The following is a 43857-nucleotide window of genomic DNA, read 5'->3' as shown; positions in this document are numbered from 1 at the left end:
CCCCGGACCCCCATCCCCCTTTCCTTCCTAAACTTTTTATAGCCGCTTCGCGGGCCGGAGCTCACAAAACGAACCCTCGCCGCCTCAACGAGCCAAGGCCCCGCCAACCTCCCTCCAAATGGAGCGATTCGGGTGCTTCAGCACCCGACAGCGGCTCTCTCCCCCGCGCTGGCACAAGGCTTTCGAGAGTGGTGTAGCTGTGCATTTTCTTCCGGCCGGGGCAACCGCAGCGTAGCCGTCTACGTGAGGATTGCCCCGGCCGGAAAAAATGTGCAGATGCGCCGCTATCGGAAGCCGCTTTTCGAGCCTAAACCTTATGGACTACGTGGAGGACGACTCCCCACACTTGAAAATCCGTCTCCTCCGAGAGCGGAATGACCCCATATTCCGGATTCTCGGGAGCGAGCTCCAGGCCCATGGGGGTCTTTCTCAGCCTCTTCACCGTGAACTCCCCATCCACCAACGCGATGATGACTTGGCCCGGCCTGGGGTCCAGGGAGCGATCCACCACCAGAAGATCGCCGTGGTGGATGCCCGCGCCGATCATGGAATCCCCGGACACGCGCACGAAATAGGTCGACTCCGGACGCGCCACCAAAAGCTCGTTCAGGTCCAGCCTTTTCTCCAGATACTCCTCGGCGGGCGACGGGAACCCGGCCGGGACCGACTCCCCGGCCAGGGGCACGGCCAGCCGCGACCGGGAACCCGGCCGGGCCACCGCCCGGACGCACCAGCCCGGCGGAAGCGCCGTATGCAGACAAGAATCCATATAGCATCCCTCATTGTCAATCTTGATAAAACATTTTCTGAAAAAATGGAAATAATGTCAATCTCAATAAAACATAGAATGATTCTGGAGAAGACGGAATGGGCGGGGAAACGGCGGTGGGCCGGGGCGGACGGCTTGCAATCGCAACCGAAATCATGCACGTTTTTTGCGCTATACCACGAGATGCGGCCCATGGACGGCCGATACAATGTTTCCATATCGGAGGAAAGATGAAGCGACGTGACTTTTTGAGCAAGGCGGCCATCGCCGGTCTGGCGGGGGGCACCGCCCTGCTGGCGGCCTGCAACGACGACACCAAGAAAGCCGAGGGCGGCAAGGGCGAGGCCAACCAGGCCGCGGCCCCGGCCCAGGTCGGCAAGACCGTGCACTGGAAGATGGTCACCACCTGGCCGCCCAAGTTCCCCATCCTGCAGACTGGGGCCGAGGACCTGGCCAAGCGGGTCGAGGTCATGAGCAACGGCCGCATGAAGATCGACGTCTACGCGGCCAACGAGCTGGTGCCCGGCCTGGGCGTGTTCGACGCCGTGTCCCAGGGCACCGCCGAGTGCGGTTCCGGCTCCCCCTATTACTGGGCGGGCAAGGACCCGGCGTGCCAGTGGTTTTCCGCCGTGCCTTTCGGCCTGAACGCCCAGGGTCTGAACGCCTGGTTCTACTCCGGCGGCGGGCTCGACCTGTGGGACGAGGTCTACGGCCAGTTCAACCTCATCGGCCGCCCCATGGGCAACACCGGCGTGCAGATGGCCGGTTGGTTCAACCGCGAGATCAACTCCATCGACGATTTCAAGGGCCTCAAGATGCGCATCCCCGGCCTGGGTGGCAAGGTCATCGCCCGCGCGGGCGGCACGGTCGTGCTCCTGCCCGGCGGTGAGATCTTCACCTCGCTCGAGCGCGGCGTGATCGACGCCACCGAGTGGGTCGGCCCCCTGCACGACCTGCGCATGGGCTTCTACCAGGCCGCCAAGTACTATTACACCCCGGGCTGGCACGAGGGCGGTAGCTGTCTCGACGTCATGTTCAACAAGGACAAGTTCAACGCCCTGCCCTCGGACCTCAAGGCCATCTGCGAGGCCGCCGCGGCCCAGACCAACATGCAGGCCCTGTGCGACTTCGAGGCCCAGAACGGCGCGGCCCTCAAGGAACTGGTCGAGAAACACCACGTCCAGGTCCGCAAGCTCACCCCCGAGACCCTGGCCGACCTCCGCGTCCTGGCCCGCGAAGTGGTCGCCGAAGAGGCCACCAAGTCGCCCATGGCCACCAAGGTCGCCAAGGGGTTCAACGAGTTCCAGAAACAATGGGGCTCCTGGGCCGACGTCTCGTCGCGCACCTACTTCGACACCATGTCCATCGGCGTTTAGTCCGGCGCATTGGCGCAAAAACAAGGCGCGGCTGCCCCTTCGGGTGGCCGCGTCTTTTTTTGCGCCTCGCGCCGGAGTGTCGGCTTCGGATAGCGGCGGATCTGCGCATTTTTCGAGAGGACGTCCGATCCTCACGTAGAGGGACTACGCTGCGGTCGGCCGTCCCCTCGAAAAATGCACATCTCCACCACTCTCCAAAGCCTTGGTGCGGGGATGGGGGCGTGCGGGCGCGGGGGATTGTGCGGGCGGCACGGCGCTACGCTGGTGCCGCTTGGGGGCGTGGTGGGCGGACGTTGCTGGCGCAACGTCGGGGTTTGGTCCGGCTTGTGCTTAGGCTCCCGGGGCTTTGGCGGGGGTTCGTTGGGGGAGGAGGGCGGCGGCGGAGAGGGCCAGGGAGATGCCTACCCCGGCGAAGCTGAAGAGCTTGAGGCCGGTCCAGGCGGCGGCGATGCCCAGGGTGCCTCCGGCGAGCATGGCCAGGAGCATGGTGCGCGGGTTGATGGGGCGCTTGCCCCAGGCCAGGATGGCCACGAACATGGGGGCGACCACGCCGCAGACATAGATGTCGTTGGCGGCCAGGAGCAGAGACAGGATGCCGCCGCCGGACTTGGCCACCACCAGCGCGCCCAGGCCGATGCCGAGCATGAGCAGGCGGCAGCGGGCCGTGCTTTTGCCGCCGATGAGGTCGTGCTCCAGGATGGTGGCCGCCGTGATCAGGCAGGAATCGGCCGAGGAGACGATGGCCGAGAGCAGAGCGAAGATGAGGGCGGTCCCGGCCCAGGCGGGCATGACCGAGGGCACGACCTGGGTCAGGATGGAGTCCACGTCCGTTCCGGCCGGGGCCAGGCCACGTGCGTACAGGCCGATGCAGACGATGAGCACGGCGGACAGGGCGATGCCGAGGCTGCCGAACAGCGCGCCCCGCTTAGCCTGCCCTTCGGTGCGGGCGGAGAAGAGCCGCCCGAAGAGCATGGGGCAGACCACGTAGCTGCCGCCCACGATGAGCATGAAATAGGTCCACTTGGACAGCGGGAACGCCTCGTTGGTCCATTGCAGGTCCACGTCGGTCAGGGAGATCGGGGAAGCGGTGGCCGTGTAGTACAGGGCCAGGCCCAGCCCGGCCGCGACCAGGCCGTACTGGACCACGTCGCTCTTCATGATCGAGTTCTGCCCGCCGAGCAGGGTGTAGGCGGTGATGGCCGCCGCGCAGCCCATCAGCGCCGTGGAATGGTCCATGCCGGACAGGGCGGTGGCCGCCTTGGCCGCGGCGATGTACTGGGCGGCCAGGATCGAAGCCCAGGCCGGGACGATGATCAGGGCGGTCAGCCTGCGCGTGGCGGGCGAGATGAACTTTTCGGCCATGTCGGGCAGGGTGCAGACCCCGCTCTTGCGCACCTTGGCCGCCAGCAGGGTGCCGAGCACGAGCAGACCGGCCGCGCCCGAGCCGAGCCACCAGAAGGCGGGCGTACCGGCGGAAAAGGCCAGCCCGGTCATGCCGATGGTCGCCGACGCGCCCACGCAGGAGGCCACGATGGACACCCCGACCACGCCCGCGCCGCGATGCCGTCCGGCCACGGCGAAGTCCTCGAAGTCCTTGCGCTTGGCGTATTCGTAGACGCCCATCCCGATGAACAGGGCGAAGTAGAGGGCGAGCAGGGTCATGGCGGTCTCCTTACAGGTGGGCGCGGGCCGTTATGGCGTCGCGCACGGCCGCGCCCAGGCGGGCCGTCTCAGGCCGGTTGATGATATACGGGGGCATGGCGTAGATCAGCCTGCCGAAGGGCCGCAGCCACACGCCGTGGTCCACGAAAAAGCGTTGCAGGCCCGGCACGTTGACCGGGTTCTCCATCTCGACCACGCCGATGGCCCCGAGGACCCGGACGTCGGCCACGCCCGGCAACTCGCGGCAGGGGCCGAAGCTCTCTTTGAGCCACCCTTCGACCGCATGGACCTGGGCCCGCCAGTCCGTGCTCCGGAGGATGCCCAGGCTGGCCCGGGCCACGGCGCAGGCAAGCGGGTTGCCCATGAAGGTCGGGCCGTGCATGAACACCCCGCCGTCGGCGGAAATGGTCCGGGCTACGTCGCCGGTGGCCAGGACCGCGGCCAGGGTCATGGTCCCGCCGGTCAGGGCCTTGCCCACGCACAGGATGTCCGGGGTCACGCCGCCCCATTCGCAGGCGAACAGCTTGCCGGTCCGGCCGAACCCGGTGGCGATCTCGTCCAGGATGAGCAGTACGTCGTGCTCGTCGGCCAGGCGGCGCAACCGGCGCAGGTACTCCGGGTGGTAGAAGCGCATGCCGCCCGCGCCCTGGACGATGGGCTCCACGATGATGGCCGCGATTTCGCCGCTCCGTTCCCGGAAGATGCGTTCCGTCTCCCGGAAGCATTCGGGATCGAACGGGGCGTGGAACGGGCAGTCCGGCACGGGCGCGAAGATCTGTTTGGGCAGCAGGCCGGAAAAGAGATGGTGCATGCCGTTGTCCGGGTCGCACACGGACATGGCCCCGCAGGTGTCGCCGTGGTAGCCGCCGCGCACGGTGAACAGCCGGGTGCGTTCGGTCTGTCCCCTGGCCTGCATGTATTGCAGCGCCATCTTTATGGCCGCCTCCACGCTGACCGAGCCGGAATCGGCCAGGAAGACGTGCTCCAGGCCGTCCGGGGCCATGTCCAGGAGGTCCCGGCACAGGCCGATGGCCGGGTCGTGGGTCAGGCCGCCGAACATGACGTGGGGCATGCGGCCCAGCTGGGCGCGGGCGGCCCGCGTCAGCTCCGGGTGGGCGTAGCCGTGGATGGCGCACCACCAGGAGGCCATGCCGTCGATCAGCTCGCGGCCGTCGTCCAGGACGATGCGCGTGCCCCGTGCCGAGCGGACCTTGTTTACGGGTAGCGGCTCGAGGGCCGAGGTGTAGGGATGCCAGATGTGGTCCCGGTCGAAATCGAGCCCGCCGTCCACGGGCCGGGGCTGCGGCAGCCTGTCCAGGGCTCGGGCCGCGTGGGCCGTGACCTCGGCCACGGGAGCGCCGGGGAGGTGCGGGATGTCCGCCAGGATAGGCGCGCCGCTCATCTCGGCGATGGTCTTCACGTTGTCGCGGCGCAGCCATGCGTCGCCCTCGGTCGGGGGCGTGGCGTTGGTCATGACCACCCCGGCCACGTCCAGGCCATGCCCGCGCAGGGTCTCCACGGTCATGAGCGCGTGGTTGACCACGCCCAGCCGGTTGTCCGCGACCACGATGACCGGCAGGTCGAGCCGTTGCATCAGGTCGAGCATGGTCCGCCCGTTGCCGAGCGGCACGGCGCAGCCGCCCGCGCCCTCTACGAGCACGGTGTCGTAGCCGTGGCCGAGCGCTTCGAGCCCGGCGGCGAGTTCGTCGGGGTCCAGCGTCTCCCCGGCCATCTCGGCGGCCAGGTGCGGGGAGCAGGCCGGGACGAACTTGCGGCAGCACGCCTCGGGGTAGCCGCCCGGGAAGTACTCCTCAGTGAACCGAGAGTAGACCGTCGGGTCTTCGGCCACGAGGCGTCCGTCGCGCTCCGGGCAGCCCGTCTGGACCGGTTTCAGGGCCACGGCCCGGCGTCCGGCGTCCAGAAGCGCCCGCAGCAGGGCGGCGGTGGCCAGTGTCTTGCCGACGTCGGTGTCGGTGCCGGTGATGAAGTATCCGTTCATGGGAACTGGTGGTTGTGTGCAGGGGAGGGGTTCCCGGTGCAGGGGCGCAACCCTACACCGCTCGGCGGATTAGGGCAAGTCGGCCCGGAGAGGGGCGATGTAAACAGCTGTTTATATTAACGTATGATGTGATAGTCATGGGTGGCCGCGAAAAAAAGCCCCTGTCCACGGATGGACAGGGGCTTTGGTTTCAGGCGGTTAGTCGCCGAAGACCACCGAGGGAAGCCAGGTGGCCAGCTCGGGGAAGATGACGACCAGGCCCAGGCCCAGGAGCTGGAGCAGGACAAAGGGGATGATGCCTTTGTATATCTGCCCGGTGCGCACGTACGGCGGGGCCACGCCCTTGAGGAAGAAGAGCGAGAAGCCGAACGGCGGGGTCATGAACGAGGTCTGCAGGTTGATGGCGAACAGGATGGCGAACCACAGGGGGTTGAAGCCGAAGTCGTGCATGATCGGGGCCAGCACCGGGATGTGGATGAAGGTGATCTCTATGAAGTCCAGGAAGAAGCCGATGACGAAGATGATCGTCATGACGATGAGCATCACGGTCCATTTCCCGAAGGCCAGGTGGGTGATGTAGTCGCGGATGACGTGGTCGCCGCCGAGCCCCCGGAAGACCAGGCCGAAGGCGCCCGCGCCCACCAGGATGATGAAGACCATGGAGGTCAGCACCGTGGTGGTCATCATGGTCTCGCGCAGCCGCTCGAAGGTGAACCGCCGGTTGACCATGGACAGGAGCACCGCGCCGGACGCGCCCACGGCCGCCGCCTCGGTGGGCGAGGCCACGCCCGCGAAGATGGAGCCGAGCACGCAGGTCATGAGCAGCAGCGGCGGCACCAGGGCCTTGGCCACCCGCTTCCACAGCCCGGCGGCCAGGATCTCCTGCCACTCCTCGTCCGGGATGGTCGGGGCGCAGGCCTTGTTGAAGTGCGAGTAGATCAGGATGTAGACGCAGTACAGGCCGACCAGGAGCATGCCGGGGATGACCGCGCCCATGAACAGGTCGCCCACGGACACGCCGATGATGTCGCCCAGCAGCACGAGCACGATGGACGGCGGGATGATCTGCCCCAGCGTGCCCGAGGCCGAGATCACGCCCGTGGCCAGCTCGGTCTGGTAGCCGCGCCGGAGCATGGTCGGCAGGGAGATGAGGCCCATGGTCACCACGGTGGCCCCGACGATGCCGGTGGACGCGCCGAGCAGCATGCCCACGATGACCACGGACACGGCCAGGCCGCCGCACATGCGCCCGAAGAGCAGGGCCATGGTCTCGAGCAGGTCTTCCGCCAGCCCGGAGCGTTCGAGCATGACGCCCATGAAGATGAACAGGGGCACGGCCAGCAGGGTCTGGTTGGTCATAGTGCCCCAGATGCGCATGGGCAGCAGGTTGAAGAAGTCCCAGCCGAAGCCGATGAGGCCGAAGACCAGGGAGGTGCCGAGCAGGGTGAAGGCCACGGGAAAGCCGATCATCAGGAGCAGGGTCAGGACCCCGAACATGATCAGGGGGAGCGCTTCCATCATCTAGGCACCCTTCCCTTTGGCCGGAACGGCCTTTTCCGTGGTGCCGGGAGCCGGTTCGTACGGCTTGCCGATGATTTCCAGGAAGGCCTTGACGCCCATGGACACGCCCTGCAGGGCGACCAGGACGAAGCCGATGAGGATGAAGGCCTTGAGCACATAGCGGGCCGGGAGCCCGCCGGGGTCGGGCGACCCCTCGTGAATGGCCAGGGACATGCTGAAGAACTTCCAGGAGGTGTCCAGCACCAGGAAGCAGCCGGGCAGCAGGAAGAAGAGCACGCCGAGAAAATTGATCCACGCCCGGGCCTTGCGGCTGAGGCGCTGGTAGATGACGTCCACGCGCACGTGTTCGTCCTTGAGCAGGGTGTAACCCGCGCCGAGCAGGAACATGGCCCCGAACAGGTGCCATTCCAGTTCCTGGACCGCCACGAAGGTGGTATCGAACGCGTATCGCATGATCACGTCCCCGGTCACCACCACGACCATGAGCAGGGAGATGTACCCCGCCAGTTTGCCGACCCATTCGTTGAGCCGGTCGATGTTTCGTACCAAGCCGAGCAGAAATGCCATCGAAATCCTTCCTTGCAAAGCGGCGACTGGTCGCCAATAACGAATTATATGAAAGCATTACCAGGCGGCGCGCACGCGGGGCCGGCCTCAATGCCCTGGTGGTTTGTGCAAAGAATGGTGCAACCTAGCAGAACTGCGATGGGTTGTAAAAAGATAGAAAGGTGGGGCGGCGGCGGAAAGTCAGGCACGGCGGGGGTTGCCGGGGGACGGCGCGGTCTGTTTCCGCACTCCGGCGCCCTGTTTTTCGTTCCGCGCCCCTCCACCGGGGCGTCGTGGAGGGGGAAACCGGCCAGGAAACGGTTTTTCCATGAAAAAACGCAAAAAAAGCCCGGTCCGGCGTGTTGCCGGACCGGGCGGTCTTTCGATTCGGGGAAGCCCCTCCCCTAGTACTGCAGGTCGTCCTCGCTCATGGCCGTGGCGAACCGCTTGTAGACCCATGACTGGTAGCCGATGACGATGGGCACGAAGACCAGGGCCACGCCGAGCATGATCTCCAGTGTCAGGGGGCTCGACGCCGAGTTCATGATGGTCAGGCTGTTGGCCGGGTTCGGGTTGGACGGGATGATCGCCGGGAAGATGCCGACCACGCCGAACAGGGCCGTGCCGCCGATGTACAGGCCGCTGGAGGCCCAGGCCATCCAGTACTTGCCCGCGCCGAGATAGGTGCGCATGAGCACCAGGCCGGCCACGGGCAGGAGCAGGATGACGAACAGCACCGGGTAGACCATGTAGTTGGCGAACAGCTGGGTGGACATGGCGGTGTAGGCCAGGAACAGCACGGTCAGGACGACCACGCCGGGCCACAGCTTGGTGGCCACGTTTTCCGCCCGCGCCTTGAGCTCGCCGGTGGTCCGGATGCACAGCCACAGGGCCCCGTGCATCATGAAGATGGTCACGAACAGGACGCCGCCCGCGATGCCGTACGGGTTGAGCAGACCGAACAGTCCGGCCTGGGAGAACCCGGTCTCATCCAGCGGAATGCCCTGGAAGATGTTGCCGAAGGCCACGCCCAGCAGCAGGGCGGGCAGGAAGGAACAGACCGCGTGGGCGGTATCCCATATCTTTTTCCAGGTTTCGCTTTCCACCTTGGAGCGGAATTCGAAGGATACGCCGCGCACGATCAGGGTGAACAGGAGCAGCATGAGCGCCAGGTACAGCCCGCTGAACATCTGCGCGTAGGCATAGGGGAAGGCGGCGAAGGTCACGCCGCCGGCCGAGATCAGCCAGACTTCGTTGCCGTCCCAGAAGGGGCCGGTGGCGTTGAGAACGGCGCGTTTGTCGGCCTCGGACCGGGCCAGGAAGGGCAGCAGGGTGCCCACGCCCAGGTCGAAACCGTCGAGGATGAAGTAGACGGCCCAGAGCACGCCCCAGAGGATGAACCAGATCATCGCCAGGTAGTAGTGCAGCGAACCGGTTTCCATCAAAGTAGTCATAGATTTTCTCCTTTATTCGCTGGGATTAGGCCTGGATGGGCGTGTTGTCCTCGGGACCCTTCTTGGCCAGCTTGACCATCAGCCAGATGCCGACGGCGCCGAGCAGGGCGTAGAGAACGGTCATCAGCACCAGGGTGAAGCCCACCTCTCCGGCTCCCACCGGGGAGACCGCGTCCGAGGTGCGCATGAGCCCGTAGACGATCCACGGCTGGCGACCCACCTCGGTCAGCGTCCAGCCAGCCCACAACGCGAAGTAGGGCAGCGGGATACAGAAGGGCAGCGCCTTGAGCAGACGAGGATAGTTGTCCAGCTTGTTGCGCACCAGGAATCCGAAGCCGGCCAGCAGGATGAACAGGGTGCCCAGGCCGACCATCAGCCGGAAGGAGAGGAAGGACAGGACCACGGGGGGCCGGTCTTCCTTGGGGAAGTCGCTCAGTCCCTTCACCTCGGCGTTGAAGTCGTTGTAGGCCAAAAAGCTCAGCACGCCGGGCAGGGGCAGGGCTTCGAGCACGTTGCCGTCCTCGCCCGGAATGAGCAGGAGATACATGGGAGCGTTTTTCTGGGTCACCCAGTGGGACTCCATGGCCGCCAGCTTGGCGGGCTGGGTGTCGGACAGGTTGTTGCCGTGGATGTGGCCTTCGGCCGCGGTGAAGAGGGCGAAGACCAGGGCCACGGAGATGCCCAGATTGAAGGATTTCTGGAAGAATTCGGTGTTGCTCTTGCGCAGCAGGTGCCACGCGGAAATGCCGACGATGAAGAACCCGGCCAGGAGCAGGGACGCCGGAACCACGTGGAAGAACTCCAGCCAGGCGTACTTGTTGGTGATGACCGCGAAGAAGTCGGTCAGCTCGGCCCGGCCGTTGCGCAGGACGTAGCCCACGGGGTTCTGCATGAAGCCGTTGGCGATGAGAATCCAGATGGCCGACAGGTTGGAGGCGCCGGCCACCAGCCATGCGGTGATGGCGTGGGCCTTGGGCGAGAGCTTGTCCCAGCCGAAGTGCCAGACGCCGATGAAGGTGGATTCAAGGAAGAAGGCCGCCGTGGCCTCGATGGCCAGCAGCGAACCGAAGATGTCGCCCACGTACATGGAGTACCGGGACCAGTTGGTGCCGAACTGGAACTCCAGGGTGATGCCGGTGACCACGCCGAGCGCGAAGTTCACCAGGAACAGTTTCCCCCAGAATTTGGCCATCTTCTTGTACACCTCGTTGCCGGTGCGTACGTAGGCCGTCTCCATGCACGCGATGAGGACGGACAGCCCCAGCGTCAGCGGCACGAAAATGAAGTGGAACATGGTGGCTGCGGCGAATTGCAGCCGGGAAAGCATCAGCACATCCATACAAACCCCCTTGTGGATATTGCTTTGACATACCTCTTACCGTTAACAAAATGCTTAACGTTCAAAGATGCATACATCCGGCCCGTGAACAAATCAAGAATAATTATTGTTCCTGTAAATCATTTTTCATGGACAGGGGCTGGCCTGTGGACTCGAGCACGGCCCGCCAGTAGTTGGAGCAGGTGTTGATGCGCTTCTTGCCCCGGGTGACCACGCCCATGGGGATGTGCACGTACCGTCCGTTCCAGCGGGAGATGACCAGGCCGGTGCGGCCGGACATGCCCGCGTGGACCGCGTGGATGCCCAAAAACGAGCAGTAGATGCGGTCGTTGGCGTTGGCCGGGACCGAGCGGATGATGTAGCTCGGGTCGATGTACTTGAGCGTGGCCTCGATGTTCTGTTTCTTGAAGTGGTCGAGGATCTCCCGCTTGAGCAGGGCGGCGATGTCGCTCAGCTTGACGTTGCCCGAGGCGTCCTGCTTGCCCGAGGCGTCCAGGAGGTCCTGGCCCGCGCCCTCGGCCACCACGATGACCGCGTTGCCGCGCCGTTTCATGCGCTCGTCCAGGGCGGCCAGGAACCCCTTGGGCCCATAGATGTCGAAGGGATCCTCCGGGATGAGGCAGAAGTTGACCTCCTGGCAGGACAGGGCGCTCTGGGCCGCGATGAAGCCCGCGTCCCGGCCCATGACCTTGACCATGCCGATGCCCCAGGGCGCGCCCGTGGCCTCCACGTGCGCTCCCTTGATGGCCATGGCCGCGGTTTCCACCGAGGTGTCGAAGCCGAACGAGGGCGAGACGTAGTTGATGTCGTTGTCGATGGTCTTGGGCAGGCCGACCACGGAGATGGACAGCCCGCGCTTCTCTATCTCGGCCACCACCGTGGAGGCGGCGCGCATGGTCCCGTCGCCGCCGACCATGAACAGGATGGAGACGTTCATGCGCTCCAGCGCGTCCACGATGGCCTCCGGGTCCTGGGGCCCGCGCGAGCTGCCCAGCACCGTGCCGCCGAACTCGTGTATGCGCGAGACGAAATCCGGGGTCAGCTCGATGACGTCGTACCCCTGCTCGGGAATGAACCCGGCCAGGCCGTACTGGATGCCGAGCACCGACGGGACCTTGTATTCATGGAAGGCGGCCATGACGATGGCCCGGATGACGTCGTTCAGGCCGGGGCACAGCCCGCCGCAGGTGACCACCGCGCACTTGGTCTTGCTCGGGTCGTAGTAGATCTTGTCGCGCGGACCGGCGGGCTCGAAATACGTGTGTTCGGGCTTCTTGCGGCTCCTGGGCGCGCCCTCCACGGTCCTGCGGGAGATGTTCACCAGCACGGCGTCGTCTTCCTCGACGAAACGGCCGAATTTGATGGGATTGGCGATCTTGGCCGGGCCCACAGTGGTGATCTGGGTTGATTTGGGCGTAGGGCTTTCGGAATTGCATGTTTTCATCGTCTTGACCTCCCGACTTCAGCAATGGTCCTTTGGCCTACCGTATTATAACGATTTCTCCTTGTGGGCAAACTGTATCTGTGTTTTTTCTCAATACTATAACAGTAACTCACAGGATCGGCACCCGGTTACGGGGCGGGACCGCATCGGGTCTTGACCTTTCCCGGCAAATCCCTATCTAGTGGTTCCGCAGTCATTCGTGATGACCGGAGGATATCAACCCCTATGACCAGTCAGATCAAAACCCTGCTGCTCCTGAGCCTGCTCACCGGCCTGCTGATGGCCCTGGGCGGGGCCATGGGCGGCCGCGCCGGACTGTTTCTGGCCTTCGGATTCGCCATGCTCATGAACGTGGGCAGCTACTGGTATTCGGACAAGATCGTCCTGCGCATGTACAAGGCGCGGCCCCTGTCCCCGGGCGACGCCCCGCACATCCACCGGGTGGTGGGCGAGATGGCCCAGGCCGCGGGCATTCCCAAGCCGCGCATCGTGCTCATCCCCCAGGACGCGCCCAACGCCTTCGCCACGGGCCGCAATCCGCAGAACGCCGTGGTCGCGGTCACGCGCGGCATCGTCAACATCCTGGACCCCGACGAACTCAAGGGCGTGCTCGCCCACGAGCTCGGCCACATCGTCAACCGCGACATCCTCATCCAGACCGTCGCGGCCGTGCTGGCCGGGGCCATCGTGTTCATCGCCAACATGCTCCAGTTCACCGCCATCTTCGGCGGCTTCTCCCGCGACGAGGAGGGCGGCAATCCCCTGGCCGCCCTGGCCATGGCCTTTCTCGCGCCCATCGCCGCCACCCTGATCCAGATGGCCATCTCCCGTTCGCGCGAGTACCTGGCCGACGCCACCGGCGCGCGCCTGTCCAACCCGAACGACCTCGCCGACGCCCTGTCCAAGCTCGACGCCGCGTCCCAGCGGGTGCCGCTTGAGGGCAACCCGGTCACGGAGAACCTGTTCATCGTCAACCCGTTCAGCGGGCGCCGGGCCGCGTCCCTGTTCGCCACCCATCCGCCCATTGAAGACCGCATCGCGCGCCTTCGGGCCATGGCTCAAGGCAGGTAACATGCACCGTTTCGCATCCCCGTTTTTCCTTCTCCTTTTCCTTGTCTGCTTCGCCTCCGTCCCGGCCCATGCCGCCGACCGCCGCACCCCGGTGGTCCTCGCCGTGGAGGCCGTCAGCCCCTCGGTGGTCAACATCACCGTGACCTCCACGGTCCGGGGCGGCGACGGCTCGCCTTTCGGCGATCCCTTTTTCGACCAGCTCTTCAAGGGCTACTACGGCCAGCGGCCCCGCAAGTCCCAGAGCCTCGGCTCGGGCGTGATCATCGACGGCAAAAAGGCGCTGGTCCTGACCAACGCCCACGTCATCGCCTCGGGCGGCGACATCTCGGTCCGCCTCAAGGACGGCCGCGAGTTCAAGGCCGACCTGGTGGGCTCGGACGCTGACTTCGACCTGGCCGTGCTCAAGCTCGAAAACGCCAGGGACCTGCCCCAGGTCGCCATGGGCGATTCGGACGGCATCTACATCGGCGAGACCGTCATCGCCATCGGCAATCCCTTCGGCTACTCCAACACCGTGACCACCGGCGTGGTCTCGGCCCTGAACCGGCCCATGAAGACCAACGGCGGGGCCTTCGGCAGCTTCATCCAGACCGACGCGGCCATCAACCCCGGCAATTCCGGCGGCCCGCTGCTGAACATCAACGGCGAGCTCATCGGCATCAACACCGCCATCCAGGCCCGGGCCGAGGGCATCGGCTTCGCCATCCCCATCAACAAGGCCAAGCACGTCATCGCCGAGCTCCTCGACTCCGGCCACGTCGCGCCCATCTGGCTCGGCCTGTTCGGCCAGGACGTGGACCAGGCGGCGGCCCGCTATTTCAATCTCAAGGACCTCAACGGCATGCTCGTCACCGAGGTCTATCCCGGCACCCCGGCCGCCGATGCGCTGGTCAAGCCCGGCGACGTGGTCCTGTCCTTCAACGACCGGACCGTCACCGACAAGAGCGATTACCTGACCCGGCTGTTCAGCGTGACCAAGTCCGAGTCCGTCAACCTCGTCACCCTGCGCGACGGTCACCAGATTCGTCTGCACCTCCAGCCCCAGGTTCTGGACAAGGCCAAGGCGCTGGACCTGGTGCGCACCCGCTGGGGCTTCGAGCTCGCCGACAGGCAGCAGGGGCCGGGCGCGGAAGTGACCACCGTCGTCCCCGGCTCGGCGGCGGCCAAGCTCGGGCTGCAACAGGGCGACATCATTCACCAGATAGGCAACCGCAGCCTGCGTTCGGGCATCGATCTGCTCAACGCCTTCCTGCGCAACCGCATGCAGAAGACGGTCATGATGCGCGTCCAGCGTGGGCGCAGCCTCTACACCGTCCGGCTGACCCTCTAGCAAGGAGCCTTCCCATTCCACCCGACCAACAACGTTACTGGGCCGACAAATGTGCGGCCAAGACCTTCACCACCCCGTTCCGGCTCGACGTGTTCAGCGAGCACGTCCCGGACGCGAAGGCCCGCATATTGGACTTCGGCTGCGGCTACGGCCGGATCATGGCCGAACTGGCCCAGGCCGGATACACCGACCTGACCGGCATCGACTTCTCCGAACCCCTGATCCGGCGCGGCCTCGAGGAACACCCCGAGCTCAACCTGGCCGCCTATCCCGGCGGCCCCCTGCCGTACGCGGACGACACCTTCGACGCCGCCATCATGCTCGCGGTCTTCACCTGCATGATCGAAACCCGCACTCAGGCCGAGGCCCTGCTCGAACTCAAGCGCGTGCTCAGGCCCGGCGGCGTGCTCTACGTCAACGACTTCCTGCTCAACCGCGACCGCCGCAACCTCGACCGCTACCAGCTCGGCCAGGAGAAATACGGCCTCTACGGGGTGTTCGACGTGGACGACGGCGGCACCCTGCGCCACCACGACCGCAACCACATGGAGGCCCTGTTCTCCGGCTTCGAGACCCTGGTCTTCGAAGAGGTGGGGTATGAAACCATGCACGGCCACCATTCCAACGGCTTCTATGCCGTCGTGAAAATGCCCGGTTAGCAACGAGGCGGGAGGGGAATGGCTCCGGCGGGCCCTCGCCGGGCGGGCGTCTCCGAGCCTCCAGCCGTTGGCGAGTCTGCGAGCCCTACGGATGAGGACAGCAGCGATCGGGCAGGGCGCTGCCCTATCGCTGCTGTCGACGGCTCTAAGACCGAGCAAGCTCGGCCTAAGACCCGACGCGCCCCCGCTTAAGGCCGAGGGCCTTAAGAATCCCGTGTTCGCTTCGCTCAGGGGCGTACGGCTGCGGAAGGCCGCGAAGGGGAACGCCTTGCGCCGTGCCGTATCAAAATACAGTCTCACCCATGGTAATAAAACGCCGCAAGATTGCTTGGGCGGCTTATGCCTACCCCTGCCGGCGACGTGGACAACCTTCTCGAAGGGTTTCGCCACACAAAAAAATTCATTGTCCTGTCCCCATGCGCTTCTGCCGAAGGCGCACAAAGCGTTTGGGAGATGCTTAAGAACCCTCTTCAAAGGGACAAGACCGCGCGAACAGGGGACTGAACCAATAGCCAACGAAGAAGAGGCGGCAGACAAACCGGCCGCTCACCGCGGCGAAAGTCTCCCCTGCGCTTCCGTCGATCGAAAGACAAAACACCAGGCTGCGATGCCCGGCGTTGTTCGTTCAATCTCAGGGGGTCAGCTCAGGCCGACTTCGGTGAACCGCTCGTCCTCCTGCAGCAGATCGAAGAACGGGACGCGGTGTTGCCTGTCCCGGATTCGCAGGCCCAACTTCACCCGGCATTGCTTTGTATTGGGCTGGCGGGAGACGTTGCGTTCGATGATCTCGATCTGTTCCTCATGAATCCGTTCTGTCACCTCGTCGAGCAGGTCAAGGCCGCCCGTCCATTCGAGACGCAGCGAATAGAACTGGTCGCCGCTGATGGGCAGACGATGGAGCGCGTAGAGAGCGATCAGGACCAGCAGGGTCAGCGGAACGGCGATGACGTACTCGCCCAGGCCGACCGTCACGCCGATGGCCGAGACCACCCAGATGGAGGCGGCCGTTGTCAGCCCGCGCACGAAATCCTGGCTCTTCACGATGGTTCCGGCCCCGAGAAAGCCGATGCCCGTTATCACGCCCGCGGCCGTGCGGGCGGGGTCCATGCGGATGGCGGAGTCCGCTCCCATGTTCATCTCGATGGAGAGTTTCTGGAACGTGACGATGATGGCCGCCGATCCCATGCACACCAGAATGTTCGTGCGCAACCCTGCGGCCCGGCCCCTGATCTGCCGCTCCACACCGACCAAGCCGCCCAGGAGCATGGCCATCAGGAGGCGGACGACGAAAATCCAATCGTTGCTGATGATATCCAGTATATGCGACATAGGACCTCTCTATTTTTTTGCCGAAGGGGAACCGGCACTTCAACCCATATGCCCCTGTATCCAGTCTGTCATCTTGAAATAAAGACGCTTGCCCGGCCATGGGCCAGGAAAAGGGGGGCCTTGCCGCTTCAAGTCAAGGCTCGCCATATTTTAGCCCGTATTTCGGTGAATTGCCGCTGAATGCATGCGCGGAAAAGACCGCTGTTCTACTTGCCCCCTTTCAAGAGGTTCTTAAGCGGGGTCCGGGGCGCAAAAAGAAGGGCTGCTCCATCAGGAGCAGCCCTTCTTGCTTATCGGTAATGCGGCCGTCTATTTCAATATATCCGGACGGGCGATCTCGACCTTGGCGTTCTTGCTCAGGTCGTCCATGAAGGCGGCCACGGCTTCGCGGCGGTAGTTCTGTCCTGCCTGATCCAGCCAGAACTGCTTCTGTTCCTTCCAGGAGGCGTCGGACGCCGGGATGCGCTCGTTGAGCCGGGCCACGACGGCCCCGCCGCCGGGCATGGTGTAGACGAGCTTGAACCAGTCCTTGTTCTTGGCGTTGAAGGCGGCCTTGGCCAGCGGCTGGCTCTCGCCCAGGGCGGGGATGTTGCCCTGGCGGTTGAACGCCCCGGTGGTCTTGATGCGCGAGGCGTACCGCTTGGCGGCGGCCTCGGCGTCGGGGCCGGTCAGGGCCGCGTGGATCTTGTCGGCCTCGTTCTGGGCCAGCTCCGCGCCCTTCTGGTTCTGGAGGGTGTTGACGATGGTCTGGCGGACCAGATTCAGCGCCATGACCGAGGGCGGAGTGTCCTCGACCTTTTCCACGAGCATGTAGCCGCCGTTGACGGCCACCGGGCTCTTGTAGGCCTCGCCGGGGGTCAGCGCGGACACGGCCTTGGCCGCGTCGGCGGACATGCCGAAGGTCTGGGCCAGGTACTGGGCGGGCATGGGGTCGGTGGTCTCGGTTTTGAGGCCGAGCTCGGAGGCGATGTTCTCCAGGGTCATGCCGGACACGAGGCGGTCGGTGGCCTGATCCAGGAGGTCGTTGGCCTTGTCGGACGCCTTTTCCTCGGCCAGGCGGGTCCTGATCTCGTCCTTGGCTTCCTCAAGGGTCTTGGTGGACCCTTCCTTCTTGTCCTCGACCTTGATGACGTGCCAGCCGAACCGGGTCTTGACCGGTTCGGACACCTCGCCCTTGTTCAGGGCGAAGGCGGCTTTTTCGAACGCGGGGACCATGGCCCCCTTGCCGAACCAGCCCAGGTCGCCGCCGTTGGGCGCGCTGGGGCCGTCGGAATTGTCCTTGGCGAGCTTGGCGAAGTCCGCGCCTGCCTTGGCTTCCTTGTAGATTTTCTCGATGCGCTCCTTGGCCTTCTTCTGGGCGGCCTCGGAGTCGGAGTCCTTGACCGCGACCAGGATGTGGCGGGCGTGGATCTGTTCGGGAACCTGCATGCCGTCCTTGTTGGCCGCGTAGTACTTCGCGATTTCGTCGTCGGTGACGGTCTGGTACTTGGCCAGGTTCGCCGGGGTGAAGGCGAGGGTCCGCAGGGTTACCTGGGCCGGAATCTTGAAGCGGTCCTGGTTGGCCTTGTAGTAGGCCTCGATCTCGGCCTCGCCGACCTTCACGTCCTTGCGGAAGTCCACGGGCAGGACCTCGATGTAGTCGATGCGGACCTGCTCGCCGAGCCAGTTGAAGATCTGGCGGGCCTGGGGCTCGGACACGTCGGCCGGGGCGCCCACGGCGTCCTTGACCCGCTGCATGGTCAGGTCGTTGCGGTAGCTTTCCTCGAACTCGGCCGGGGTCATGCGGATTTCATTCAGGGCGGCCAGATAGCGCTGCTTGTCGAAGTTGCCCTTGGCGTCCTTGAAGGCGGACACCGAGGCGATGCCCGCAGCCACTTCCTTGTCCGAGGCGCGGATGCCGAGCTTGTCGGCCTGGTCGAGGAGGAGCTTCTCGCTGATCAGCTGGCCCAGAACCAGTTGCTTGAACTGGGGGGACCTGAGCTGCGCGGGGGACACATCCGGGTTGGACCGGCGGAGGTTCTCCGACGCGCGTTCGTACATCCGCTCGTATTCGGCCCGGGTGATGGCCTGGCCGTTCACCGTGGCCACAGTCGGATCGCCGGAGCTGTCCAGCCCGGACATGCCGAAGGCGAAGACGAAGATGAAGATGATGACGGCAAAGAGTATCTTGACGATCCAGCCGGACGCGTTGTTACGCATTATTTCTAACATGTTTGCTCCGATATCTATGATGAACAGGCCGCCTCCCCCGAGGGGGAGGCAACGTCGTGCCGATCTTTAGGACTTGCCTTCCCGAACGGCGTTCAGGAGGCCACCTACCTGGATAATCTGTAGTTCCTTTTCGGTCAAATCATTTGTGACCGGAACGGTTGCCCCATTGCCTGCGGCCAGGTTCACGGTGCCGCCGGGGGTGATTTCCGAGGCCGGGATGGTCAGGTCCACGCCTTCCTCCAGCTTGTCGTAGTCCGAGGGCTCGACCAGCAGCAGGGGCAGGATGCCGAAGTTGATCAGGTTGGCCCGGTGGATGCGGGCCAGGGATTTGACCACCACGGCCTTGACGCCCAGGTGGCGCGGGCCCAGCGCCGCGTGCTCGCGGCTGGAGCCCTGGCCGTAGTTCTCGCCGCCCAGGATGACGCCCTTGCCGTGCTCCTTCATGCGGCCCACGAACCCTTCGTCCACGCGGGAGAAGATGTACTGGCTGATGGCCGGGATGTTCGAGCGCAGCGCGGTGATCTGCGCGCCAGCGGGCAGGATGTGGTCGGTGGTGATGTTGTCGCCGACCTTGAGCAGCACCTTGGCCTCCACGGTCCCGGGCAGCTTGTCGAAGTCCTCCAGGGCCACGATGTTGGGTCCGCGCAGGACCTCCACGGCGGAGCCGTCCTCGGGCGGGAAGACGAACAGGTCTCGGATGGACGGCACGTCGTCGGGCAGGGAGACGCGCTCGGGCGCCGGGCCCCAGCCGGCCGGGTCGGTGAACTCGCCGTCCAGGGCGAGCTTGGCGGCCGTCTGGGCGGAGACCAGGAATATCTGGCCGTCCTGGGTGCCGGAGCGGCCCTCGAAGTTGCGGTTGAAGGTGCGCACGGACACGCCCGCCGAGACGGGCGAGCCGCCCATGCCGATGCACGGGCCGCAGGAACATTCGAGCAGGCGCGCGCCCGCGTCCAGCAGGGGCTCGATGAGCCCTTCGCGGGCGAGCATCTTCATGACCTGCTTGGAGCCGGGGGAGATCATCAGGTCGGTCTCGGGCGGGGTCATGCGCCCGGCCAGGATCTGGGCGGTGTTCTTGAGGTCGGAGTAGGACGAGTTGGTGCAGGAGCCGATGGCCACCTGGTCGATCTTCTTCCCGGCCAGCTCCTTGACCTTGCAGACCTGGTCCGGCATGTGCGGCTGGGCCACCAGGGGCTCCAGCTCGGACAGGTTGATGGTCACGACCTCGTCGTACTCGGCGTCCGCGTCGGCGACCAGTTCCATCCAGTCGTCGGCCCGGCCCATCTTGGCCAGGAAGTCGCGGGTGGTCTCGTCGGACGGGAAGATGGAGGTGGTCGCGCCCAGCTCCGCGCCCATGTTGGTGATGGTCGCGCGGTCGGGCACGGACAGCGAGGCCACGCCGGGACCGGCGTATTCGAAGACCTTGCCCACGCCGCCCTTGACGGTCAGGCGGCGCAAAAGTTCGAGGATGACGTCCTTGCCCTGGGCCCAGCCGGTCAGCTCGCCGGTCAGCTCGACCTTGACGACCTTGGGCATGGGGATGAAGTAGGCCTCGCCCGCCATGGCCAGCGCCACGGACAGGCCGCCCGCGCCCATGGCCATGGAGCCGATGCCGCCCGCCGTGGGGGTGTGGGAGTCGGAGCCGATGAGCGTCGCGCCGGGCTTGGCGAAATTTTCCAGGTGGAGCTGGTGGCAGATGCCGGTGCCCGCGGGCGAGAAGACCGCGCCGGACTTGGCGGCCACGGTGCGCAGGAAGCGGTGGTCGTCCGGGTTGCGGAAGCCCATCTGCAGGGTGTTGTGGTCCACGTAGCTCACGGACAGGTCCGTGCGGACCTTGCCGATGCCGATGGCTTCATACTGGAGCCAGGCCATGGTGCCGGTGGCGTCCTGGGTCAGGGTCTGGTCGATGCGCAGGCCGACTTCCTCGCCGGGAACCATGTTCCCGGAGACGAGATGCTTCTCGATGATCTTGTGGGTGATGTTCTTGCCCATGGTCTCTCCTACAATGCGTTGGTCTCTCTCGAAACCGTCCGGGGGCGGCTCGTCCGGGTCTCTCACCTCCCGGCCGCGCCCCGCACGGGGTGGTCCATGTCCTATTAGGTGCGATCGGCGCGGGGGTCAGAACAGGAAGCCGCTCTTGACGCCTGCCGAAGGCTCCAGCTCCTCGATGCCGAGGTTGATCCGGTTGATCTTGTTGGTGCGGAACTGGATCTCCACGTCCAGGCGCAGCTTGTCCTGCTGGGCCTGGAAGATCTCCTTGTGGAGGTACACGCCGTTGGCCGGGTCCTCTTCGTCCCGCAGCCGACGGACGTCCTGCTTGGTCTTTTCGAGTTCCAGGTTCAGCTGCGCCACCTCCGCCTCAAGGACGCGGACGTCGTCGCTCAGCCGTTTGTCACCGGATTTTGATTCGTCTTCTCGTGTCATCCTTTATCTCGCGTTCCGGTTTGGGTTTCATCTTGCCGGTGGGCAGGGAGTTGTAGAAGTTCCAGAATTCGGGCCAGGTGGCGGTCACCTCGCCGTGGTTTTCGAGCACGATGCCGGGCACGGCGAAGGCGGCCAGGGCGCAGCCCATGGACCAGACCGGGTCCGGGCTGAACCAGGTGCCTTCCCACTGCGGGGTGCCGGGCTTGACATGGATGACGTCGCCGTCGATCTCGTAGCTCGCGCCCATGCGGTCCAGCAGCTCGATGGCCACGTCGTTGTCCGCGCCGGACAGTCTGGCGTCGCCCACCTTGAGCGCCAGGGCCAGGCCGAGCGGCATGAGGTCCGGGGACGCGCCGAGCGGGATGTCCGCCGTTTCGGGCAGGTCGCCCTCCATGGAGGCCACAATGTTCTCGGTGGCCACGTCGATGCGCAGGCCGAGCGCCCGGAGCTGTTCGAGCACGCGGTCGGCCTGCTCGTTCCTCGGCCAGGCGCCTTCCACGTTGATCCGGCCGCCGCTCAGGACGGGCAGGGCCAGGAGCATGGCGTTCAGGGGCACGGACAGGGGCAGCTGCGGCTGCGCCTCGATGGCCGGGACGCCGTCGGACACGCTGACCGAGTCCTTGTCGAGCTCGGCCTTGATGCCGCAGGCGTGCAGCACGGTCACGACTTCGGCCACCCGGCGCCGGGCCTCGGGGGTCAGTCCCTTGATGGTCAGCCCGCCGGGGAAGGACCAGGCGGCCAGGGCCAGGGCGGCCGCGAAGTCCGGGTCGATGCCGCCGGGCAGGGTCACGGCTTCGTCCATGGCCCCGCCGCACTCCAGGCGCACGGGCAGGCCGGGGTTGTTCGGGTTCATGGGCACGATCCGCGCGCCCAGCGAGGGCAGCACCTTGTTCAGGGAGGCCGCGTCGAGCAGCTGCAGGGAGGGCTTGCCCGTGAACTTGCACCGCCCGGCGTGGCCGAGAGCCAGGCAGAGCAGCATGTAGAAATTGAATTTGTCCTCGCCGACAAAGGCCATGTTGCCCTCGAACTCCAGGGTCCGGCCGCCGTCGTTGCGGATGAAGTCGTCGTCCCAGTGGATGGGCGCGCCGACCTGCTTCAGCGCCTTGGCCAGGTCCTTGTTCGGGGCGTTCATGGTCACCGGGGAGAGGGTCACCTGCGCGCCGGCGGACGCGGCCATGGCCAGCATCATCCGGGTGAAGCGGAAGGAGCGGGGACCGGCGATGCCCGCCGAGACCGGCTCCACGCGCGGGGCGAGCTTGTAGCCCTCGCCCTCGAACTTCTTGCGGGCGTCGGCCAGGGAGAACTGGTTGAGCAGGGTGAAGAGCTGCTTGGTCAGCTTGGCGTCCAACCCCAGGCGGCCCGCCGAGCGGTCGAAGGCGGCGCGCAGCAGCTTTTCCAGCTGGGGGTCCACCAGGGACTTCTGCCGGGACTTGCGCCAGGCCCCTTCCTTGCGGATGAGGAAGGCGCGCTTTTCGAGCAGGCCCAGGATCTGGTCGTCGATCTCGGCGATGTCGTTGTAGCGGTGGCCGGTGACCACCTCGGACGTGGACGGCGCGTCGTCGTCAATGGGCGGAGCCTCGGGCTTGCGGCCGAAGAAGTCGCGGCCGTCGCGCCTGGGGCCGCGTTTGTCGAACTTGCGCGGGCCGCGTTTCTCGTCGCGTTGCGGGCGGCCGCCGTCGCGCTGCGGGCGCTTGTCGTCACGCTGCGGGCGTTTCTCGTCGCGCTGCGGGCGGTTGTTGTCGTATCTCGGGGTGTTGTCGGGAGCACGCCGTTCGGCGTCCCCGCGGGGCTGGTCCTCGAAGGGACCGTCGTCTTTGCGGATCTTGATCATCGTCTTTCCGTCTTCCTTATGAATGATATGGTTCCCGTGCGAAACGGGAAAGGCTTCTCTAGCCCGAAAGCGCACGATATGCAAGACCCGGTCGGCGGACCCCGGCCCGGGCGGGCGCAAGGTTTCCACACTGGACAAGTCGGGCCGCAAGAGGCACATTGGAATGAGCCGGTCCCGGTTCCCCGGCCGGGCCCGGCGCATTTTCGCAATGCACTTTAATTCCATGGAGGTAATAGCCATGAGGAAAGTACTGATAGCCGCACTGCTGGCCTGTTTCGTGGCCGCGGGTTACGGCTGCGCCAGCAGGGCCCAGCAGGGCGCCACTGTCGGCGGCCTGGCGGGCGCGACCATCGGCGCCCTGACGTTCAAGAACAAGCTCCTCGGCGCGGCCGTGGGCGCGGGCGTGGGCACGCTGTTCGGCTACATCGTGGGCAACGAGTGGGACAAGCATGACGAGGCCCAGGTCCAGAGGACCCTGGAAACCGGCAAGTCCGACCAGCCCCAGTCCTGGACCAACCCCGACACCGGGGCCAGCTACACGGCCACCCCGAGCCCTCCCTACATGTCCGAGAACAAGGTCTACCGCGACGTCTACATCAAGGACCAGAAGGACGGCGACACCATCATGGCCAAGGCCTGGCGGGACGACAAGGGCGTCTGGCACCTCAAGCAGTAACCCTTCCCGTGCGGCCAGACGGCCCGTTGACCGACAACCGGGGAGCCTTGCCGAAAACGGCGGGGCTCCCTTCTTTCGTCCCTGCCGCAGGGCCGGGAAAGCCCGTGGACGGCGTCTTCAACGACCGGGGGATAAGGCGGCCTGCCGCCTGAGCGCGCCGAGCACCCCGCGCAGGGTGACGGCCCCGACGACGGTCACGCCCCCGGCCACGGCCCACGCGCCGGGCAGTTCGCCGTAGCCCACGGCCACGAGCACGGGGTTGAAGATCGGTTCGAGCATCATGATCAGGATCGCCTCGAGCGCGCCGAGCCGTTTGATGGCCCAGACGTAGAGGGCCAGGGACACGCCCTGTTGCAGGATGCCGAGGTAGAGCAGCCCGAGCCAGCCCTCGCCGGACGGCAGAGCCCCGAACACGAAGGGCAGCCCGGCCAGGGCGGTCAGCAGATGCCCGAGGACGACCGATTCCACGGGCGAGGCGTCCTTTTGTGAACGCATGCACAAGGTGAAGATTGCGTAGAAAATACCAGTGCCTACGGCAATGATATTGCCCCACAGGCCGGTGGCCGAGAGGCGGTCCAGGAAGAACAGGGCCATGCCGCCCACGGTCACGGCGATGAACACCCAGTCCGACCGGCGCGTGGGCTCCCCGAGCAGCCACGGCGCGAGCAGGGCCACGTACACCGGCGCGGTGTAGGCCAGCAGGATGGCGTTGGCCGAAGTGGTCAGCTTGGTGGCCGCCACGTTGGTCACCAGCAGCCCCGCGTAGCCCAGGGCCGCGCCCCACTGCACCCGGTTGAAGCGGAAGGTGAGCCGCCCCCGGAACAGCACGGCCAGGGTCGCGGCCGCCAGTGCGCTGCGCACCCCGGTGATGGCCATGGGATTCCACTGGACCAGCTTGATGGCCAGCCCCCCGGAGCTCCAGATGAGCGCCGTGGCCGCCATGAGCAGTATGGCCTTGGTCTTTTCCGTCATAACCAGTTATTCCTGCGGTAAAAAAAGCCCGTTTGCAAGCGGGAAGACGGGCTTGTGATCATTCTCCCAATCCGGGCCGTTTTCTGGCATACTCGCCCGGCAAGGGCCGACGCGGAGGGCGCCGGCCCAGAAACAAAGGGGACGCTATGGGGGATTCTTCGGGAGGCAAGGGCGGCGTGGACCGCGCCCATGGGCGCTCACTGCCGCAGCGGGCGGTCTTTTGCCTGGGGCATCTGGCCATTGTCCTTTTCTGCGCCTGGCTGGCGTTCGGGGGATTGGAGCGTGCGGGCCGCCTGTTCGGGCAGGCGTGGTCCTTTGCCGCCGGCAGCCGGGCGGCCCTGCTGGTCGGCTGCGCGGCCCTGTACTGGCTGCGCCACGCGGTGACGCTCTTCTATCTGCTGGCGCGGCGCGTGGACTGGCCCGAGGTCTTCGGGCTGCTCGCGTTCATCGGCCTGATCGAGGTCGGCATGCTGCTTGCGGGCGGCGGCCTGTTCCGCGAAACGCCGCCCCTGTTCCGCCCGCTGGACTGGTTCGCTCTGGCCCTGCTGCTGGTCGGCTCCTGGCTGAACACGGCCTCCGAGACCCAGCGCAAGCTGTGGAAGCGGGACCCGGCCAACAGGGGACATTGCTACACCGGCGGTCTGTTCAAATACTCCATGCACATCAACTACTTCGGCGACACGGTCATGTTCACCGGCTGGGCCCTGCTGACCGCCGTCCCCTGGGCCCTGGTCCTCCCGGCCCTGATGGCCGCCATGTTCGTCGGCTACCACATCCCGGCCCTGGACGCCTACCTCGCCGAACGCTACCCGGACGACTTCCCGGCATACGCCCGGACCACCAGGAAGTTCATCCCGTTTCTCTACTGAGGCGGACCCGCCGCCGTGCGGTTGGGCCTTTCCGGAGCGGCGACGGCCCGCCCCGGCGGCGCGGGATGGCCCTAACGTTCGGCGGCCTTTTGCCGGTGAATGCTGGAGAAAATGCCGGATTTGTAGAGTCCCTTGACGTCTTCATGGGAAATCAGAATCTCGTTGTCGCTGACGTACTCATCCGGTTTGAAGAACCCTTTTCGGAGTTTCTTTTTCACGGCGTATTTTGTTTTGTAGGACACCTTGGCCATGGCGAACGACACACCGTCCTCGCTCAGCGACGTTATCTTGAACGCGCCGTAGTCGTAGCCCTCCATGTCGACATCCGTGAACAGCTTCGCATAGTCCGCCACATACACGTCGTTGACCTGGGGCCGTTCGAGCATGGCCAACTCTTGTTGTTTTGTCTCCTGTTTGCCGAGGTAGGCGAAAGAGGCGGTGAGCAGGAGCAACGCGAGCCCCGTGAAGTATGGCAGGGTGTTCCACAGGCTGAAGAAGGCCCGCCTGATGCGCCGCAGGTCCTCCACGGGCAGCGTGCGCTTGTCCGTGATGTTGCCGCAGTTGTCGCAGACGAGCTGGAGCGGCCGGGAAGTGATGAAGAAGGGGATCCAAAACAAATGCGCGTATCTGGTCAGGGCCCGGGCCGTGTGGTTCGTGTGGCCGCACCCTTTGCAGTAGACGTTGCGGATAGGCTGGGCAGGGTGCTCCTTGCTCCGAATGCCATAGATAAACAGCATGGCTCGTAGAATCCTTATCGGTTGAATGGATGGCCATCGGCCATAGAAAAAGGGGCCGGCATCAGCCGGCCCCTTGTATAATCGGCAAAACCGACCGGTGGACTTATTTCATGTCCTGACCGGAAGCGGCCTTCTGCATCTTGACCTCGACCTTTTCGGTCAGGCTGGCGTAGTAGGCGCGGAGGCGGGTGAGGACTTCTTCGCGACCGAAGTGGTCGACGACCTCAGCACCCTCGGACAGGGCCTTGCGCAGCTTGGTGCCGGACAGAATGACGCGGTCTTCCTTGGTGTGCGGGCAGGTGCGCATGGAGGCCATGCCGTCGCACTTGTAGCAGTAGAAGGTCCAGTCGATGTTCATGTTCTTGCAGAGCAGAGCCTTGCCGGGTTCCGGGCAGGCTTCGGTGGCGTAGGGGATCTTCTTGAAGATCTCCTGGGCCTCGAACAGGCCGTAGAAGTCGCCGACACCGGCGTGGTCACGGCCGATGAGCATGTTGTTGATGCCGTAGTTCTGGCGGAAAGTGGCGTGGATCAGGCCTTCGCGGGGACCGGCGTAACGCATGTCGAGGGGGTAACCCGCGTTGATGACGTTCTCGGGCACGAAGTAGTTGTCGATCAGGATCTGGATGCACTCGATGCGGACGTCGCCCGGGATGTCGCCCGGCTTCAGGTTGCCGATCAGGGAGTGGATCACGACGCCGTCGCAGACTTCAACGGCGATCTTGGCCAGGTACTCGTGGGAGCGGTGCATGGGGTTGCGCAGCTGCAGAGCGGCAACGTTGGACCAGCCGCGCTTTTCCATCTCGGCACGGATCTGCTTGGGGGTCAGGTAGACGCCCGGGAAACGCTTGGCGTAGTCGCCCTCGGAAAGAACCTTGACCGGGCCGGCCAGGTTGTACTTGCCCTGAGCCATGACCATCTGGACGCCGGGATGATCTTCCATGGCGACTGCCCAGAACTTGTCGTCGGCGGAATCTTCGCCCTGGCCCTTGTAGACGAGTTCGCATTCCCACTTCTTGTCGGCTTCGGTCATCTCGTATTTCTCTTCGACCTTCATGGTGGCGTAGACCACGCCGTCCTTGGCCTTCAGAGCGATCTCGTCACCGACCTTGACGTCTTCGTCATTGGTGTCGAGGGTGATGGGGATGGGCCAGAAGGTGCCATCGGCCATCAGAAACTTTTCGCAGACGCCGGCCCAGTCGGCCTTCTTCATGAAGCCGTTCAGCGGAGAGAAGCCGCCGATGCCCATCATGATCAGGTCGCCCTTGGCGCGATCGGAAATGTCGAGGGTCTTCAGGCCAGCGGCCTTTTTGATTTCAGCGTCGAGCTCAGCGCCTTCGAGCAGACAGCAGACGAGACCTTTACCACCGTGAGGTGCTACGAGGTTAGACATGTAAGCCTCCTAAATAGTTTGTCAGTGTTTCCATTGCCTTGATTCATGGTGAGCCGCCTCGGCCGCTTGGATGACCATGAGTATTTCCCAATTGTAGGGTCCGCCTTTATTGGCTGTTTGTGAAAGTCGTGTCAAGCGCTTTTTTCCGCCCGTCCTGCAACAATTTACGCCTGATCGCCCACTCGGGGGTCGGGTAGAGCTTCTCCGGAAAAAGTCTAGAGAACGGGGCCTTTTTTGGGGTATTTTTAATATGTATTTTCAGCCAGTTGAGTTGTCACCGTAATAACACCATAGAAAATGAAAAAAGGCTTGCATTCTTTTGTCTGTTTAAACTAAAAACGGTAAAGGTTTCAACAGGTGTTTTTTTATTGGCTGACGCCGCCTCGCGTCCTGTGTGAACGCCTGTATTCCGGGCCTTTCCCGGCAGATGCCCCAAAACCCGAGACACGGTTAACGATATACGCTTGTTCAAAAATTCACTTTCACGTTGACAAGGGTGTTTCGTCTTGCTAATCCCAAATTCCGCCCGCTTTAAAACGGGTGCCGATTTTTGTTAAGGTAGAGGATGTCGGTTATTGTGAATAATAAAACCCTATTTAGGAGGAGAAGTTATGCCGACCTTTGTTAACCCGGAAAAATGTGACGGCTGCAAGGGTGGCGAAAAGACCGCTTGCATGTACATTTGCCCCAACGATCTGATGATCCTGGATCCCGCCGAAATGAAGGCTTACAACCAGGAACCGTCCGCTTGCTGGGAATGTTATTCCTGCGTGAAAATTTGCCCCCAGGGCGCTATTGAAGCCCGTCCGTACGCCGACTTCGCCCCTATGGGTGGTACCTCCATCCCGATGCGTTCCGCTGAAGACATCATGTGGACCATCAAATTCCGTAATGGCAGCGTGAAACGCTTCAAGTTCCCCATCCGCACCACTGCTGAAGGTTCCATCAAGCCGTTCGACGGCAAGCCCGAACCCGGCGACCTGGAGTCCGAGCTGCTCTTCACCGAGACCGCTCTGAAGGCTCCCCTGGCCACTTCGATGGAGCCGGCTTCCGTGACCGAAGCCGACCTGAAGAAAGAGTGGAAGATGGACGATTACGCCAGCCTGGTCTAGTACCGGTTAGCGAATCCTTGTCTGATTAGACTACTTGAATCACGTTAAATACTAGGAGAAATATTATGCCTCTGCTTCCCATCAAAGAAGCTTCCAAGGGTGTTGCTCTCGCCGAGCCGGAAATCATCGAACAGACCGTTGATATCCTCATGGTCGGCGGCGGCATGGGTAACTGCGGTGCCGCTTTCGAAGCCGTCCGCTGGGCCGACAAAGTCGATCCTTCCCTGAAGATCATGCTCTGCGACAAGGCCGCTCTGGAGCGCTCCGGCGCCGTTGCCCAGGGCCTGTCCGCCATCAACACCTACTGCGGTGAGAACGACCCGGACGATTACGTCCGCATGGTCCGCACCGACCTCATGGGCATCGTCCGCGAAGACCTGATCTTCGACCTGGGCCGCCACGTTGATGATTCCGTCCACCTCTTCGAAGAATGGGGCCTCCCCGTTTGGGTCAAGAAAGACGGCAAGAACCTCGACGGCGCCAAGGCCAAGGCCGAAGGCTACGCCATCCGCAAGGGTGACGCCCCGGTCCGCTCCGGCCGCTGGCAGATCATGATCAACGGTGAGTCCTACAAGTGCATCGTCGCCGAGGCCGCCAAGAACGCCCTGGGCGAAGACCGCTACGTCGAGCGCGTGTTCATCGTCAAGATGCTCCTGGACGCCAACGAGCCCAACCGCATCGCCGGTGCCGTCGGCTTCTCCACCCGTGAGAACAAAGTCTACGTCTACAAGTGCAACGCCGCCGTTGTCGCTTGTGGTGGTGCCGTCAACGTGTACCGTCCCCGCTCCACTGGCGAGGGTATGGGCCGCGCCTGGTACCCCGTCTGGAACGCCGGTTCCACCTACACCATGTGTGCTCAGGTCGGCGCCGAAATGACCATGATGGAAAACCGCTTCGTCCCCGCCCGCTTCAAGGACGGTTACGGCCCGGTCGGCGCCTGGTTCCTGCTCTTCAAGGCCAAAGCCACCAACTACAAGGGTGAGGACTACTGCGAGACCAACCGCGCCATGCTGAAGCCTTACGAGGATCGCGGCTACGCCAAGGGTCACATCATCCCCACCTGCCTGCGTAACCACATGATGCTCCGTGAAATGCGTGAAGGCCGCGGCCCGATCTTCATGGACACCAAGACCGCCCTGCTGAACACCGTCGGCGGCAACCTGACCGGCCCCGAGTGGAAGCACCTCGAGTCCGAGGCTTGGGAAGACTTCCTCGACATGTGCGTCGGCCAGGCCAACCTGTGGGCCGCCACCAACTGCGCTCCCGAGGATCGCGGTTCCGAGATCATGCCCACCGAGCCTTACCTCCTGGGTTCCCACTCCGGTTGCTGCGGCATCTGGGTTTCCGGTCCGGACGAACCTTGGGTCCCCGAGTCCTACAAGGTCAAAGCCGACAACGGCAAGGTCTACAACCGTATGACCACCGTCAACGGCCTGTTCACCTGCGCTGACGGCGTCGGCGCTTCCGGCCACAAGTTCTCCTCCGGTTCCCACGCTGAAGGCCGCATCGTCGGCAAGCAGCTGGTCCGTTGGTGTGTCGACCACAAGGACTTCACCCCGACCCTGAAGGAAAACGCTGCCGACCTGGCCAAGGAAATCTACCAGCCGATGTACACCTACCTGGAGAACAAGGGCGGTTCCACCGATCCCGTCGTGAACCCGGCCTACATCACCCCCCACAACTTCATGATGCGCCTGGTCAAGGCCACCGATGAATACGGCGGTGGTGTTGCCACTCTGTACATGACCTCCAAGGCTCTGCTGAACACCGGTTTCTGGCTGCTCGGCATGATGGAAGAAGACTCCAAGAAGCTCGCCGCCCGTGACCTGCACGAGCTGATGCGCTGCTGGGAGCAGTTCCACCGCCTGTGGACCGTCCGTCTGCACATGCAGCACATCGAGTTCCGCGAGGAATCCCGTTACCCGGGCTTCTACTACCGCGGCGACTTCATGGGCCTGGATGACTCCAAGTGGAAGTGCTTCTGTAACTCCACGTTTGATCCCGCCACCGGCGTGACCACCGTCTTCAAGAAGCCCTACGTCAAGATCATCCCCGACGCCTAAGCTTAGGTAATGATCCCCCGAGAGCGCGGGTCCCCGGACCCGCGCTCTCTTCAAATTACCGGGGCTGAAATGGTCTGAAGCCGGGCCGGGAAAACCGCTCCCGGTCCGGGTTTAGGCCATTTTTTGGCTTGAGCCTCAACTTTATTCGGGAGGAGTTAAGAGAATGTCGAATAACAGTATTCTCGTCGTAGGCGGAGGATTCGCAGGAATCACCGCCGCCCTCGAAGCCGCCGAAATCGGCTACGAGGTGTACATCGTTGAAACCAATCCCTACCTCGGTGGACGGGTTGCGCAGCTGAATCAGTATTTCCCCAAGCTGTGCCCCCCCTCCTGCGGTCTGGAGATTCAGTTCCAGCGCATCAAAAACAACCCCAACGTCAAGGTCATCACCATGGCCGACGTCACGTCGGTTTCCGGCTCGGCCGGCAACTACGACGTGAAGCTCACGCTGCGTCCGCGCTACGTGAACGAAAAGTGTACCGCCTGCGGCGAGTGCGAGAAGGCCACCTCCACCAAGGTGACTTCCGAGTTCGACTTCGGCACCGGCACCCGCGGCCTGGCGTACAAGACCCATCCCTTCATGTTCCCCATGCGCTACGTGGTGGACGCCGAAAACGCGTCCGAGACCGAGCTGGCCGCCATCAAGAACGCCTGCCCGTACGACGCCGTGGACACCGATGACGCGCCCAAGACCATGGACCTGGCCGTCGGCGCCATCGTCGTCGCCACCGGCTGGAAGCCCTACGACGTGGCCAACCTGACCAACCTGGGCGGGGGCAAGCTGAAGAACGTGGTCACCAACATGCAGTTCGAGCGCATGTGCTCGCCCAACGGCCCCACCGGCGGCAAGATCAAGAGGCCTTCCGACGGCGCCGAGCCCAAGAAGATCGCCTTCGTGCAGTGCGCCGGGTCCCGCGACCAGAACCACCTGAACTACTGTTCGTACATCTGCTGCATGGCTTCGCTGAAGCATGTCCGCTATGTCCGGGAGCGTTCCGACGCGGCAGCGACGATCTACTACATCGACCTGCGCACTCCCGGCCGCTACGACAAGTTCAAGTCCATCACCGAGGCTGACGACAAGCTCAACCTGGTCAAGGGCAAGGTGGCCGCCATCGTCGAGGACGCCGCTGGCAATCCGATCGTCACCGTGGAAAATGCCCTGACCGGCATCAAGGCCGACGAGAAGTACGACCTGGTCGTGCTGGCCACCGGCATGCAGCCCAGCTGCGCTGGCCTCCAGGTCCCGGCGGGCGCCATCGATGCCGACGGTTTCGTCATAGACGGCGAGGGCATCATCGCCGCCGGTTGCGCCAAGCAGCCTCTTGATGTCATGAAGACCGCCCAGTCCGGCACCGCCGCCGCGATGAAGGCGATTCAAACCGTGGTAGGGAGGTAACCAATGGCTGAAAAGCTTGGAGTATATATCTGTGGAGGCTGTGACATCGGGGCCAACCTGGATGTCGACGCCCTGGCCCAGTTCTGCGCCAACGGCAAACACTCCTCCGTTGTTGCCGTGGCCAAGTCCAACCCGGTGCTGTGCAGCCCGGAGGGCAAGGCCATGATCGAGGCCGACATCGCCGAGAACGGACTGGACGGCGTGGTCTGCTGCGCTTGTACCCCCCGCGCCAAGTGGGACGTGTTCAAGTTCGGCGAGAAAGTCCAGGTGGAACGCGTTTCCCTGCGCGAGCAGTGTGTGTGGTCCTACCAGGAAGATCCCAAATTCCCTGGCCAGATGGAAGTCATCGCCAAGGACTACTGCAACATGGGAATCATCAAGCTGGTCAACAGCCGGATTCCCGCGCCGGAACTGCCCAACGCCTTCAAGACCGTCCTGGTCGTGGGCGGCGGTTTCACCGGCCTGAACGCGGCGCTGAACGCCGCCAGCCTGGGCTACCAGGTGGTCCTGGTCGAAAAGGCCGAGACCCTGGGCGGCAAGGCCGCGACCATGTACAAGTCCTTCCCGCTGGGCGCGCCCTATTCCGAGCGCGAGCAGCAGATCAACATCAAGGACATCATCGCCAAGGTCGAGTCCAACGACAAGATCACGGTCATCACCGGGGCCACCCTGGATTCCCTGGCCGGCGCACCGGCCCAGTACAAGGCCACCATCGCGGGCAAGGAATACGAGATCGGCGCGGTCGTCATGGCCACCGGCTGGGTTCCGGGCAAGCAGAAGTTCCTGGCCCCGCTGGGCTACGGCACCATCAAGAACGTGGTCACCACCGCCGAGCTCGAGAAGATGGCGGCCAACGGCGGCATCAAGACCGCCGCCGGCAAGACCCCGTCCTCCGTGGCCTTCATCGTCGACACCTCCCTGCTGACCAAGAACGTGTCCTACGACCCCTGCGGCGAAGCCTGCGAGGGACCCGAGGACATGCCCTGCAAGGAAGGCGACGAGTCCGCATGCGCGGACGAGTGCGAGACCTACCAGTACCCGGACAAGGAATCCGCCAAGCACCTGGCCTACTCCTCGGAGCTGACCTCCCTGGTCGCCCTGAAGCAGGCCAACTACGTGCGTGAGCTCGCTCCCGACGCCGTGGCCTACGTGATCTACGACCACATGATGGTCCCGGGCATCAACGAGAAATACTATCAGGCCGCCCAGGACGATCCGGGCGTCATGTTGACCAAGGGCACCGTCACGGAAGTTTCCGAGGCCGGTTCCTCCGTGGTCGTCAAGGCCAAGAACACCCTGCTCGGCGAGGACGTCGAACTGATCGCCGACATGGTCGTGGTTCCCACCGCCATCGTCCCGACTACCGCGGCCGATCCGACCATGAACTTCGTCTACCGCCAGGGCCCGGCCTTCCCGGACCTCGAGCTGTTCGACGGGTTCGCGGATTCCAACTACATCTGCTTCCCGTACGAGACCCGCCGCACGGGCGTCTATGCCGCCGGTTGCGTGCGCCAGCCCATGGGCCTGGGCCTCGCCGCCGAGGACGCGGCCGGTGCCGCCCTCAAGGCCATCCAGTGCATCGAATCCGCCAACCGCGGCGTGTCCGTGCATCCCCGGTCCGGCGACCTGAGCTTCCCGGAGTTCAACTTCATGCGCTGCACCCAGTGCAAGCGCTGCACCGAGGAATGCCCGTTCGGCGCCCTGGACGACGACGAGAAGGGTACGCCGCTGCCCAACCCGACCCGCTGCCGCCGCTGCGGTACCTGCATGGGTGCCTGCCCGGAGCGCGTCATCAGCTTCGCCAACTACGGCATCAGCCAGATCGGCCAGGCCATCAAGGAAGTGAAGGTTCCCGACACCCTGGAAGCCGGTGGTCCCCGCATCATCGTCCTGTGCTGCGAGAACGACGCCTACCCGGCTCTGGACATGGCCGCCATGCGCGGCAAGTCCTGGTCTCCGTATGTCCGCTTCCTGCCGGTGCGCTGCCTCGGTTCGGTCAACGCCATCTGGGTCGCCGACGCGATGTCCAAGGGCGTCGACGGCGTGATGATGCTCGGCTGCAAGTTCGGCGACGACTACCAGTGCCACTTCGTCAAGGGTTCCGAGCTGTGCAACCGCCGCAAGGAGAACATCGCGGAGTCCCTGGGACGCCTTGGTGTCGAACCCGAACGCGTCGAGCAGTACGAGGTCTCCATCGACATGTACGACAAGGTGCCTGCCATGATCGATGAGTTCGTCGAGAACATCACCACCAACTTCGGCCCCAACCCGTTCAAGGGTTACTAGGAGGTACGGCATGTCCAATACCGTCAAGGTACAACCGGACCTTAAGTTCGTTAAAGAGTTGCAGGCCGTGGGCGGCGACTCCCTGAAGAAGTGCTACCAGTGCGCCACCTGCTCGGTGGTCTGCCCCCTGTCCCCCGCCGACAGCCCGTATCCCCGCAAGGAGATGGTCTGGGCCCAGTGGGGTCTCAAGGACCGCCTGGTCAATGATATGGATATCTGGCTCTGCCACAACTGCGGCACCTGTTCCGACCTGTGCCCGCGCGGCGCCAAGCCGGGCGACCTGCTGTCCGCCCTGCGCAACATGGCCTACCGCAACCTGGCCCCGCTGCCGATCATCGGCAAGTGGATGTCCAGCTCCAGCGGGCTGCTGCCCCTGGCCGCCATTCCGGCGATCATCTACGCGCTGATCTGGATCCTCCAGGCCACGCGTCTGGGTTCCTTCCTGCCCACCTTCGAGTGGGACCACGCCGCACATGCCTGGAAAGCGGTGCAGGACGGCGCGGTGGTCTTCGGCGGCCTGTTCGTCGGCGACTACTTCATCGACCCGATCTTCGGCCTGGTCTTCCTGTTCATGCTTTGGGGCTTCTATGCGGGCGTCCGGAACATGATCAAGGCCTTTGACGACCAGCCCAAGACCTTCATCGTGGGCCGCAAGGGCGAGCCGAGCTTCTGCTCCTGTCTGATCGACACGGTCCAGTACGAGATCCTCCAGCACACCCAGTTCCAGGACTGCACCGACGAGGAATCCGACGAACTCGACGTCAAGCGCGCCAACGGCCACCGCATGCTCATGTTCGCCTTCATCGCCCTCATGGTCGTCACCGGCGTGGTCGCCGCGGGCCACTGGGGCGGCTGGTTCCTGCGCAAGATCGGCGTGGAAGGTCTGGGCGACATCGTGTCCGCCATCGGCCACACCCCCATGCCCTGGTGGTCCCCGGTCAAGCTGCTCGCCTACGTGGGCGCGGGCCTGGGCATCTACGGCCTCATCGCCCTGACCAAGCGCCGGGTGAACCTGGACCAGGCCAAGCAGTCCTCCAGCTGGTACGACTGGTACCTGCTGACCCTGATCTGGACCATCTTCCTGACCGGCGTCTGCGCCTTTGTGTTCCGTCTGCTGGGCGTGGCCCTGTTGGCCTACCCCATCTACTACGTGCATCTTATCGGCGTGTTCATGCTGCTGGCATACCTGCCGTGGTCCAAGCTGGGCCACCTGGTCTACCGCACCGTGGCCCTGTCCTACGCCAAGAAGATTGGCCGCATCCCCATGGGCGCCGACAAATAGTCGGCCTGGGTGAACATACAAACGAAGCTTACTTAGTTAAGGAGGCATCAAATGGCTGAAGCTAAGGTATTCCCCATGAACGCTTTCGTGTCTGTGCTGCGCGGCGAGGCCGCCGACCAGACTCAGCTCGATATGCTGGCTTACATCACCCAGGCTGAAACTCTGGACGCCGACGTCGCCCCCGTGGCGCAGGCCCTGTCCAAAGCCTGGATCTACGAACAGGAACCCGGCCTGACCGCCTACGCCGAGGGCGACATCTCCAAGCTCGGCAACCAGGTCAAGATCGAGGCCCTGCCCGAGTCCCAGGCCGTGCGCGCCAAGGCCGTCCTGGACCTGCTGGCCGCGCTCAAGGCCGACAACGCCGCGCTCAAGGCCCAGGTCGAGAAGCTCGAGGCCGAGAAAAAGGAACTGGCCGACAAGATCGGTCCCATGGAAGCCAAGATCAAGACCGTCGATGCGGCCAACGCGGCCGGCGAGCAGAAGGTCACTGTGGCCTCCTCCAAGCTCGACGAGATGAGCAAGAAGCTCACCGACCTGATGGCCGAAGTGGACAAGGTCAAGAGCCAGGGCGTGGTCGTGGCCGGTGTGGCCGGTGACGGCGCTGCCGCCGCCCCCGCAGGCGACGCTTCCGCTGACGGCCCGGCCGTCGGCGGCGAGCCCGAGGCCGATTTCGGTCTCGGTTCCGATGCGTTCGGCGGCGACTGGTAGCCCCGGACCATCCGAAGCAAAAACAAGGCCCCGCGCTATGCGCGGGGCCTTTTTTTGCGCCGTTGGTCCGGGGGTGTCGGCTGGTGAGGCCATCTGCGAACTTTCCGGAGGCCGCTTTGATCCTCACGTACTGGGTACGCTGCGGTCAAATCGCCCCTCGGAAAATCCACATCCGACCCACTCTCCCAAGCCTCGGTGGGGGAGAGCCGCTGTTTTGGGGGGCTTTGTCCACAAAGGCGCTCCGTGGGGGAGGGGAGAAGGCGCGAGGTGTGTATTTATTAAAAAACATTAGTATTGGGTAAAGGTGGGAAGAATTGGATAATGTGGGGGGGGTGCAAACAAGTGAAGGGGGATGAATTGTGTCTTCGTGGGCATATTTTATGGTGTTATGTGGAATTTATGAGTGGTGACGGGAGGATGGGTAAAAATGTCCGGAGCGGTTCTTGCAAATCCCTGGCACGGAGAAAAAATTACCCAGGGAGTAGATATGAATATTTCAGGTGATTTGACATCATCCCCGCTCGGGTTCCTGGATGTCGCCACCAAGGCCCGCGAGGGGCGGGGCGAGGGAACGTCCAAGGATCACTTCGCTTCCATCGTCGCGGAAGAGGAGAAGTCGCGGCAGGAGGCGCAGCCCGGTTTCGGGGCCATGCCAGGCAGTATGTCCGAGGAGGACAGGTCCAAGGTCGAGATGCTCAAGAGCCGGGCCGAGGCCATCGCCGCCCAGGGCGAGAACGGGCTGACCGCCGGTCAGGAGTCCGAGCTCAGGGATATCCAGAAGCAGATCCGGCAGATCGCCAAGTTGCCCATGGGCGAGAACATCGTCAAGAAGGCCAAGGACCATGCCGCGGCGAAGAAGACCGAGAATCAGGCCTTTGGAGATCAGGACGACCAGGAGCAAAAGGATCGGGGTGGCCTCATGCCCAACGACCCGGACCGGCTCGACATGGCCGACCAGCCCGGCAACCGGATGCTCCGGCAGAACGCCTTCGTCACCTCGGTCAAGACCGCCGGGGCCACACTGGGCGCTTCGAGCTTCAAGAGCAGATCATAATCTCAGCTCGTTCCACCCCGACTCGAACAACAATACTGGACTGTTGCTTGGGGATGGCGGGGCGGCAGCAAAAAAGGCCCTCCCGGTTTAGGGAGGGCCTTTTGTTTTGTCTTGCGCCCGGGGTGTGGCGCTATTTGTCGCGCGAGATGGCGAACGGGGCGAAGGCCTGCTGCACGGGCATGACCTCAAGCGAGTTGATGTTCACGTGAGCGGGCAGGTTCGTGGCCCAGAAGACACACTCGGCGATGTCCACGGGGGTGATCGGCTGGGTGCCCTCGTAGACCTTGTCGGCCGCGGCCTTGTCGCCCTTGAACCGGACCACGGAGAACTCGGTCTCGCACAGGCCGGGCTCGATGTTGGTCACCCGGACCTTGGTGCCGAGCAGGTCGGCGCGCAGGTTCTTGGAGAAGTGGTTCACGAACGCCTTGGTGCCGCCGTAGCAGTTCCCGCCCGGATAGGGGTAGTTCCCGGCCACGGACCCGAGGTTGACCACGTGCCCCGTGTTGCGCTCGACCATGCCGGGCAGCACGGCGCGGGTCATGTAGGTCAGCCCCTTGATGTTCGTGTCGATCATGGTTTCCCAGTCGTCCAGGTCGCACGCCTGGGCGGGCTCCAGGCCCAGTGCCAGGCCCGCGTTGTTGACCAGCACGTCGATGGACGCGAACGCGCCGGGCAGGGTTTTGATGGCCTGCTCGCACGCCTGCCGGTCGCGAACGTCGAAGGTCAGGGTGTGCACCTCGGCCGGGGAAAGGGCGGCCTTGAGTTCCTCGAGGCGCTGGGTGCGGCGACCGGTGATGACGAGGTTCCAGCCCTCGGCCGCGAAACGGCGGGCCATGGCCTCGCCGAATCCGGCGGTGGCGCCGGTGATGAGTATGGTTTTTGCCATTGCAGAGCTCCTTTGTCTGTCTGATCACACGTGCGCCGGGCGGCGCACCGGGAATGCGGTCACGATTCTGGCACGATCGCGACCGGAAGTCACGAATTCACAATAAAACGCATTTTTGCCCGCGATATCCCGGACTCTCAAAGAATAAAATTCATCGTTTTTTCAAAAATGCCAAATTTTCAGCAGGCGAACCATAAATATAACGAGCATTAGACTTTTTTTGCCAAATAAGGTAAGTAAAAACGTCCAATTCCCAAAATGACCGTCATTTCAGGCGATTGAAATGCCGAAAGGGGGGCCGCCCCTCTTGTCGTTGCGGGGGATTTCTACTATTTAATTAGGTAAATATGGCAAATCTCACTCTTGACGATATCTGTGTCCGTTTCGGCGGGTTGCAGGCCTTGACCGATGTGGCGTTCTCCGTGTCCGAGGGCGAAGTCGTGGGGCTGATCGGTCCCAACGGGGCCGGCAAGACCACGGTGTTCAACGTTATCACCGGCGTGTACAGGGCGTCCAGCGGCTCGGTCTCCTACGACGGCACGAAAATCACCGGGCTGAGGCCCTACCAGGTTCTGGCCATGGGCATCGCCCGGACCTTCCAGAACATCCGCCTCTTCCAGAACATGACCGCCCTGGAAAACTGCATGGTCGCCCAGCACAGCCGCTCCAAGGCCGGTGTGGTGGGCGCGGTCCTGCGCAGCCCGGCACAGCGGCGGGAGGAGGAGCGGATCATCGAGAACTCCCAGAAGGCGCTGGACTTCATGGGCCTGGGCCGCCGTGCCGACGAGGTGGCCTCGAACATGCCCTACGGCCACCAGCGCAGGCTCGAGATCGCCCGCGCCCTGGCCAGCGAGCCGCACACCATCCTGCTGGACGAGCCCGCCGCCGGTCTGAATCCGGCCGAGTCCAAGGAACTGATGGAGTCCATCGGCCGCATCGCCGGTCTGGGCATCAACGTGCTCATGGTCGAACACGACATGAAGGTCGTCATGGGCATCTGCAACCGCATCGTCGTTCTCGACCACGGCGTAATGATCGCCGAGGGGAAGCCTGAGGAGATTCAGCGGAACCCCGACGTGATTGAGGCATATTTGGGCCAGTAAAGAGAGGCTGGCTGAACCGCAACGAATGGAGAGAGTGTTTATGAAACGATTACTGGTACTCGCAGTTGCCCTGCTCGCTCTGGGCCTGCTCCTCGCGGGCTGCGGCGGCAGCAAGGAAGAGAAGGCCGAAAAGGTTCTCAAGATCGGCACCATGTCCCCGCTGACCGGCCCCTACGCCGCCGACGGCAACGATATTCGCCAGGGTGCCGAGATCGCCGTGGAGGTCTTCAACGAGGCCGGCGGCATCCCCGGATTTTCCAAGATCGAGATCATTCCCGAAGACACCGCCTGCGACCCGAAGCAGGCCGTCGCCGCAGCCAACAAGCTGATCAACGAGAAGGTCACCGCCGTTGTCGGCGCATACTGCTCCAGCTCGACCATTCCCGCTTCCGAGACCCTGGCCGAAGAGAACATCTTCATGCTGACCCCGGCCTCGACCAGCCCCAAGGTCACCGAGCGCGGCCTGAAGTACATGTTCCGCACCTGCGGTCGTGACGACCACCAGGCCCCGGCCGCCGTCAAGTTCATGAAGGACGTCGAGGGCGTGAAGACCATCTTCATCGTCGACGACAAGACCACCTATTCCCAGGGCCTGGCCGAAGGCGTCGCCGCCGCCGCCGAAGCCGCAGGCATCAAGGTCCTCGAACACGACCACGTCAACCAGGGCGACAAGGACTACTCCGCCGTGCTGACCAAGGTGAAGGCCGCCAACCCGGACCTGTTCTACATCTCCCTGCAGAACTCCGCCACCGGCGCGCTCATGGTCATCCAGGCTAAGCGCATGGGCATCAACGCCATCCTCATGGGCCAGGACGCCGTCTACCATCCGAAACTCATCGAAATCGCCAAGGGTGATGCCGAGGGCATGTTCTGCACCTTCGGGGACATCGACAAGGACGCTCCCAAGTACAAGGAGTTCCAGGCCAAGTACAAGGCCAAGACCGGCAACGAGCCCGGCGCGTACTCCGCCTACGCCTTCGACTCCGCCACCGCGTACCTGATGGCCGTCAAGGATGCGGGCACCACCGATCCCGCCAAGGTCCGCGACGCGCTGCTCAAGCTCGACTTCACCGGCGCCTCCAAGCAGGTCAAGTACCAGGAGAACGGCGACTCCGGCTCCAACTACACCGTGTACAAGATCCAGGACGGCAAGTTCGTGCCCTACTGGAACTCCCTGACCGGCAAAAAGTACTAGGCCGCAACCCGTCTAACCAACCGGGACCCCGCTCGAGCGGGGTCCCGGATACTGGAACATCATGGACTTTTTTCTCCAACAGCTGATCAACGGCATCACGCTCGGCGGCGTCTACGCGCTCATCGCCCTGGGCTACACCATGGTCTACGGCATCATCCAGCTCATCAACTTCGCCCACGGCGAGTTCTTTGCGGCCGGCGGCTACATGGGCGTGATCCTGATCTCCTATCTCGCCTCGCAGGGGGTGAACCCCTACGCCTGCCTGGCCATCTCCCTGGTCCTGTCCATGGGCTACTGCGCCCTGCTGGCCATGGCCGTGGAACAACTCGCCTACAAGCCGCTCAGGCAGGCCTCGCGCCTGGCCGCGCTATTGTCCGCGCTGGGCATGTCCATCTTCCTGCAGAACGGCCTGATGCTCACCCAGGGCGTGTACGACCGGGCCTATCCCACGGAGATCACCTCCGGCGGGTTCGAGGTCGGGGCCATCTCCGTCTCCTACATGCAAATTTTCATCGTGGTCCTGACCGCGCTCCTGCTGGTGGGCCTGAACGTCCTGGTCTTCAAGACGAGGATCGGCCGGGCCATGCGCGCCACGGCCCAGGACAAGGTCATGTCCGCCCTGGTCGGCATCAACTCCAACCGGATCATCGCCCTGACGTTTGCCGTGGGCGCCGGGCTGGCCGCCGCCGCGGGCATCATGGTCGGCCTGTACTACGGCTCGGTCAACTACACCATGGGGTTCGTGCCCGGCATCAAGGCCTTCGCCGCCGCCGTGCTCGGCGGCATCGGGAACATCACCGGCGCATTGGTCGGCGGGCTGATCATCGGCATGGTCGAAATCTTCGCCGCCGGATACATCTCCGGCGAGTACAAGGACGTGTTCGCCTTCATCATCCTGATCGGCGTGCTGTACTTCAAACCCACCGGCATCATGGGAGAGAACGTTGACGATACGCGAGTCTAAACGACTGTGGCTGGCCTGCGGCGTCGGGCTGGTCTGGTTCCTGCTGCTGCTGTGGCCCCTGCTCGGCATCAAGCCGACCGGGCTGGAGTTTGCCGCGACCTTCAAGGTCTTCGGCTACGTGGCCGTGGCCGCCGTCTTCATCATGTTCTTCTACCAGGTCAAGGAGGCGGGCTACCTCGATTCCGTGGGCGCGCCCGCCAGGCAGGCCACCACCGCCATCGGCGAGGCCTACGCCAAGGCGCCCACCTGGCTGCTGCTGTCCATCGTCCTGGCCGCGGCCATCGCCTTCCCCCTGCTGACCCAGCGCTACGCCCACGACGTGGCCATCAGCGTGCTCATCTACATCTGCCTGGGCCTGGGCCTGAACGTGGTCGTCGGGCTGGCCGGACTGCTCGACCTCGGGTACATCGCCTTCTACGGCGTGGGCGCATACACCTACGCCATCCTGAGCATCAACTACGGCCTGTCCTTCTGGCTCTGCCTGCCCATCGCGGCGGTCATTGCGGCCATCGCGGGCTGCATCATCGGCTACCCGACCCTGCGAATGCGCGGCGACTACCTGGCCATCGTCACCCTGGGCTTCGGCGAGATCGTCCGGCTCATCCTGAACAACTGGATGTCCCTGACCAACGGCCCCAACGGCATCCTGTCCATCCCCAGGCCCGAGCTCTTCGGCTATGAGTTCCGCTCCCTGTCGAGCATGTATTACGTCATCCTCGGCCTGGCCGTGCTGACCATCCTGGCGGTCTACCGGCTCAACTACTCGCGCATCGGGCGCGCCTGGGAGGCCATCCGCGAGGACGAGACCGCAGCCGAGCTCATGGGCGTGAACACCTTCCTGCTCAAGCTCCTGGCCTACGCCATGGGCGCGACCTTCGCGGGCTTCGCCGGGGCGTTCTTCGCTGCGCGCATGAAGTTCGTCGGCCCCGAGTCCTTCACCTTTCTGGAATCCGCCATGGTCCTGGCCATGGTCATCCTCGGCGGCATGGGGTCCATCCCCGGCGTCATTCTCGGCGTACTCGCCCTGGTGGCCCTGCCCGAGGTCTTCCGCGAATTCGAACTCTACCGCATGCTCGTGTTCGGCGGCGCCATGACCCTGATGATGCTCGTCCGTCCGGCCGGCATCTGGCCCGCCAAGCGCGTCGGCCGCCGGTCCGAGGAGGCGGAGTAGCGACATGACAGACAAGACTCCCATCCTCGAATTGAAGAACGTCGTCTCGGCCTATGGCCGCATCCAGGCCCTCAAGGGCATCTCGCTGAAGGTCTTTGAGGGCGAGGTGGTCTCCATCATCGGGGCCAACGGCGCGGGCAAATCGACCACGCTGATGACCATCTGCAACATCGTCAAGGCGGTCTCGGGCGATATCCTGTACCGGGGCGAGCGCATCAACTCCGTGAACTCGGACATCCTGCCGACCATGGGGCTGTGCCAGGTGCCCGAGGGACGGCGCATCTTCCCGCGCCTGACCGTGCTCGAAAACCTCGACATGGGCGCGTTCTTCCGCCGCGACGCCGCCGGGGTCAAGGAGGACGTGGAACGCGTCTTCGACCTGTTCCCCAAACTGCGCGAGCGGCGCAAGCAGCTCGGCGGCACTCTGTCCGGCGGCGAACAGCAGATGCTGGCCATGGCCCGCGCGCTCATGAGCCGCCCCAAGGTCCTGCTCCTGGACGAGCCGTCCATGGGGCTGGCCCCGCTCCTGGTCAAGCAGATCTTCGACATCGTCAGGATGATCAACGAACAGGGCGTCACCGTGGTCCTGGTCGAACAGAACGCCAACCTCGCCCTCCAGGCCGCCACCCGGGGCTACGTCCTCGAGACGGGCAACGTCGTCATGGAAGACGATGCTCAGAAATTGCTGGCGAATCCGGACATACGCAAAGCGTACTTGGGCGAATAGGCGTCCCTCCTATAGAGATCGTAGGTCCCCCGGATGCCGTGCGCTTCCGGGGGGCTTTTTGCGTATGTCCGGCTTCGCAGGGGGGCGGCTTCCGATAGCGGGCCATCTGCACATTTTCCGAGGGTCCGCCTGATCCTCACGTACTGGGGTACGCTGCGGTCAGGCGAACCCTCGAAAAATGCACAGCTGACCCACTCTCGAAAGCCTGACCGTGTGCGAGCGCGGAAGGGCGGTTTGAGAAGAGGGCGCTTGCACAGTTGATGTGCGGGAGAGCCGCTGTCGGGTGGCGGGGCCACCCGAA

General features: G+C 64.1%; 35 protein-coding genes. 18 read left to right on the top strand and 17 right to left on the bottom strand.

Translation table 11 applies throughout. The annotated features are described in order from the left end of the window. Positions 1–307 precede the first annotated feature (307 nt). A complete protein-coding gene (locus AB6M95_RS12275) occupies positions 308–769 on the bottom strand; it encodes a LexA family protein (RefSeq protein ID WP_371387047.1) in 462 nt (153 codons plus the stop codon). Positions 770–999: 230 nt separating this feature from the next. Here AB6M95_RS12275 and AB6M95_RS12270 point away from each other — a divergent pair, with 230 nt between their 5' ends. Then, on the top strand, positions 1000–2145 hold the full coding sequence (locus AB6M95_RS12270; protein ID WP_371387046.1) for a TRAP transporter substrate-binding protein: 1146 nt from the start codon (positions 1000–1002) through the stop codon (positions 2143–2145). Positions 2146–2475: 330 nt separating this feature from the next. On the opposite strand, the gene AB6M95_RS12265 is transcribed toward AB6M95_RS12270, so the two are convergent. From AB6M95_RS12265 to AB6M95_RS12235, 7 genes are all read right to left on the bottom strand, one after another. Beyond that, positions 2476–3807: a sodium:solute symporter family protein gene (locus AB6M95_RS12265; protein WP_371387045.1), complete on the bottom strand. Its 1332-nt coding sequence runs from the start codon at positions 3805–3807 to the stop codon at positions 2476–2478. A 10-nt stretch (positions 3808–3817) separates the two neighbouring features. Next, positions 3818–5806 (bottom strand): adenosylmethionine--8-amino-7-oxononanoate transaminase, encoded by a 1989-nt coding sequence (bioA, locus tag AB6M95_RS12260; RefSeq protein WP_371387044.1) that lies wholly within the window; start codon positions 5804–5806, stop codon positions 3818–3820. Positions 5807–6004: 198 nt separating this feature from the next. Beyond that, positions 6005–7327, bottom strand: a complete 1323-nt coding sequence (locus AB6M95_RS12255; RefSeq protein WP_371387043.1) for a TRAP transporter large permease — start codon at positions 7325–7327, stop codon at positions 6005–6007. Next, a complete protein-coding gene (locus tag AB6M95_RS12250; protein ID WP_371387042.1) occupies positions 7328–7894 on the bottom strand; it encodes a TRAP transporter small permease subunit in 567 nt (188 codons plus the stop codon). It lies immediately after the preceding gene. 383 nt (positions 7895–8277) lie between these two features. Further along, positions 8278–9327: a cytochrome d ubiquinol oxidase subunit II gene (cydB, locus tag AB6M95_RS12245; RefSeq protein ID WP_371387041.1), complete on the bottom strand. Its 1050-nt coding sequence runs from the start codon at positions 9325–9327 to the stop codon at positions 8278–8280. A gap of 25 nt (positions 9328–9352) precedes the next feature. Further along, entirely contained in the window at positions 9353–10666 is a 1314-nt protein-coding gene (locus AB6M95_RS12240) for a cytochrome ubiquinol oxidase subunit I (protein ID WP_371387040.1), read from the bottom strand. Positions 10667–10769: 103 nt separating this feature from the next. Next, entirely contained in the window at positions 10770–12110 is a 1341-nt protein-coding gene (locus tag AB6M95_RS12235; protein ID WP_371387039.1) for an ATP-dependent 6-phosphofructokinase, read from the bottom strand. A gap of 225 nt (positions 12111–12335) precedes the next feature. Between AB6M95_RS12235 and AB6M95_RS12230 the strand changes: the two genes are divergently transcribed. From AB6M95_RS12230 to AB6M95_RS12220, 3 genes are all read left to right on the top strand, one after another. Then, positions 12336–13181 carry a zinc metalloprotease HtpX gene (locus AB6M95_RS12230; protein ID WP_371387038.1) on the top strand — a complete coding sequence of 282 codons (846 nt, stop codon included), beginning with the start codon at positions 12336–12338 and terminating at the stop codon, positions 13179–13181. A gap of 1 nt (position 13182) precedes the next feature. After that, positions 13183–14511, top strand: coding sequence for a trypsin-like peptidase domain-containing protein (locus AB6M95_RS12225; RefSeq protein ID WP_371387037.1), 1329 nt, complete (start codon positions 13183–13185; stop codon positions 14509–14511). Positions 14512–14600: 89 nt separating this feature from the next. After that, a complete protein-coding gene (locus AB6M95_RS12220; RefSeq protein WP_371387036.1) occupies positions 14601–15170 on the top strand; it encodes a class I SAM-dependent methyltransferase in 570 nt (189 codons plus the stop codon). Positions 15171–15809: 639 nt separating this feature from the next. Here AB6M95_RS12220 and AB6M95_RS12215 read toward each other — a convergent pair. The 5 genes from AB6M95_RS12215 to AB6M95_RS12195 form a co-directional block, all read right to left on the bottom strand. Further along, positions 15810–16499, bottom strand: a complete 690-nt coding sequence (locus AB6M95_RS12215) for an MgtC/SapB family protein (RefSeq protein WP_371387035.1) — start codon at positions 16497–16499, stop codon at positions 15810–15812. 309 nt (positions 16500–16808) lie between these two features. Continuing rightward, on the bottom strand, positions 16809–18710 hold the full coding sequence (locus tag AB6M95_RS12210) for a SurA N-terminal domain-containing protein (protein ID WP_371387034.1): 1902 nt from the start codon (positions 18708–18710) through the stop codon (positions 16809–16811). A gap of 66 nt (positions 18711–18776) precedes the next feature. Next, positions 18777–20699, bottom strand: a complete 1923-nt coding sequence (locus AB6M95_RS12205; protein WP_371387033.1) for an aconitate hydratase — start codon at positions 20697–20699, stop codon at positions 18777–18779. Positions 20700–20825: 126 nt separating this feature from the next. Next, positions 20826–21131, bottom strand: coding sequence for a hypothetical protein (locus AB6M95_RS12200; protein WP_371387032.1), 306 nt, complete (start codon positions 21129–21131; stop codon positions 20826–20828). Continuing rightward, complete coding sequence (locus AB6M95_RS12195; RefSeq protein ID WP_371387031.1) at positions 21100–22962, bottom strand: chorismate mutase; 1863 nt, start codon at positions 22960–22962, stop codon at positions 21100–21102. The genes AB6M95_RS12200 and AB6M95_RS12195 overlap by 32 nt, the downstream gene beginning before the upstream one ends. Positions 22963–23200: 238 nt before the next feature. Between AB6M95_RS12195 and AB6M95_RS12190 the strand changes: the two genes are divergently transcribed. Further along, positions 23201–23638: a YMGG-like glycine zipper-containing protein gene (locus AB6M95_RS12190; RefSeq protein ID WP_371387030.1), complete on the top strand. Its 438-nt coding sequence runs from the start codon at positions 23201–23203 to the stop codon at positions 23636–23638. A gap of 117 nt (positions 23639–23755) precedes the next feature. Here the strand turns inward: AB6M95_RS12190 and AB6M95_RS12185 are convergent, their stop codons facing one another. Beyond that, a complete protein-coding gene (locus AB6M95_RS12185; RefSeq protein WP_371387029.1) occupies positions 23756–24610 on the bottom strand; it encodes a DMT family transporter in 855 nt (284 codons plus the stop codon). 146 nt (positions 24611–24756) lie between these two features. Between AB6M95_RS12185 and AB6M95_RS12180 the strand changes: the two genes are divergently transcribed. Further along, positions 24757–25479, top strand: a complete 723-nt coding sequence (locus tag AB6M95_RS12180) for a DUF1295 domain-containing protein (protein ID WP_371387028.1) — start codon at positions 24757–24759, stop codon at positions 25477–25479. Between the two features lie 71 nt (positions 25480–25550). Here AB6M95_RS12180 and AB6M95_RS12175 read toward each other — a convergent pair whose 3' ends face one another. Both AB6M95_RS12175 and sat read right to left on the bottom strand, forming a co-directional pair. Then, positions 25551–26216, bottom strand: a complete 666-nt coding sequence (locus tag AB6M95_RS12175; protein ID WP_371387027.1) for a hypothetical protein — start codon at positions 26214–26216, stop codon at positions 25551–25553. A 103-nt stretch (positions 26217–26319) separates the two neighbouring features. Next, entirely contained in the window at positions 26320–27606 is a 1287-nt protein-coding gene (sat, locus tag AB6M95_RS12170) for a sulfate adenylyltransferase (protein ID WP_371387026.1), read from the bottom strand. A 611-nt stretch (positions 27607–28217) separates the two neighbouring features. Between sat and aprB the strand changes: the two genes are divergently transcribed. The 7 genes from aprB (at position 28218) to AB6M95_RS12135 (ending at position 37510) form a co-directional block, all read left to right on the top strand. Beyond that, the gene (gene aprB / locus AB6M95_RS12165; RefSeq protein ID WP_371387025.1) at positions 28218–28718 is read left to right on the top strand and encodes an adenylyl-sulfate reductase subunit beta; all 501 of its coding nucleotides are present in this window, start codon (positions 28218–28220) and stop codon (positions 28716–28718) included. 65 nt (positions 28719–28783) lie between these two features. After that, entirely contained in the window at positions 28784–30781 is a 1998-nt protein-coding gene (aprA, locus tag AB6M95_RS12160) for an adenylyl-sulfate reductase subunit alpha (RefSeq protein WP_371387024.1), read from the top strand. A 118-nt stretch (positions 30782–30899) separates the two neighbouring features. Then, entirely contained in the window at positions 30900–32180 is a 1281-nt protein-coding gene (locus tag AB6M95_RS12155; protein WP_371387048.1) for a CoB--CoM heterodisulfide reductase iron-sulfur subunit A family protein, read from the top strand. 3 nt (positions 32181–32183) lie between these two features. Further along, positions 32184–34466, top strand: coding sequence for an FAD-dependent oxidoreductase (locus AB6M95_RS12150; protein WP_371387023.1), 2283 nt, complete (start codon positions 32184–32186; stop codon positions 34464–34466). A gap of 10 nt (positions 34467–34476) precedes the next feature. Then, a complete protein-coding gene (qmoC, locus tag AB6M95_RS12145; protein ID WP_371387022.1) occupies positions 34477–35748 on the top strand; it encodes a quinone-interacting membrane-bound oxidoreductase complex subunit QmoC in 1272 nt (423 codons plus the stop codon). 51 nt (positions 35749–35799) lie between these two features. Continuing rightward, complete coding sequence (locus tag AB6M95_RS12140) at positions 35800–36456, top strand: hypothetical protein (protein WP_371387021.1); 657 nt, start codon at positions 35800–35802, stop codon at positions 36454–36456. Between the two features lie 487 nt (positions 36457–36943). Further along, entirely contained in the window at positions 36944–37510 is a 567-nt protein-coding gene (locus AB6M95_RS12135) for a hypothetical protein (protein WP_371387020.1), read from the top strand. Between the two features lie 130 nt (positions 37511–37640). Here the strand turns inward: AB6M95_RS12135 and AB6M95_RS12130 are convergent, their stop codons facing one another. Further along, positions 37641–38396, bottom strand: coding sequence for an SDR family oxidoreductase (locus tag AB6M95_RS12130; protein WP_371387019.1), 756 nt, complete (start codon positions 38394–38396; stop codon positions 37641–37643). A 347-nt stretch (positions 38397–38743) separates the two neighbouring features. Here AB6M95_RS12130 and AB6M95_RS12125 point away from each other — a divergent pair, with 347 nt between their 5' ends. From AB6M95_RS12125 to AB6M95_RS12105, 5 genes are all read left to right on the top strand, one after another. Continuing rightward, a complete protein-coding gene (locus AB6M95_RS12125; RefSeq protein ID WP_371387018.1) occupies positions 38744–39499 on the top strand; it encodes an ABC transporter ATP-binding protein in 756 nt (251 codons plus the stop codon). A gap of 40 nt (positions 39500–39539) precedes the next feature. Continuing rightward, entirely contained in the window at positions 39540–40694 is a 1155-nt protein-coding gene (locus AB6M95_RS12120) for a branched-chain amino acid ABC transporter substrate-binding protein (RefSeq protein WP_371387017.1), read from the top strand. A 61-nt stretch (positions 40695–40755) separates the two neighbouring features. Further along, complete coding sequence (locus AB6M95_RS12115) at positions 40756–41658, top strand: branched-chain amino acid ABC transporter permease (protein ID WP_371387016.1); 903 nt, start codon at positions 40756–40758, stop codon at positions 41656–41658. After that, positions 41639–42829 (top strand): ABC transporter permease subunit, encoded by a 1191-nt coding sequence (locus AB6M95_RS12110; RefSeq protein WP_371387015.1) that lies wholly within the window; start codon positions 41639–41641, stop codon positions 42827–42829. Before AB6M95_RS12115 ends, AB6M95_RS12110 begins: the two co-directional genes overlap by 20 nt. A 4-nt stretch (positions 42830–42833) precedes the next feature. Then, positions 42834–43556, top strand: a complete 723-nt coding sequence (locus AB6M95_RS12105; RefSeq protein ID WP_371387014.1) for an ABC transporter ATP-binding protein — start codon at positions 42834–42836, stop codon at positions 43554–43556. Positions 43557–43857 lie beyond the last annotated feature (301 nt).

It is taken from the genome of Pseudodesulfovibrio karagichevae, assembly GCF_041414475.1.
Classification (GTDB): domain Bacteria; phylum Desulfobacterota; class Desulfovibrionia; order Desulfovibrionales; family Desulfovibrionaceae; genus Pseudodesulfovibrio; species Pseudodesulfovibrio karagichevae.
This window is presented reverse-complemented; position numbering and strand designations above follow the sequence as displayed.

What these genes read in the sequence shown, in the direction of transcription:
- AB6M95_RS12275 (WP_371387047.1), bottom strand. Translation starts at nt 769, where the DNA reads ATGGATTCTTGTCTGCATACGGCGCTTCCGCCGGGCTGGTGCGTCCGG.
- AB6M95_RS12270 (WP_371387046.1), top strand. Translation starts at nt 1,000, where the DNA reads ATGAAGCGACGTGACTTTTTGAGCAAGGCGGCCATCGCCGGTCTGGCG.
- AB6M95_RS12265 (WP_371387045.1), bottom strand. Translation starts at nt 3,807, where the DNA reads ATGACCCTGCTCGCCCTCTACTTCGCCCTGTTCATCGGGATGGGCGTC.
- bioA (WP_371387044.1), bottom strand. Translation starts at nt 5,806, where the DNA reads ATGAACGGATACTTCATCACCGGCACCGACACCGACGTCGGCAAGACA.
- AB6M95_RS12255 (WP_371387043.1), bottom strand. Translation starts at nt 7,327, where the DNA reads ATGATGGAAGCGCTCCCCCTGATCATGTTCGGGGTCCTGACCCTGCTC.
- AB6M95_RS12250 (WP_371387042.1), bottom strand. Translation starts at nt 7,894, where the DNA reads ATGGCATTTCTGCTCGGCTTGGTACGAAACATCGACCGGCTCAACGAA.
- cydB (WP_371387041.1), bottom strand. Translation starts at nt 9,327, where the DNA reads ATGACTACTTTGATGGAAACCGGTTCGCTGCACTACTACCTGGCGATG.
- AB6M95_RS12240 (WP_371387040.1), bottom strand. Translation starts at nt 10,666, where the DNA reads ATGGATGTGCTGATGCTTTCCCGGCTGCAATTCGCCGCAGCCACCATG.
- AB6M95_RS12235 (WP_371387039.1), bottom strand. Translation starts at nt 12,110, where the DNA reads ATGAAAACATGCAATTCCGAAAGCCCTACGCCCAAATCAACCCAGATC.
- AB6M95_RS12230 (WP_371387038.1), top strand. Translation starts at nt 12,336, where the DNA reads ATGACCAGTCAGATCAAAACCCTGCTGCTCCTGAGCCTGCTCACCGGC.
- AB6M95_RS12225 (WP_371387037.1), top strand. Translation starts at nt 13,183, where the DNA reads ATGCACCGTTTCGCATCCCCGTTTTTCCTTCTCCTTTTCCTTGTCTGC.
- AB6M95_RS12215 (WP_371387035.1), bottom strand. Translation starts at nt 16,499, where the DNA reads ATGTCGCATATACTGGATATCATCAGCAACGATTGGATTTTCGTCGTC.
- AB6M95_RS12210 (WP_371387034.1), bottom strand. Translation starts at nt 18,710, where the DNA reads ATGTTAGAAATAATGCGTAACAACGCGTCCGGCTGGATCGTCAAGATA.
- AB6M95_RS12205 (WP_371387033.1), bottom strand. Translation starts at nt 20,699, where the DNA reads ATGGGCAAGAACATCACCCACAAGATCATCGAGAAGCATCTCGTCTCC.
- AB6M95_RS12200 (WP_371387032.1), bottom strand. Translation starts at nt 21,131, where the DNA reads ATGACACGAGAAGACGAATCAAAATCCGGTGACAAACGGCTGAGCGAC.
- AB6M95_RS12195 (WP_371387031.1), bottom strand. Translation starts at nt 22,962, where the DNA reads ATGATCAAGATCCGCAAAGACGACGGTCCCTTCGAGGACCAGCCCCGC.
- AB6M95_RS12190 (WP_371387030.1), top strand. Translation starts at nt 23,201, where the DNA reads ATGAGGAAAGTACTGATAGCCGCACTGCTGGCCTGTTTCGTGGCCGCG.
- AB6M95_RS12185 (WP_371387029.1), bottom strand. Translation starts at nt 24,610, where the DNA reads ATGACGGAAAAGACCAAGGCCATACTGCTCATGGCGGCCACGGCGCTC.
- AB6M95_RS12180 (WP_371387028.1), top strand. Translation starts at nt 24,757, where the DNA reads ATGGGGGATTCTTCGGGAGGCAAGGGCGGCGTGGACCGCGCCCATGGG.
- AB6M95_RS12175 (WP_371387027.1), bottom strand. Translation starts at nt 26,216, where the DNA reads ATGCTGTTTATCTATGGCATTCGGAGCAAGGAGCACCCTGCCCAGCCT.
- sat (WP_371387026.1), bottom strand. Translation starts at nt 27,606, where the DNA reads ATGTCTAACCTCGTAGCACCTCACGGTGGTAAAGGTCTCGTCTGCTGT.
- aprB (WP_371387025.1), top strand. Translation starts at nt 28,218, where the DNA reads ATGCCGACCTTTGTTAACCCGGAAAAATGTGACGGCTGCAAGGGTGGC.
- aprA (WP_371387024.1), top strand. Translation starts at nt 28,784, where the DNA reads ATGCCTCTGCTTCCCATCAAAGAAGCTTCCAAGGGTGTTGCTCTCGCC.
- AB6M95_RS12150 (WP_371387023.1), top strand. Translation starts at nt 32,184, where the DNA reads ATGGCTGAAAAGCTTGGAGTATATATCTGTGGAGGCTGTGACATCGGG.
- qmoC (WP_371387022.1), top strand. Translation starts at nt 34,477, where the DNA reads ATGTCCAATACCGTCAAGGTACAACCGGACCTTAAGTTCGTTAAAGAG.
- AB6M95_RS12140 (WP_371387021.1), top strand. Translation starts at nt 35,800, where the DNA reads ATGGCTGAAGCTAAGGTATTCCCCATGAACGCTTTCGTGTCTGTGCTG.
- AB6M95_RS12135 (WP_371387020.1), top strand. Translation starts at nt 36,944, where the DNA reads ATGAATATTTCAGGTGATTTGACATCATCCCCGCTCGGGTTCCTGGAT.
- AB6M95_RS12130 (WP_371387019.1), bottom strand. Translation starts at nt 38,396, where the DNA reads ATGGCAAAAACCATACTCATCACCGGCGCCACCGCCGGATTCGGCGAG.
- AB6M95_RS12125 (WP_371387018.1), top strand. Translation starts at nt 38,744, where the DNA reads ATGGCAAATCTCACTCTTGACGATATCTGTGTCCGTTTCGGCGGGTTG.
- AB6M95_RS12120 (WP_371387017.1), top strand. Translation starts at nt 39,540, where the DNA reads ATGAAACGATTACTGGTACTCGCAGTTGCCCTGCTCGCTCTGGGCCTG.
- AB6M95_RS12115 (WP_371387016.1), top strand. Translation starts at nt 40,756, where the DNA reads ATGGACTTTTTTCTCCAACAGCTGATCAACGGCATCACGCTCGGCGGC.
- AB6M95_RS12105 (WP_371387014.1), top strand. Translation starts at nt 42,834, where the DNA reads ATGACAGACAAGACTCCCATCCTCGAATTGAAGAACGTCGTCTCGGCC.